The following is a 55513-nucleotide window of genomic DNA, read 5'->3' as shown; positions in this document are numbered from 1 at the left end:
CGTAACGGGCCTGGATGCTGCCGGCGAAGCGGCCAAGATTTTCCTCGTCCAAGGCCTGGACCTTGATGGACAACACCGGGCGAACAGGCTCCGGAGGTGGTTCTTTTTTCGAGCAGGCCACCAGGATCACACCAGCAAAAACCAGCAACAGACGCTTCATGGCTGGGCTCCCGCGGCTAAATCCTTATAGGTGTTTTCGGCGATTTCCACCTTCACGCCGGGGTGCAGTAACTGGCCGCCGGCGATGACGACTTTTTCGCCGCCCTTCAAGCCGGCACTGATGATCACTTTGCCAGTCAGGTAACGACCGACAGTGACGGTGTGCAGCTGTGCCTTGCCCTCGTCGTCCACCAGCCACACGGCCGGGTCGCTGAGATTTTTGGTCAGCGCCGACCAGGGCAGTTCGACCGCCGACTTGCCCGGCGCCTTGGCCGTGGCACTCACCACCGAGCCGAGCTGCATGCCTTCCGGGAGTCCGTTGAGAGTGACTTTGACCTGCACCGTGCCGGTCTGCGCGGAGACGGCCGGGGTGATTTCCCGGACGGTGCCGGTGGTTTTGATCGCGGGGTTGTCGAGCAGGCTGACCACGATCGTTTTATCTTCCGGCGCCTCGGCCAGCAGCGATTCGTAGACGTTGAACACGGCATCGCGCTCACCATCCCGGGCCAGGCTGAAAATCGGCACCGTGGCCTGCACCACTTGGCCGACTTCGGCCTGACGCGCGGTAATCACTCCTGGCGCGTCCGCGACCAGCGCGGTGTAGCTCAGTTGTTCACGGGCATTGGCCAGTTGCGCCTGGGCAGCCGTCAGGGCGCTTTGGCTGCTGCGCAAGGCGGCTTGGGCGGAATCGTATTCGCTCTGGCTGGTATAGCCCTTGGGCAGGAGTTTTTGCTGGCGAACGAAAGCGGCGGCCGTCTGTTTGACTCGGGCCTGCTCGGCGACGACCTGTGCCTGAGCCGAGTCGACGTTGGTTTGCAGGTCCTTGGGATCGAGCTTGGCCAGCACTTGTTTGGCCGATACCCGGTCACTGACATCGACCATGCGCTGGATGATCTTGCCGCCAACGCGGAACGACAACTCGGTCTGCACCCGCGCCTGAACATCGCCGGTGAGTGTCACAGTCGCTGCGTAATCAGCCGATTTGACCTCTTGCACAAACACCCGCGGGCGGTCCTTCTCGACCGGTTTTTTATCGCCGCACGCGGTCAGCAAGGCAAGGACGCCCAAGCCAACCACTATTCTCAATCCGGGACCAGCCATGCAGACTCCTTTGCGTTGTACGGACGTGCCAATGGCGATACGACTGTGAGCTTAGAGCAGGGTTCCAAGGGTGCACGACGGTTTCAAATAAAGCGATCACGCCACAAACCTTGTAGCAGCCGAACGCAGGCTAGTCTTTGCGCTGTAGGAGGGATCTTTTTTTCGGATTACCCCTCCAACGACGCACAGCTTTTGGCCACACTCCCCCGGCCGAACCCCCACAAGGAAGAGAAAATGGCTGACGTAAAAGTGCCACAGCGGCTGGATCCGCAGGACATCGTGAAGTTATTGGTGGCGTTGCGCAGGGCGTTGAAGGCGGGGGTGGCCTAAAACCTTAAAAGCAAAAGATCGCAGCCTCGTTTCACTCGACAGCTCCTACATTGAAATGCGTATCCCCTGTAGGAGCTGTCGAGTGAAACGAGGCTGCGATCTTTTGATCTTGGCGCAATAAAAAACGCCGACGCTCTATCAGCCGTCGGCGTTCGAAACCTTGAAGGGTTTGATGCTGCGTCGAATCAGAACGCCGGCAATACCGCGCCGCTGTACTTCTTCTCGATGAATGCTTTCACTTCAGGACTGGTCAACGCCTTGGCCAGTTTCTGAATGGCAACGCTGTCCTTGTTGTCCGGACGAGCCACCAGGAAGTTCACGTAAGGCGAATCTGCACCTTCGATCACCAGCGCGTCTTTAGCCGGGTTCAGACCTGCTTCCAGCGCGTAGTTGGTGTTGATCATATCCAGATCGACCTGGTCCAGAACACGCGGCAGCATGGCCGATTCCAGTTCCTTGAACTTGAAGTTGCGCGGGTTCTTGGCGATGTCTTTCGGGGTGGCCAGAGCGTTTTTCGGGTCTTTCAACTCGATCAGGCCAGCCTTCTGCAGCAGGATCAGGGCACGGCCGCTGTTGCTGCCTTCGTTCGGGATCGCGATGGTTGCGCCGTCTTTCAGCTCAGCCAGGGTTTTGACTTTTTTCGAGTAGCCGCCGAACGGTTCGACGTGCACGCCGATCACGGTCACCAGATTAGTGCCTTTGCCTTCGTTGAAGCTTTTCAGGTACGGCAGGGTCTGGAAGTAGTTGGCGTCCAGACGCTTCTGGTCGACCTGTACGTTCGGCTGAACGTAGTCGGTGAAGACTTTGATTTCCAGGTCCACGCCTTCTTTGGCGAGGGTGGGTTTGATCAGTTCCAGAATCTCGGCGTGTGGGACCGGGGTCGCCGCAACCACCAGTTTCTCACCGGCCTGGGCCAGGCCCGCGGTCAGGGCAGCCGCCAATGCGGTGAACAACAGAACCTTCTTCATGCAGTGTCCTTATCGAAAATCACGGTCGTCATCGACGACGGCTTATTGAGTACGAGTGCCAGTGAAGTGCTATCGCTGGCGTGACGCGGACAATACCGGGATTTTTTATTCCCGAACAATATCTTTTATTCACTTTCATATTCCATTTTGTTCATACAGATCGCTACAGCGTCTGCGTCAGGCTTTCGAGCAAATGCTTGAGTGCAGATCGCTCGGCAGCCGTGCCGTTTTTAATCAGCTGAGCAGCTTGTTGCTCGATCTGCACCAATGACGGCGGCGCCTCGGGCAGATTCAAATGCTCCGGCAAAATCTCATCGCCGGTGCTGACCAACAACGCAAAGTGAATGACGTTTTCCAGCTCTCGGGTGTTGCCCGGCCAACTGTGTTGCTCTAACAGATGCTGCGTGGCTTCGCTGATCAGCGGCACCGGCAGGTCCAGGCGCTGGCTATAAATGCCCAGGAAATATTCCGACAGCGACAAAATATCGCCCACCCGTTCACGCAAGGCCGGCAGTTCGAGCTGGCCTTCGCTGAGGTAGTGGTAGAGCCGCTCATGAAATTTTCCGGCGGCCACCGCTTGGGCCAGGTCGATGCTGGTAGCCGCCACCAGGCGCACGTCCACCGGGCTCGGTTGGTGAGCGCCGACACGAGTGACTTCGTGGTTTTCCAGTGCCGCGAGCAATTTGATCTGGATCGGTAGCGGCAAATCGCCGATCTCATCCAGATAGAGCGTCCCGCCGTTGGCAGAACCGAACCAGCCAGCACGACTGCTGGCCGATCCGCTGTAACTGCCAGCGGCATAACCGAACAATTCAGCATCGGCGTAAGTCGGACTGATCGCGCCGCAGTTGACCGACACGAACAACCCGCCGCGATCACTCGCGCGATGGATGTGCCGCGCGAGCAATTCCTTGCCGCTGCCGGTTTCGCCACGGATCAACACCGAGATCGAGCGCGGTGCCAATAACTCCAGCTCCTGGCGTAACTGACGCGAACGCGGATCGACAAACACCAGCGCCTTGGCGCGAATACTCAGAGGACTTTTTTCTGCGTCGGGAAAGGTCAGTAGCGGCTGACCGAATACTTCAAAACTCATGGCAGACTCCCGCCCAAAACCGCCGGGAGACGGGGGGCGTTTTTTAAAAAAAAAGGTTTAAGCACGTCGCAGGGCGTGGTGTTCCATTCGGTTTTGCAGGCGATAGAGATAAGCAAAACCCTGCTCCCAGCGTTGGTGACCGGACTTCACATTGATGTGCCCGGCACCCGACAAAATCCCCGCCTCGGCGCCCCAGTTGCGTGCCAGTTCCAACGCACGCGGTGTGCTCACGGCGCTGTCGTTGTCGGAGCTGACAACCTGACTCGGGAACGGCAGCAGGTGGATCGGAATCGGTGCGAAGTTGCGCAGGGCCGGTGCGCAGGCCGCACGTTCGACGTCCGCCGGGGCGACCAGCAAGGCGCCGCGAACCTGACGCAAAAACTGCACGGGGGCAGTGGCAGCCCAATGCGCGACAGTGATGCAACCCAGGCTATGGGCGATCAGGATCACCGGCGTGCTGTCGGCGGCAATCGCCTCGGCCAGGGCCGCCACCCAGTCTTCGCGACGCGGCGTCAGCCAGTCGGCTTGCTCCACCCGTGCGCTGTTCGGCAGGCTGTTCTGCCAATGGCTTTGCCAATGATCTTCCGGCGATCCTTGCCAGCCCGGCACAATCAGGTAGCGAATTGATTCGTTGCGCATGGGGGAGCTCTCCTGCTGCGTGTCTGTTCCTGAGCAAGTATAAGAAGGAGAGTTATATTCGTTAAGGAATAAGAAGCTATTTATTAAGACCTACAAAGCATATGCATCAGTTTTGTATAGGCAAAAAAAGGGACCGCACCCTGCCAAGGAGACGGCCCCGGAAACTCAAAATCTGTTAGCGCTAATCAACATCACTGAAGCAATGATTGGCTGAAACGGTTATCCAATAAAGGAATATTTACTTACGTTATTAGATCAAAAACACATATACCAACCAGCGATACATCGACTACCCAGCAACCCTGCTGAGTCATAACGTATCGCCCCTTTGGGTCAGATTGATGACGGGCGCCTTTGCCGTTTTGAGTTTCCGAGTGCACATCGATCAAGCCTGAGCGGCACGAACCTCCTGCGCCTCTGCTGCTTCCTTGCGCACAAACCGGTTCGCCCGCGCAAACGTCCCGAAATCATTGAACCGCACACCCATCTCGCGCATCACTTTATGCGCCACCGGCACGGTCATCTGACGGATGTAAAACGGTTCCTTCACCACAAAATGATGGATGCCGTGGCTGCTGCCAAAGTTGAAGCAGAACGCCTGCAACGGCCACATCCACCAAGGGTTCAGCACTTGGGTCTGCTGGATCACGTTGCCCGGCTCGACATCACCGTAGTAGTGCATGTTCGAGCTGACGAAATGCAGGCAAAAGGTCCGCAACACGTTCGGCCCGATGATCACGACCGCCGCGATATCGATCACGTGCATCACCGACAACGTAGTCGCCGACCATTCGATGGGCGTGCCCATCAGGTGAGCGATGCCGTTAGCCGCGTGAAAGCCGAGAAACAGGTACCACGCCCCCCAATGCACCAGCGCCAGCGGTGCGTAGACCTTTAGGGCGCGCTTGATAATGCTGATCTTGTGAGCCCAGGTCTTGGCCCGCAGCATGCGGATGAACGCCGACATCACGTTGTCGCCGACCATCAACAGCCGCGCAAAACCCCAGGGCTCGCCGTTGGTGATGGCGCGCTCTTCCATATCGGATTCCGTGCCGGAGACTTTGTGGTGATTGAGGTGCAGATGCCGGCGAATCCACGGATTGATCGTGCTCGGTCGCGCCAGCCACACCAGGCCCATCATCAGGTTGTGCGGCACGCGCTGCTTGCGAAAGTACATGCTATGAATCAGGTCGTGTTCCAGCTCGTGGGTCAACGAGGCAAAAAATGCGTTGAGCAACAGGCATACCCACCAAGCCATGTGCCCGGTCATGTAGAGCGTCGCCGAGCCGATCATCCCGATCAGAGCGAAGGCCAGAATGCCCGCGCCCAAGGTGTCCTGATGGTTGAGAATCGGGTAGCGCTGACGCAACTCAACGCCCTTGGCCAGCACTACTTGGCGAATATGCGCTGATCGCTGCGTTGCATTCAGTCGCGGGGGACTTGCAGAAGTACCGTGCATGCTTCCATCCTCTGGTTATTGATGTTCACATCCTGCCTTGTGAACCCTCGCAACGTGGTAGCCGTGAACGCCAACCTGTTGACCGGAAGCGCCAATCAGCATGACTGAACCGACCTCCCTCGCCAGCTGGACCCGCGCCCTGCGCAAGCAACTCGATGCGCTGGGCCTCGACAGCACCGCCCTGTGCCAACAGGCGGGGCTCGACCCGCAACTGATGGACGACCCGAACGCCCGTTACCCGTTGTCCGGCACCACGCGCCTTTGGGAAATCGCCGTGCAAGTCAGCGGCGACCAGGCGATTGGCTTGCGGGTGTCGCGTTTCGTCAGCCCAACCACGTTCCACGCACTCGGCTATGCGCTGGTCGCCAGCGGCAGTCTGCGAGAAGTGTTCGAGCGCATCGTGCGTTATCACCAAGTGGTCAGCGATGCCCTGGAACTGGAACTGACCCGCACCGAGGACCGCTACCGCTTCCGCCTGAAAATCCCGCCAGGCAATCCGGCCCCGGCCTTCGAAGCCATCGATGCCTTCACGGCGATTTACGTACGCACCTGCCGCAATCGCCTGGGCCGCGATTACGCCCCGCTGGCGGTGTACCTGCGCCGCCCGGAACCGGCGGACCCGCATCAATGGCACAAAGTCTTCCGCTCACCGGTGTACTTCGCCGCCGATGAAGACCGACTGGAATTCGCCGTCGTGGACTTCGACAGCCACCTGGACGACGCCAACCCGGAACTGGCCGAGCACAACGAAGCTGTGCTCAAGCGCACCCTTGCACAACTCAAACCCCTGACATGGGAACGTAAAGTTCGCGACGCCATTGAGGAGCAATTGCCGGAAGGCGAGCCCAGCGCCGAACACATCGCCCAGGTCCTGCACCTGAGTTTGCGCAGCCTGCAACGGCATCTGGCAGACGAGGGTTGCCGGTTCGATACATTGCTCAACGAAAGCCGCGAGAATCTGGCGCTGCTGCATTTGCGCGATCCGCAATGCTCATTGAGTGAGATCAGCTATCTGCTGGGATTTGCCGATACGAGCAGCTTCAGCCGCGCGTTCAAGCGCTGGACGGGGATAACGCCGGGGCAGTTTCGGGATGGGTTGCGGTGACAGATCCGGAAGGTGTGTCGCCTCGTCCGACGAAGGGGCCAGAGCAGACACCGCAGAAACTTCAGCGCCCCCGATCACGCCGCAACAACTTGCGTACCCGCTTCACCAGTTCACTCGCGGCAAATGGCTTGAGCAGGTAATCATCTTCATGCAGCTCCAACCCGCGCAGGCGGTCCTCGATGCCGTCCTTGGTGGTCAGGAACAGCACCGGCGTGTCACCGAGCTTGCGGATCTGTTGCTGCAACTGCCAGCCGTTGAGCCCTGGCAGCATCACGTCGAGGATAATCAGCTCATATTCGCCGGACTCGATAAAGCGCCGACCGTCCATACCATTGAGCGCCACATCCACCGAATAACTTGCCTCACTCAGGCCCTTGGCCAGAAGTTTGGCGATCTCGGGTTCGTCTTCCACTAACAGCAAACGCATGGCACACCTCAATTGTCGTCATCACAGGCTAGGCGCCTTGGGGAACAAAGCCCATCACTAACGCTTATTCGATGAGAGAAACGACTAAATAACCAACGCCCGCAACCGCTCGGCATCCAGAATCTCGATCTCGCCGTACTTTAGATTCACAATCCCCTGCCCCTGCAAGTCCTTGAGAATCTGGTTGGTGGTCTGGCGCGACAGCGACAGCATCGACGCCAATTGCTCCTGAGGCAGTTGCAGCACCCGTCGTGGCGGATCGATCTCGCCATAACCCTCGGCGATCATCAGCAAGCGATGAGCCAGTCGAGCAGCGGCTGGCATGAGGCTCAGCTGTTCGAGATTGATGAACGTCAGGCGCAGTTTCTGGCTCATCAACAATGCCAGTTGCCGCCAGTACACCGGTTGCTCATCAAGCAACGCCAGCAATACGGTCTGCGGGATGTGCAACAGGGTGCAATGGCCCAGACCGAATGCGTCATGAGTGCGCGGGTGGCCATCGAACAGGCAGATTTCGCCGAACCAGTGGGGCGACTCCACCAAACTCAGCACCGCCTCCTTGCCCTGCTCGCTCACCGCGCCGATGCGCACCGAACCTTCGAGCACCGCGTACAGGCCGCACGCAGGATCGCCGCGCTTGAACAGCCGCTGTCCCGGCGACAATCGCCGCACCCTGGCGGGCGCCAGCAGACTATCCTGTAAGGGAACAGGTAAATGGCTGAACCACTGGCCGCTCATCAGGCGTGGACGCCAGACCTGCTTATCCATGAAAACTCCTAGAGATTGTCGCCTGGCTGACAGAGCGAGATGTGGACCCGGGGCATCATCCATCACCCTACAGGAGGAATAACAATGAAAAGCCTCGTTGACCATCTCAGTCAATACGCCGCCTACCACCGTGACCCGCGCAATATTGCCAGCCACTTTATCGGTATTCCGCTGATTGTAGTGGCGGTCGCAGTGTTGCTGTCGCGGCCGCAATGGGGCGGAGGATGGATTTCGCCGGCAGTGCTGGTCGCAATGGCATCGGCGTGGTTTTACCTACGCCTGGAGGTGCGTCTTGGGGTGTTGATGACCGTGTTGCTCGGTCTGTGCATTTGGGCGGGTCAGGTTCTTGCGCAACAAAGCACGCTGGTCTGGCTTGCCAGTGGCATCGGGATGTTTGTGGTGGGGTGGGCGATTCAGTTTGTCGGTCATCACTACGAAGGACGCAAACCGGCGTTTGTCGATGATGTGACGGGTTTGATTGTCGGGCCGTTGTTTGTGGTGGTTGAGTTGGCGTTTTTGCTGGGGTTGCGGCGGGATCTGAAAGAGCAGATCGAGGCGCGGGTGGGTGGTGTACGGGTCAATCCGAAAAAAGCGGCGGCTTAGGCCGCTTTAAAAGATCGCAGCCTGCGGCAGCTCCTACAGGGTTTTCGGTGACCACACATGTGTGCTTAACCCAAATCCACTGTAGGAGCTGCCGCAGGCTGCGATCTTTTGATCTTAGATGTTGGCGACTTTCTGCCAGACCTTCGGCTTGAAGAACAGCGTCTCGCCCTTCGCCAGCCCGATCAGGCTGTCGTGATCCTTCACCACTTCAGCTTCGATCAATTCGCTCTGGCCTTCGACCTTCAACGTCACCCGTGTCGTCGCGCCCAATGGACGAATATCCCGCACTTCGGCTGCGTGGTGATCCTCCATCTCATGACGTGACAGCGACACTTCGTGCGGACGGAACAGCACGTGTTTGTCTTCACCCAGATGCAGCCGGTTCGAATCGCCCAGGAAGTGATAAACAAAATCGCTGGCCGGGTTTTCGTAGACGTCGCCCGGTGAGCCAATCTGCTCGATCACACCTTTGTTCATCACCACGATACGGTCGGCGACTTCCATCGCTTCTTCCTGGTCGTGGGTCACGAATACCGAGGTCAGGTTGATGTCTTCGTGCAGGCGCGCGAGCCAGCGACGCAGTTCTTTACGAACCTTGGCGTCGAGGGCACCGAAGGGTTCGTCGAGCAGCAGGACTTTCGGTTCCACCGCCAGCGCGCGGGCCAACGCGATACGTTGACGCTGACCGCCGGAGAGTTGTTCCGGGTAGCGATCCGACAACCAATCCAGTTGCACCATGTTCAGCAGTTCGTGGACTTTCACCGCAATCTGGCTTTCGCTCGGGCGCTGGTTTTTCGGCTTCATGCGCAGGCCGAACGCGACGTTGTCAAACACCGTCATGTGGCGGAACAACGCGTAGTGCTGGAACACGAAACCGACGTTGCGATCACGCACGTCGTGGCCGGAGACATCTTCACCGTGGAACACGATGCTGCCCTGATCCGGCGTTTCGAGACCGGCGATGATCCGCAACAGCGTGGTCTTGCCGCAACCGGACGGGCCAAGCAGCGCCACGAGTTCGCCGCTTTGAATGTCCAGGCTGATGTTGTCCAGCGCCTTGAACGCGTGAAAATTCTTGCTGACATTACGCACTTCGATCGACATGACTTATTCCTCCGCGGCGCTGGCGCGCAGGCGGTTAATACGGGATTCGCTCCACTGCTTGAGCAGCAGGATGAAGAGCGCCAGGATCAGCAACAGGCTCGCCACGGCGAACGCGGCCACGTGGTTGTATTCGTTGTAGAGGATCTCGACGTGCAGCGGCAGGGTGTTGGTCACCCCGCGAATGTGTCCGGAAACCACCGACACCGCACCGAATTCACCCATGGCCCGCGCCGTACACAGCACCACGCCGTAGATCAGGCCCCATTTGATGTTGGGAACGGTGACGTGCCAGAACATCTGCCAGCCATTGGCCCCGAGCAGACGCGCGGCCTCTTCTTCCTGCGTGCCTTGCTCCTGCATCAACGGGATCAGCTCGCGCGCCACAAACGGCACGGTGACGAAAATCGTCGCCAGCACGATGCCCGGCAAGGCAAAGACGATCTGGATGTCGTGGTCCTGCAGCCACGGGCCAAAAATGCCCTGGGCGCCGAACATCAGCACGTAGACCAGACCGGCGATCACCGGCGACACCGAAAACGGCAGGTCGATCAGGGTCACCAGCATGCTCTTGCCACGGAACGAGTATTTACTCACGCACCACGCGGCGCTGACACCGAACACCAGGTTCAGCGGCACTGAAATCAGCACGGCGATCGCCGTGAGTTTCAGGGCCGACAAAGCGTCGGGTTCGAAGATCGCGGTAAAGAACGCACCGAGGCCAAGCTTCAGGCCCTGGGACACCACGATGAACAGCGGCAACAAAAGAAACAGCGCAAAAACCAGCCAGCCGAGGCCGATCAGGATCCGCCGCGAAGTGGCACTGCCACGGCGGGCGGCGTTGGCCGAGGAAGCGGCGCTAATAGACGATTGGGACATTGTTCGCGCCTCCTTATGGGGTTTCGATGCGCCGCTGCAGCAAGTTGATCAGCAGCAACAGGACGAAAGAAACCACCAGCATCAGTACACCAATGGACGTGGCGCCGGTGTAATCGTACTGGTCGAGTTTGACCATGATCAGCAGCGGCAGGATCTCGGTTTTCATCGGCATGTTGCCGGCGATGAAAATCACCGAACCGTACTCGCCGACCCCGCGGGCAAAGGCCAAAGCAAAACCGGTCAACCAGGCTGGCAGCAACGCCGGAACCAGAATATGGCGAAAAACCTGTAAGGGTTTTGCCCCGAGACACGCCGCCGCTTCTTCCACTTCACGCGGGATATCGGCCAGTACTGGCTGTACCGTACGTACTACGAATGGAAGTGTCACAAAAGTAAGGGCAAGGGTGATGCCGAGGGGGGTGTACGCGATCTTGAAACCCAGGTCCGCTGCAAACTGACCCACCAAACCGGCAGGGGCGTACAACGCGGTGAGTGCAATACCGGCCACGGCAGTGGGCAGCGCGAAGGGCAAGTCGATCATTGCGTCGATGACTTTGCGTCCCGGGAAGGTATAGCGCACCAGCACCCAGGCGAGCAGCGTGCCGATGATGCCGTTGATGATCGCGGCATAGAGCGCGGTGCCGAAGCTCAGCTTCAACGCTGCCAGCACCCGTGGAGCCGAGATGATCGCCCAGAACTGATCCCAGGTGAGTTGGGCGGCATGGACGAACATCGCCGCCAGTGGAATGAGCACAATCAGGCTGAGGTACACCAAGGTGTAGCCCAGCGTCAGCCCGAAGCCGGGTATGACGGGGGAGATACGACGCGACATAAAAGTCCTTGGTTGAGAACGCGCAAAGCCTCGAAGTGCAATTCGAGGCTCGTTTTATGGCTTATTCCAGGTTATTGAGCCTGATAAATCTGGTCGAACACGCCACCGTCGTTGAAGAACTTCGGTTGAGCGGATTTCCAGCCGCCAAAGTCCTTGTCGATGGTCACCAGGTCCAGTGTCGGGAACTGCTTGGCGTACTTGGCGGCAATATCCTTGTCACGTGGACGATAGAAGTTTTTTGCCGCGATTTCCTGGCCGGCCGGGCTGTAAAGGTGCTTGAGGTACGCTTCGGCGATCTCGGTGTTGCCCTTTTTCTCGGCGTTCTTGTCGACCAACGCTACTGGAGGCTCGGCGAGGATCGACAGCGAAGGCACGACGATGTCGAACTTGTCAGCGCCGCCATCTTCTTTCAAGGCCAGGAAGGCTTCGTTTTCCCAAGCCAGCAACACGTCGCCCTGACCGTTGTTGACGAAGGTGATGGTCGAACCGCGAGCACCGGTGTCCAGCACAGGAACGTGCTTGAACAGGGTTTGCACATATTCCTTGGCCTTGGCTTCGTTGCCGCCGTTGGCCTTCAGGCCATAGGCCCAGGCGGCGAGGAAGTTCCAGCGCGCACCGCCGGAGGTTTTCGGGTTCGGGGTGATGACTTCCACGCCGTTTTTGGTCAGGTCGCCCCAGTCCTTGATGCCTTTAGGGTTGCCCTTGCGCACCAGGAACACGATGGTCGAGGTGTACGGCGTGCTCGCTTCCGGCAGACGCGTCTGCCAATCCGCCGGCAGGGTTTTGCCGAGTTTGGCGATTTCATCGATGTCACCGGCCAGGGCCAGGGTCACCACGTCGGCGCGCAGACCGTCGATCACCGCCCGGCCCTGCTTGCCCGAACCACCGTGGGACTGCTGGACTTTCACGTTGTCGCCAGCGTGGTCTTTCTTCCAGAAGCTGATGAATTCAGCGTTGTAGTCCTGATACAACTCGCGAGTCGGGTCGTACGACACGTTGAGCAGTTCGTAATCCTTGGCAACCGCGGAACCAGCAAAAAGGGCACTGGCCAGGGCGGCCAAAGCGAAATGACGAATCGACGACATGGTGAAAGCTCCTGGAATTCTGATTGTGTTGGCTTTTTCTTAGGGTGTGCTGGAATCGGGCTGCCGGTTTTTTAACTCGGTTTGTTGCCTGGATTCTGCAAACGGAATTTCTCTTTGCGTTCAATCTGGACCACCTGGGCGTTGTGCACGGTGATCTCCACCGCGCCAAAACGCAGATCGCGCAAGGCGCTCTGGATCTCACGCAAAATGGTTGCTTCGTCCTGACCGTCAACGCTACGTAGGGATGCGCTCATGGTGCTGCTCCTTCGACAAGAGATTGCCCGGCAGTGGCGGGACTGCTTGCGGCGTGAGAGCAATAGTAGATAAGCGCAGATATTCTTAAAAAGACTATTTAAGAATGTTTATATAACCAAAAGAAATTATTTGATGGGGCGAGGGTTTGTGCAGGAAATGACTTTTTCAAGCCCTCAAAAAGCCTGTGGCGGGGGGATTAGCCAATGACCGGCGCACGTATCCAATCCAGCTGCCCGGCCGGCACCGGCCGTCCAAACCAGTAGCCCTGCCCCAGATCGCAGCTGTGTTCGAGCAGGAAACTCGCCTGCTCGACCTGCTCGATCCCCTCGGCATGAACCTGCATTCCCATGCTCTGGGCCAGCGCAATGATCACCCGCACAATCGCCGCGTCATCCTCATCCCACGGCAACCCGGCAACGAAGCCCTGATCGATCTTGAGTTTCTGTACCGGCATTCGCTTGAGGCGCAGCAACGACGAATAGCCTGTACCAAAGTCATCGATGGCCAGCCGCACGCCTAATTCACGCAACCTGTGCATCTGCTCCAGCGCGACTTCCGGGTCATCCATCACAGCGCTCTCGGTGACTTCCAGCTCCAGACAGGCAGGATCCAGCCCGGTTTCGTGCAGCACCTTCGCCACCTGCCCAAACAACTCACGGCGGGCGAACAATCGAGAAGAAACATTCACCGCGACAAACGACAACACCACCCCGGCCTGCTGCCACTGGCACATCTGCTCACAAGCCTGGCGCATCACCCAGGCATCAATTTCGGCGATCAGACCGGTGCGCTCGGCAATGGGAATGAACACTGCCGGCGACACCAACCCTCGCTGTGGATGCTCCCAGCGCACCAATGCCTCGACGCCGATCAGGCGACTGGTCTTGAGGTCGTGAACGGGCTGGTAATAAACCCGCAACTCCTGCTGCTCCAGCGCACGACGCAATTCGAATGCAGTCTCGACTCGTTGCTGGGCATGGGCGGTCAATTCTTCGGTATAGAGGGCGTAGTCGTTGCGGCCGGCACTCTTGGCCTTGAACAGCGCCGAGTCGGAGTTGCGCAACAGCTGCTCGGCGCTCAAGGCGTCGCCGGGGAACAGGCTGATGCCGACGCTGATATTGACGAACAACTGATGCCTGTCGATCTGGAACGGCTCTTTGAGGCCATCGATGATCCGCTGAGCCAGCGCCGCAGCGTGCACCATTTGCGGACAGCTTTCAGCGAGCACGGCGAACTCGTCACCGCCAAGGCGCGCGAGCGTGATCCCCGGACCGACCATCGCTTTCAAACGCTCAGCCACGCCCTTGAGCAACTGGTCCCCAATGCTATGCCCGAGGCTGTCGTTGATCATCTTGAAGTGGTCAAGATCGATCATCAGTAGCGCGCAGCCGCGCTTGTGCAACTGCGCCGAAGCCAGGGCCTGCTCGGCGCGGTCGGTGAACAACAGTCGATTGGGCAGATCGGTCAGCGGATCGTAGTGAGCCAGGTGCGTCAGCTCATGTTCGGAATTCTTGATTGCGCTAATGTCGGAAAACACTGCCACGTAATGGCTGCGCCGCCCCCTCTCGTCGTCAATGACGCGGATGGTCTGCCATTGCGGGTAGATCTCGCCGCTTTTGCGGCGGTTCCAGATTTCTCCGCTCCACTCGCCGGTGCTGTTGAGTGTCGCGAACATCGTCTGGTAGAAAGCCTGTGGGTGATGACCGGACTTGAACAGACTGGGGCGCTGGCCGAGCACCTCTTCGCTCTGATAGCCGGTGATTGTCATGAAGGCCCGGTTTACATGGACGATCAACCCTTTGTTGTCGGTGACCAGCACCCCTTCACGCGTGCAATCGAACACCGCGGCCGCCTGACGCAAACGTTCGCGGTCTTCAGTGCGCTCACGCAACTTTGCACCGATCCCCAGGCAACGGAACAATCGCGCCCGGGCGACGAAAATCAGACCGGCGCTGAATACCACCCAGGCATAACCGTTGATCAGTTGCCATCGCATTAACTCTGCAGAGCCATCGAAGAAACTGTTCAATAAATGGCCACTGAACTGCAGCCAACCGACGGAAACCAGAAGGTAAAGCAGTGCTGCGCGCAGAGCATCGCGATAGGTAGCAGACATTCGGCTGTCCATGTCCCTTCAAAAAGGATGGAATTATAGTTTAAAGACACATCCAGCCACTCTTATCTGAAAGGGTGACTGGTTTTATCTGTGGGCTTGGTGATAATGCAACGGCTGTTTTTTTCTTTATCGAGGGCCCAATAGACTATGTGGTACGAAGGTTTTCTCGGCTTGTCGCCCTGGTCACTGGTGGCAGCCACCCTGCTGATGACCCACGTGACGATCATCGGCGTCACGGTCTATCTGCACCGTTATTCAGCCCATCGCTCCCTGGAGCTCAATGCTGGCCTGAAACATTTCTTCCGCTTCTGGCTGTGGCTGACCACGGCGCAGAACACCCGTGAGTGGACCGCTATCCACCGCAAGCACCACGCCAAATGCGAAACCGTCGATGACCCGCACAGCCCGGTCATCAAGGGCCTCTCCACCGTTCTGCGCAAAGGTGCCGAGCTGTACCGCGCCGAAGCGGAAAACCCCGAGACCCTGCGCATCTACGGCAAGAACTGCCCCGAAGACTGGATCGAACGCAACCTGTATAGCCGCTTTCCGCTGCTGGGCGTGGCGATCATGGGCGTCATCGACCTGCTGCTGTTCGGCACCATTGGCATCACCATCTGGGCCATCCAGATGATGTGGATCCCGGTGTGGGCCGCCGGCGTGGTCAATGGTCTTGGCCATGCCATCGGCTACCGTAACTTCGAATGCCGCGATGCGGCGACCAATCTGGTGCCCTGGGGCATCCTGATCGGCGGCGAAGAACTGCATAACAATCATCACACCTACCCTAATTCGGCAAAACTGTCGGTGAAGAAGTGGGAATTCGATCTCGGCTGGGCCTGGATCCAGGTCTTCAGCTTCCTGCGTCTGGCCAAGGTCCAGCGGGTTGCGCCAATCGCCCACCGGGTCGAAGGCAAAGGCAACCTGGACATGGACACCGCCATGGCGATCCTCAACAACCGCTTCCAGATCATGGCCCAGTACCGCAAATTGGTGATCGCACCGCTGGTCAAACAAGAGCTGGAAAAGGTCGATCACTCGGTCCGTCACCAGTTCCATCGTGCCAAACGCCTGCTCTCGCGGGAAACCAGCCTGCTGGATGACAATCACCACATTCGCATCCAGACCATGCTCGAGCACAGTCAGGCGCTGAAGGTAATTTACGAGAAACGCCTGGCCTTGCAGCAGATCTGGGTCAAGACCAGCTCAAATGGTCACGATATGCTGGCCGCCATCAAGGATTGGGTACACGAAGCCGAGGCCAGCGGGATTCAATCCCTGCGCGACTTCGCCGATCAGTTGAAAACCTACTCCCTGCGCCCCGCCGCTGTCTGACGCCGTTGATCGGTGCGCCCCGTTCGCGGGCGCACCCTTCGGAACTTAGCTCCAAATCCCCTATCTCAAAGACACTTCGCCATCCAGGCGGGCCGGCCGCTTTCGAACCTCGAACGGCACACGCCCTTTGAGACTTTGTGTCGATGGTCAATAAAAACCTGAAAGACTCATCCCTCCCGCAATGGCCCGAGGCCGCGCAAACTTTGCTGGCGCTGATGCATGCACAAGGCGAAGTGGCGCGTCTGAGCGAACGCGAACAGCTGTTCAGCGCTCTGCTGGTGAGCGTCAACGCGGTGCTTTGGGCCTTCGATTGGGAATCCCGTCAGGTGCTCTATGTCAGCCCCGCCTATGAACGGATTTTCGGCCGCTCCGCAGGCCTGTTGCTGTCCGACTACAACCAATGGCGCGACAGCATTTACCCCGACGACCTGGACTATGCCGAACGCAGCCTGGCTGAAGTGTTGGTCAAAGGCGCCGTTGAAGACCGCGAGTACCGAATCATTGCCGCCGACGGCCAGGTCCGCTGGCTCAGTGACAAGTGCTTCATCAACCGCCAAGCCGAGCCGGGGCAACCCGTGATCATCGTCGGTATTGCCGAAGACATTACTGACAAGAAACAGTTGGAAACCGAGCTGCAACGCTTGGCCACCACCGACGTACTGACCCAGAGCAGCAACCGCCGACACTTCTTCGACTGCGCTCACCGTGAATTCGAACAAGCACGGCTTCAAGGCACGCCGCTGGCGTTCCTGCTGCTGGACATCGATGATTTCAAAGTAATCAATGACACTTACGGCCACCTGGAAGGCGACAACGTGCTGCAGCGGATCGCCGAGAGCGGTCGCGCGGCGTTGCGTCGCGGTGATGTGTTCGGGCGAATTGGCGGTGAGGAATTCGCAGCGGTATTTCCCGGCTGCGCGCCAGACATGGCCATGCAGGTGGCCGAGCGCCTGCAACGGGAAATTCAACGATTAAGTTTCACCCATGGCGACCAGACGTTCGGCATCACCGTCAGCCAGGGACTGACCAGCCTCACCGATGAGGACGAAAACGTCGACAGCCTGTTTGCCCGCGCGGATGCGGCGATGTATGAAGCCAAGCGCCAGGGTAAGAACCGCATCATTTCCGGCTGAACCCGAACTCAAGCCCAACACAAAACCAATGTGGGAGCGAGCCTGCTCGCGAAAGCGGTGAATCAGTCACCATCAACTCTGACTGTCACACTGCTTTCGCGAGCAGGCTCGCTCCCACAGGGGCATGCGTCAGGCTTATTTTTTGCGCAAACGCATCAATTCCGGCAATCCAATCTTGAGCAACCGCGCAGTCCGGCTCTTCGCCAGCGCTTCAACGCCCTCATGCTCAGTCAGCCGCGCCAATTGCGCAGCCATGTTCATCACCAGCGCTTCACGCGAGTAAACCCCGCCACCGAACTGGTAGACCGCCGCAATCAGCTCTCGCAGCTCCAGCGGCAGGCGCCAGCGAGTGCGAAGCGCCGAACCATAGCCCGCGCCGAATTTAGCCAGCGCCTCGCCGACCTCCTCCCATTCATCCAGCTCACCACCAGCCTGCTTCCATTCCTGCAAACACCGCAACAGCGCAAGGTCGCCGAGGCGATGCAGCATACCGGCGCAATAACAGCGCTCCTGATCCAGATCCAGCAGGCGCGCCAAGGTCCGGCCATATTCGGCGGTGCGTAGCGATAACTCCCAATAGCGCTCGGCATAGTCGGCCAGAAACGGATCGCTGAGGCGGGCACTGCGCTTGAGGGCCAGCCCCAGAATCAGGTTCATGCTTTGCCCGGTGCCGAGGCGATGCAGCGCCTGGGACAGGGTTTGTACAGCAACGCCATGGTGCTGAGCCGCGCTGTTGGCGGCGGCGATCAGCACGGCGGTGATCTGCGGATCAGTACGGATCTCATCATGCAGCAATGTCAGATCGAGGCCGTTGGGATTGAGGCTGCGTTTGACCGCCAACTGAACGTCGGTCATCAGTGGTGCGCCGTCGGCCAGCTCACGTCGACGATCCAGGTAAACCGACAAGGTCATGCCCGGCGCCAGCGAAGGCACTTCGCAAGACACCTCTTCGCCGGCGTTCAACAGCAAATCCTGCAAGCGGTGGGTCAGGCTTTCCATGTTCAGAGGCTTGGTCAGGTACGCTGCAGGCGCCAGGGGCAGAGCTTCGCGAACGCTGGCGCTGTCATTGCGACTGCTCATCAAAATGAATGGCAGCGGTGGATTGCGTTTGCGCTGACGGACACTGCGCAAGACATTCAAACCATCGACACCGGGCAGTTCCCAGTCGACGATCACCAGGTCGTAAGGATTTTCCGCCAACAGGTGCAGCGCTTCCTGACCGTCAGCACACAGATCCAGCCGCGCGTCGCAGCGCACATTCAACAAAACCTGCTTGAGCAAGTCGCGGGACCAGGGGTCGGCTTCGGCAATCAGCACACGCGGTGCAGCGGGTAACACCACAGCAATCATTTACACACCCCAAAGATAGTGCCTGCACCTTAGTCAATGTCGGCCATTCGATACAGCGCATTTGCCATCGATGTGTTCCGGGGACACAAAAAAACCCGCCGAAGCAGGTTTTTTTGTCGATCAGTTCACACTTGGCAATCAGAGCTCAGAGAAGCACTCTTCGATGATCGCCAGACCTTTGTCCAGCTGCTCGTCCGGCGAAGTCAGCGGCACCAGCACACGCAGAACGTTGCCGTAAGTACCGCAGGACAGCAGGATCAGACCCTTGTCGCGAGCCTTGGCCACAACGGCGGCTACCGCTGGAGCGTTCGGCTTGTGGCTGTCGCCGTCGACGAACAGTTCGACTGCGATCATCGCGCCCAGGGCACGGACTTCGCCGATCACCGGGTACTTGGCCTGGATGGCTTTCAAGCCAGTGACCAGACGCTCGCCGACTGCCTTGCAGCGGTCCAGCAGGTGCTCTTCTTCGAACACTTCCATCACGGCCAGGGCCGCAGCGCAAGCGATCGGGCTACCCGCGTAGGTGCCGCCCAAGCCGCCTGGAGCAATGGCGTCCATGTATTCGGCTTTGCCGCAAACACCGGCCAACGGGAAGCCGCCAGCGATGGATTTGGCAAAGGTGGTCAGGTCGGCAGCAACGCCCATCTGTTCCATGGCGAAGAAAGTGCCGGTACGGCCAGCGCCAGTTTGTACTTCGTCAGCGATCAACAGGATGCCGTGCTGGTCGCACAGAGCGCGCAGACGCTTCATGAACTCTTTAGGCGCGACGTAGAAACCGCCTTCGCCCTGAACTGGCTCAATGATGATGGCAGCGATGTCACGCGGCTCGGCGTCGTTCTTGAAGATGCGTTCGATGCTGGCGATCGAATCGTCGATGCTCACACCGTGCAATTCGTTCGGGTACAGCGCGCGGAAGATGCCGCCTGGCATCAGGCCCATGCCGGCCGAGTACGGCACGACTTTACCGGTCAGGCCCAGGGTCATCATGGTGCGACCGTGGTAAGCGCCGGTGAAGGCGATCACGCCAGCACGGCCAGTGGCGGCACGGGCGATTTTCACGGCGTTTTCGACGGCTTCGGAACCGGTGGTCACCAGCAGGGTTTTCTTGGCGAAATCACCTGGCACCTTGACGTTGATTTTTTCGCACAGTTCTACGTACGGCTCGTAAGCCAGTACCTGGAAGCAGGTGTGGGTCAGCTTGTTCAGCTGCGCGGTCACGGCGGCGATGATTTTCGGGTGCAGGTGACCGGTGTTCAGCACGGCGATGCCGCCGGCGAAGTCGATGAACTCGCGACCTTCAACGTCAGTCACGGTGGCGTTCTTCGCGGACTCGGCGAAGATCGGGTGAATCTGGCCAACACCGCGTGGTACAGCGGCTTCGCGGCGTTTCATCAGGGATGCGTTTGTCTTGCTCATAAAGTCCTCATTCACCGCTCATCGGGCGGCGTGGTTCAAGGAAAATGCGGCGGGGAGGCAACTACGGCAGCATGCGATGATCGACTGCCACAGCGTTCCCGGCCACAGAGAAAATTCCGTTTGAAGCGCAGAAAGGGACAGCGCTCTCGTGCCCTTTCCGCTTGAAGCAATGCCTGGCCGGGCTTAGATGCCCAGGCAGAGGTATTTGATTTCCAGGTAATCTTCGATGCCGTACTTGGAGCCTTCACGGCCCAGGCCCGACGCCTTGATGCCGCCGAACGGCGCGACTTCGTTGGAGATCAACCCGGTGTTGACGCCGACCATGCCGTATTCCAGGGCTTCAGCCACACGGAACACACGACCCAGGTCGCGGGCATAGAAGTACGAAGCCAGACCGAACTCGGTGTCGTTGGACATCGCGATCACTTCGGCTTCGTCTTTGAAGCGGAACAGCGGCGCCAATGGACCGAAGGTTTCTTCCTTGGCCACGGCAGCGTTCTTCGGCACGTTGGTCAGAATGGTCGGTTCGAAGAAGTTGCCTTCCATAACCTTGCCACCCGCCAGAACGGTTGCGCCTTTGCTGATCGCGTCAGCAATGTGCTCTTGAACCTTGGCCACGGCTTTTTCGTCGATCAGCGGGCCAGTGGTGGTGCCTTCTTCCAGACCGTTGCCGATCTTGAGTTTGGCCACAGCCACTTTCAGCTTCTCGGCGAACGCGTCGTAGACCGAATCCTGAATGTACAAACGGTTGGCGCAGACGCAGGTCTGGCCGTTGTTGCGGTACTTGGAAATGATCGCGCCTTCGACAGCCTTATCCAGGTCCGCGTCGTCGAACACGATGAACGGCGCGTTGCCGCCCAGTTCCAGAGAGACTTTCTTGATGTCCTTGGCACATTCGGCCATCAGCTGACGGCCGATCTCGGTCGAACCAGTGAAGGACAGTTTGCGCACGATCGGGTTGCTGGTCAGCTCGCTGCCGATGTCGCCAGCACTGCCGGACACAACACTGAACACGCCGTTCGGAATGCCGGCACGCTGGGCCAGTTCAGCCAAAGCGAATGCCGAGAATGGAGTTTGCGAAGCAGGCTTGAGCACCATGGTGCAACCGGCGGCCAGCGCCGGGCCGGCTTTACGGGTGATCATTGCGGCCGGGAAGTTCCACGGGGTGATTGCAGCGGTCACGCCGATTGGCTGCTTGATCACGATCAGGCGCTTGTCTGGCTGATGGCCCGGAATCACATCACCGTAGACGCGCTTGGCTTCTTCGGCGAACCACTCGATAAAGGAAGCGGCGTAAACGATTTCGCCCTTGGCTTCAGCCAATGGCTTGCCCTGTTCCAGGGTCATCAAGCGAGCCAGGTCGTCCTGGTTCTCGATGATCAGTTCGAACCAGCGACGCAGCTTGTTCGCACGATCCTTGGCGGTCAGTGCACGCCACGCCGGCAGCGCTTTGTCAGCGGCTTCGATCGCACGGCGGGTTTCGGCAGCGCCCATTTTCGGCACGGTGCCCAGAATTTCGCCCGTTGCCGGGTTGTTGACCTTGATCGTCTGACCATTGTCCGCATCAACCCAAGCGCCATCGATAAAGGCTTGCTGGCGGAACAACTGGGTATCTTTAAGCTGCATGTCGGCTTTCCTTAACAGCACCGCGCACGCGCGGAGCGAATTATGATTGTAGAAAGGCGCCTTATAGGCTGCCGTCAGGGAAATCATTCACCGGGCTGAAGCACATAAATAGCGCACTGATTGAAACTCGTGCGGTTCAGCACCCAGACAAGAGCGTTTGAAATCTCAAACGAATCCTAGGATCAAAGGGGGTAAAGGACAATAGCCTGTTCGAAAAAAAGAACGAAAACGCCGCATTTGCCTAATTTTTCTGATCAACGTAGCAAACACAGGTTACGCTTTGGAAAACCGCAGGCGATTCAGCAGCATGGACGCCCGCAGCGCATATGAGTATCATGGCGCCCGCATTGCACCAGTAGCTCAGCTGGATAGAGTACTGCCCTCCGAAGGCAGTGGTCGTGGGTTCGAATCCCGCCTGGTGCACCATACGTAGTAAATGAAAAAGCCTCAGATCTTAGGGTCTGGGGCTTTTTTGTGCCTCACTTACAGCCCATTGCTATCAACGCTTCCTAGAACCACTGATAGCTGATGTACTCCTGTTCCAACCGCAAGCCATTACGAACTCGGTTATCCCTCAGCTCGTCGAAAAGAACCCTTTCTTTTTCGGTGAGGTTCGGCAAGTCATGTACAAACTGATCCGCTTCTTCTCCCCATAGATTTTTATGGGCCACAAGCGTTACGCGATCCATCAGAAATGACTCAACATGATCGAAGCGACGGCGAAGCCGGTCCAGAATAGCGAAGCCATGCAGAGCAAAGAAGAGCGTTATGCCGCTGGTCCACATGACCCAACCTTAATGAATCAAGCGATACAGGGATTGCGAGAAAACCAGTGGTTCGATGAATTACCGTTGGATGATGGGAAACGATATGAGTATCGCCCTCTAACCCAGGCTGGCGCTCACCGTCTAGCCTTTGAAGCACTATGGTCTGCCGAACAGCGTCAACAGCTTAATGCTCTAATCGAGCTTATGCGCCCCTGGGATACCGCACGATGCGAACGCGTTTCCACGCTCTATAGCGCATGGAATGACTTGCTAATCGAGGGCCGTGAAACCAACGAAGCTGCCATCCTTCAAGAAGTTTTGCATGGGTGGAATGAAAGCAAATTGAAATACAGCGAAGCTCAGTGGCGAACTGAACTGGCAGAAATGCACCAGCATAGTTTTCTTATCCCCACCGGATTTGGCAACCGAACCAGTGGAGGAAAAATGACGCTCCCAGGTTTCGAGCCATCGATTTAAAATCAAAAGAAAGAGGCTGCCACTTGGTGGCGAGGGTGATGCGCCAATAACGCAAGGCTATCCAAAACCGTGGCAGGGCTATCAAGAGCAACGAGCAACTTGAATTACTGAGGTGCAATAGCACAGTAGTCAGGCATGCACCTCACGATCAAGAACGTCAGCTACCCACTGATTGATACTCTTGTGGGCTAGCTGCGCTTTTACGGCGACAGTTGCGTGGAGTGCCGGCGCTAAACGCAGACTGAGGTGGCCAGAATAGGGCTTCTGCGGCGTGCGCCCGAGCTTGGCGCAAGTCTCCAGATAATCGGTGACGGCCTCTTCAAATGCATCTCGAAGCTCCTGTACTGACTCGCCATGAAACCCAACAATATCTCTGATACCAGCAATATGGCCGACAAACAGGCCATCTTCCTCGCTGTATTCAATTCGGGCGGCATAGCCTTTGTAATTCATTACGCTCATGGGGTGACTCCTGCTTGTTCAAGGAAAGCCCGAGCATCACGAACCTGGTAGGGCTTTGCTTCTTTGTCCGGGTGTGGTCGGTGAAAGGTGGCGACCACACCGTTCAGCTCAAAGCGCACCCGGGACCCATTGCCTTCAATGGTCTTGGCGCCAGCGGCACCGAATAAAGACTCGATACGGGCCCACTCCAGCGCGGCTGGGGTCGGCCTTGAGAATACTGCTTTCAGGGTGCTGAGCTGTTTGTTATTCATGGTATGAAATTATGATACCGCGCAAAAGAAAGCAACCCTGAATCCTGACTCATCGGCCCTGTCCACACCCTAAGCGCATGGCGGCTCTGGGCCTGGACGGATGGAAGTGACCAAGACTGAAGACACGTTGTTTCGAGATTCAAGGTGAATCTTCTTGATTTGGGTGAGCGTCATCAGGCCATCAAATGCAACTTCGAGTCACATTTACGGGCTGTATAAGCCGATGGTTAGCGGACTGAAGGGGCAGTTGTAAACTAAAAGTTTACAACTGCGGCACGCGTCAGTGTCAGACGCGTGCCGGCCTTCGTACATTACTTGGGTAGTTCTTGGGCGATTCTTGGGTAGTCAGCGGCCACTGGCGCTCTGACAATCGCCGTTGCCATTGACCCGATATCCGAGGTTGCAGGAGATCCGCCTGCGCGATACCCTTCCGCCGTCGCTGCCAATTCAGCGACCGGGCTTGGTAACCCGATGGAATAAGGCGCAACAGCGCCCCCAACACGATTGCAGGCGTTTTTTTTCGCCTGTGATCTTGTGTTATGGCGGCTGTGCGTGGGACGTCTTCGGACGTGCCGGTTTCCTTGATTCCCCGGTTTACCAACCTGCGCACAGTTGCCACCCATTCGCTTGGTATCGAATGCGCGGCAACTTCTTAAATCAAGGAAGTGAACAATGCGCAGCATCAATCCGTACAAAACTTGGTTCATACCCCAACGCGATTTCGAGTCGCAATCCCACCGCACCTCTATCAATGGAGGTGGCAAATGACCGAACCATCAGAGCTGAAAACCATCGGCTTAACGCCCGCCATCTACTGCTCGGATCAAGCGGTGTTCCACTTCACTCGCGGTGTGCCTCTCGGCGACGCGTTATCCATGGCTTCAGACTTTCTGTTCCTCGCCAAAGCACTGTCCAAAGATGCTGCCTACGACAGAGAAAGCGATCGTCACGCCTGGGCTGCGCATTATTTGACGGCGCTGAGTAAGGCGTTGGTTGATGATGTGGTGAAAGTACTGACGCGAGGACCCGCTTCGCACAAGGAAAGAACCACAGAATAGCGGCACCCCACCATTCAAATTGCAGGTCCTGATTTGTTGGGATCTGCAATTTGAAAGAGTAGTGCTATCAGAGTGCCGCTTTCACTCGGTGGTCCAATCAAACTCGTCGTATTCATCATCCTCTTCGTCCTCAACCACTTCTTCATCAAGAACGTCTTCCTCAAGCGCTTCTTCTGCCTGCTTCGCCAGCAGAAACTCCTTACGACTCTCAGTAACTGCTCGCCGTAATTCCTCGCCCTTCTCCGGGCAGTTGAGCATTTGGGCGATGCGGTCGATTTTTTTCGCCATGACTTCCTCCAACGCATCGGCTATAGCCCGATAGTGCGCGTTTTCCGGCGTCGATGCCAAATTGACGGCCGCTGTGCCCTTCAGTTTTTCTGCAACGCCTTGAGTCGGGCCGTGAGGTTTTCTTCAGGGAAACGCTTGTGCAATGTCTTCAACAGCGCATCGGCAGCTTGTGACTGACCGGCCTTTTGCAGGCGTACCACTTCTCGCAATTGCTCATCCAGCGTTTTCGCCGGGGCTGCTGCCCGTTTGCTGACTTTTGCTTCATCGGCCATTTCGGCATTGATCGATTCACTTTGCGCGGGGGCGGACATCATCGCGCCGGCGGGCGCAGCCAGTGAACGAGCAACCGAAGGGGGTGCCTCTGCGGCTTCTTTTTTGGCGACCGGTGCAGACGCTTGGGGTGCAGGAGCGAAGTCATAATCCGGGACTTGGTCCGGAGGGCGTTGCACCAGTGCAAGCATCAGGGCCACGCCGACGAGGCTGGCAAATGCGACCTCCCAACGGGGTTTCTGGCAGGCCTGCACCCAGCGTTTCCACAGACTTGGCTTCTGCACAGGGACTTCGCGTTGCGCGGTGGCGAGGAGGAAAGCGTCGAGATGGGACGGTGGTTCTCCAGCCGCATGCTCGCGGTAATGCTGTAGCACTTGGTCTTCCGGTGTCTGTTTGGCGTCAGTCATGTCAGTACCTCCTCGGCCAGCAGCCGACGCAGTTTTTGCTGGGCGTAGCGCAAGCGACTCTTGACAGTTTCCAGCGGTGTTTCGGTGAGGGTGGCGATCTGCGGTAAATCGAGATCGCCGTGGGCACGGAGCAGGAACACTTCGCGCTGGTCAGCCGGCAGGTTTTGCAGGGCCGCTTCGAGGCGCTGGTTGTCGCGGCTCAGGTTCAGCAGGTGTTCGGGGTCGGCAGCGTCATCGCTCAACGCGTGGATCTGTTCGTCGTAGCTGTCGTGCAGGGGGTTATGGATACCGTGTTTGCGCCAATGATCGATCAGTCGATTGCGGGCAATCTGGTAAAGCCAGGTACGAAAATTCGCCCGGCCTTGTGGCTGACTGGTGCTGCGGATCAGGCTCAACCAGGTTTCCTGGTAAACCTCTTCGGCCAGTTCGGACTTGCCGCTCAGGCCGAGCAGGAATCGGTAGAGCCCTTGGCGGTGACGAGCGTACAAAATCTCGAACGCCGGCCCGTCGCCTGCGCGATAACGGGCCAGCAGCGATTCGTCGCTCGGTTCAGGAGCAGACATATCAGTTGTAGCCTCCCTTAAGCGGCTCACTATTGGATGCGGTCGTGGTTCGCAGGCTCTGCGCCAACTCCACCAATTGCACGAACTCTGCCCGCAGACCGAATCGATCTTCGCCCCGCGCACCACGGGCCAAGGCTTCCGTGTCCTTCAGGCTGAAATCACCGGTATAACGTCCGTCCTTGAGCTGCTGGGAAAACGCCGCCACGGCCGCCGCAAATCGCAGGTCATCACTGGCTTTGCCGACCTGACCATTGACGATCGGCCGCTCGATCAAGCGACTATTCCCACCCTCAGGCAGCTGATACCTCACTCGCAACATCGCCAATTCCCCAGTCTTTTCGGAAACAGCGGCCCCAGGAGTGCCATACCGCAGCGGCTCCAGCCAGCCCTTTTCACCCTTGGGCACAATTTCGTACAACGCCGTCACCGTATGCCCTGCGCCGATTTCACCGGCATCGACCTTATCGTTGCTGAAATCCTCGCGCTTCAACGCACGATTCTCATACCCCAGCAGCCGATATTCACTGACCTGTGCCGGGTTGAACTCCACTTGCAGCTTCACGTTCTTCGCAACGACGGCGAGGGTCGAGCCGAGCTGATCCACCAGCACCTTGCGCGCCTCGCGCAGGTTGTCGATGTAGCCATAGTTGCCGTCGCCAGCATCGGCCAACTGTTCCATCAGGTGTTCATTGTAGTTATCCACACCAAACCCCAACGTGGTCAGGGAAACCCCGGTCTTGCGTTTATCCACAGCCATTTGCTTGAGGCTGTCGAAGTCGCTGATGCCGACGTTGAAGTCACCGTCGGTGGCCAACAGGATGCGGTTGATACCCTTGGGGATAAACGCCTGTTGCGCCATCTGATAGGCCAGTTCGATGCCTGACGCCCCAGCGGTGGAGCCGCCGGCGGTCAATTGTTCGATAGCTGTGCGAATTTTCGCTTTGTCGCGTCCGGACGTCGGCTCCAGTACCACACGCGAATCGCCGGCGTAAACGACCAACGAAACCCTGTCCTGCTCGCGCAATTGATCAACCAGCAATTTGAGGGTGCTTTTGACCAGCGGCAAACCCTCGCGTCGATCCATCGAGCCAGACACGTCCACCAGAAACACCAGGTTCGCCGGGGCCAACTCCGCTACCGCGCGGTCCGAGGCCTTGATGCCGATGCGCAGCAATCGGGTATGCGGGTTCCACGGTGACGGCGCCAGCTCTGTGGTCACGCCGAACGGCGAGCCATCGGTGGGCAATGCGTAATCGTAGGGGAAGTAATTGACCATCTCCTCCAGGCGGACCGCACCTTCCGGTGGCAGGCGCCCCTGATTGAGCAAGCGGCGGACGTTGGCGTAGGCGCCGGTATCGACGTCGGCGCTGAAGGTTGAGACCGGTGCTTCGGCCACGCTGTGAATCGGATTATCCGCCAGCGCTTGATATTGCTCACGCTGTTCATCCTGATAACCCGGCGGCGAAGATTCAGGCGCATAACCCGTGATGGGGGCCGGGCGCACGCTGCGTTTGGCCATTTTTGCATCGGCCATGACCGTCTCGCTGCGCACCAGCGCACCTTGCGCCGGTGGCGGAACCGGAACCGATGCGGAATCAGGCTTGGATGAAACGCCGCAACCGGCAATGGCCAGCAGCAACCCGGCGGCAAAACCCTGGGCGGCCGGGCGGAGGAAATGCAGAGGGAGGGACATGGGGGCTGACCTCAGGAGGAAATTGATCCATTCATCCTCTGAGACGGACAGCCCGGTAGATTCGGGTTAAGGCTGCCGAAAAAACTTCAGCGGTGATAACGCCGCACCACACTGCTGTTTTTCAGCACATGGCCTTTGATTTTTTCCAGTAGCTGCGCGCGCGTCAGACCGGCAGGTAAAGCTTCCGGGGCCAGGTCCAGGGCGTAGAGCTGGATGATGTAGTGGTGCGCACTGTCGCCGACCGGCGGGCAAGGGCCGACATAACCTGTGTTGCCTTTGCTGTTAGTGCCACCGACACCTTCAAGGGCGGATTTTGCGCCGACGCCGGCGGCAATCTGATGAGTCGTGGCTTTGATGCCGTAATGCACCCAGTGATCGACGCCTTGGCCTTTTTGGCCGTCAGGATCGTGCATGACGATGGCATAGCTCAACGTACCCGCCGGCCCGGCGTTCCAGTTCAAGGCCGGTGACTGGTTGTGCCCACCGCAATTGGGCGCATCGCTGGCGGCAGCCGAGGTGAACAGTCGATCGTCGGTGACACCTGGGATGTTCAGGGTAAAACGCTCCTGGGCCTGCGCCGAAAATTGCACGCAAAGGGCGACTGCAACGGCCGCCAGCCAAGGGTTCAGAGAGGTCAATCGGGGCATACCGGAGCACCTTGTGCGGGTGGGGCCGTCGTCGGCGTGCAAACTATAGCCGGACCGTTCATTCGGTGGCAGTGGGAATTGGCTGAACCTCCAGAGAAGCACCAAACTCTTAAGTGAAACGCTTGCCTGGAGAATGATCATGGCACTGCACCGCGTTGCCTGTTACGCCGACGTTCCCGAAGACCATGGCCTGGAAGTGCGGATCGCGGACACGAAAATTGTCCTGCTGCGGGTCGGCGATCAATTGCGCGCCTATCAGGGCGAATGCCCTCACGCCGGCGCACCGCTGGCCGAGGGTGCGCTGCGTCATGGGCGCTTGATCTGCCCGTGGCACAAGGCAACGTTTCGGATCGAGGACGGTGCGCTGTGCGAACCGCCAGCTCTGGACAGCCTCAAGCGTTTTCCCCTTGAGGTGCGCGAAGATGAGGTCTGGGTCGACGATCAGCCGATGTCCGACGCTCACACCCCACCGGCGGACGATGAGCGGACGTTTGTGATCATCGGCGCCGGCGCCGCAGGCACGGCGGGTGCGGCGGCGCTGCGGGAGAGAGGCTTCGGTGGTCGGGTGCTGTTGATCGACCGTGAAACCGAAGCCGGTTACGACCGCACGGTATTGAGCAAATTCGTGATTGCCGGGGAGATGCCGCCGGCAGAAATCCCGCCGCTGCGTGATGAACACTTTTATCGCGCCCAGCGCATTGAGCGAATAAACGCTGAAGTGGCGAGCCTGGACGCCGCGAACAAAACGTTGCAGTTGCTCGACGGGCAATCGCTAAGCTACGACGCCGCGCTGCTCGCCACCGGAGCCACACCCAATCCTCTTACGCTGCCTGGCGCCGACCTGCCGCAGGTGTTCTTGCTGCGTTCCAAGGATCAGGCGCAGCGAATTCTGGAGTCGGCAAAACCAGGCCAACGAGCGGTGATTATCGGCGACAGTTTTATCGCCATGGAATCCGCCTCCTCGCTGCGTCAATTCGGCCTGGACGTCACCGTTCTGGCCCGCCACGCCGTGCCTTTCGTCAAACAGTTTGGTGACGCAGTCGGCAAAGCGATTCGTGCCCTGCACGAGGCCAACGGCGTGGTGTTTCATACGGATGGCGAAGCAACGCACATCGAAGGAGCCGCCAGGGTCGAAGCGGTGCGTCTGGACAACGGCCAACGTATACCGGCGGATTTGGTGCTGGTCGGCATTGGCGTCAGCCCGGCAACCGGCGCATTTACCGGCCTGCCCATGGAAAAGGACCAATCACTGAAGGTCGACGGCGGGATGCGCGTGACCGATGGGCTTTGGGCCGCTGGCGATATCGCGACCTTCCCGCTCAACGGCCAGCCACAACGGATCGAACACTGGCGTCTGGCACAGCAACAGGCGCGGATCGCGGCGATGAACATGCTCGGCGGCGACGAGCATTACCTCGGTGTGCCCTATTTCTGGACCTGGCACTTCGGTAAAAACTACGACTACCTTGGACACGCCGAAACCTGGGACGAGATCGAGTTCAAAGGCGACCCCGACCATCCACCCTTTATCGGGCTGTTCGGTAAGTACGGATTGGTGGTCGCCGCGGTGGCTTGCGATGAAGAACGTGCGGTAGCGCTGCTCGCCGAACGGATGAAGCAGCCGCTGCCGGTGGACGAGGCATGGCGGCTGATTCGGGACTTGAATTAACGGCTGCTCCCCCCATTTCAAACGCCAGACAGCAAAACGCCCGGCGTCTGCGTTGCGCAGAGGCCGGGCGTCGGTGGGTAAGGCCTGGTTTTACTGGACGGTGACATTTCCGCCGAACTTGCCCATGACGAACCCGACAAACTCTCCGACGGTCATTTTCTGGCCGTTGAATTCCACCTGATTATTGGCGTAGTGCAGTTTGGCGACGACGTTATTGCCTTCCAGTTTTGCCAACTGCGTGCCGACTGCCATGCTGCTGAACATGTCGGCGGTGGCGGTGGCCTGATCGGCGATGAGCTTGGCGTCGGTCTGACCGTCGATTTGCGACTGCACGCTCAGCAGGTCAACGAGCATTGGCTTGGACACTTGCACGTTGACGTCCAGCAACGCGATCAGTTGTTGGGTTAACTGATCTGGCGGCAGGTCCATGGATTGTGGTTTGGTCAGGTCGAGCACCAGGTTGGCGCGGCTTTCGCCATTGGGGGTTTTGAACGACAGATTTTCCAGGGCGACCTGCGGGCCGGCGGCCAGCAGTTTCTCCAGGCCGGTTTTGACTTGCGCCTCTTCGGCCGGGGTCAAGACCAACTCTGGGGCCGGTTCACCCGCAGCAACGGCCTCAGCAGCGGCCTTCTCGTACGGCTGCAGTTTGGTCTGGTAAATCTGCATCAACGACAGGGTGGCCGGGATGTCGAGGTTCTTCAGGCTCATGGCCATCTGTGCAGACCCGACAGCCTTGCCGTCCAAGGTCACCTCACCCACCTTGTAATCGGCACGCCCCGAAGCGCTGGTGCCCGATTCCTCGGTCTGGTTCTTCATTTCAAATTTCTTGAAACCCAATACCGACTGCTTGGCGCCGAAGGTGGTCTTGCTGTCGGTCAGCTCGACGGTGTTCTCGCCGGTGTAGTAACCGTAAGTGCTTTTTGTCAGGTTGCTGGCCAGGGTCAGGCCATTCAGTTCGACCTTCACCGGCGTCTGATCTTCGGCGACCGTGCTCAGCGTCAGGCTGTCCATGTAGCCGTTGGCCTTGACCTTCTGCGCTTGAGCGCTGGCGGCGACATCAAGGTTCAGCCCGGAAAATTTCAGGCTGGACTTGTCGTCAAGCGCGACGTCCAGCGGCAGCAATTGGAGGGTGCCGTTGGTGGAGTTGTCGTAGCCGATGTTGACCACGCCCGTCAGAGGGGATTTGTCCTTGGCAGCGGCGAACCACTTCTCGGTGGTCGGGGTTCTTTCCAGTTCGTAGTGACTGGTGGCCAGGACTGGCAGCCATTTCAGCGACACCAGGCGCGAAAACGGCAGCGGACCGTGTTCAATGTGATCGACAAACAGCAGCTCCACCGGGGCTTCACCGAACATCTCGCCTTCGCCCTTGAGGCGGTAGTGCGCGGTGCTGCTGAATACATTGCGCTCCAGCGACACCAGTTCCAGCGACGCCTTGCCCTTGGAACCGACCAGCGCGGTTTGCAGCTCTTTGTTGGCATCGGCGATCGAGGTGTTCAGCACACCTTCGAGTTTGGTCCCGGTGTACCAGGCACCGCCGGCGCTGATTGCACCGATGGCGACCACAATTCCTAGAAGCACGCCTGCTGATTTATTCATGAATGGCCCGATCAATGTCCGTTGTTGAAGGTGTGGTCGTCTTCCCTGAACCCCTGACGGGTTGCGGTCACGACTGCGCTAAAAGTGCGATGCAGATTAGCATCAGGCGCACCGGGCAACCCAATGATTAAAGGTTAAAGAGTGTCTATGGACCGCTCACAAGGATGGAGAGTTTCAGCGGGCATTAAATCGCCTTCGCGAGCAGGCTCGCTCCCACATGGGTTATGTGTCGATTACAAATCCCATGTGGGAGCGAGCCTGCTCGCGAAGGCGTCAGTACAGGCAACATCAATTCAGGAATACTGAACCTCAATCTCATCCAGCTGATGATCAAAGCTCTTGAGCCGTGCGGTCCATGTATAGACCAGCACTTCGAAGTCGCGATTGATCACCGCCGTGCCGCTTGGGGATTCCGAGCGCGGGTCGCAGAAGTCCAGTTGATAACGTTCGCGGGCCATGGCGTTGGCGACATCGGAGAGTTCACGGGCGTTGTTGAGCCAGTGCCAGCCGTCCTCGGCCATTTGCTTGTCCAGCGCCTGGCATTGTTTTTTCAGGGTTTCGAGGCTTTTTTCCAGCGGCGTGCCGGTGAGTTCGCCCATGACTTCCTGGAACGTGCGCCCCGGTTGCCAGTAACTGCCCCAGAAATACCGATCGAACACCGTTTCGACACGGCGCAGCGCGACCTTGGTGTCCCAGATCAGCACCAGGGTCTTGCCTTGTTCGAGTTGTCTTTTTTTGATGCGCAGGCCCTGAACGGAAGCCCAGGCCACCACCACGATCGCCATCACGGCAATCAGTGCCGCGGCGCTGTCGAGAAACACCAGTGCCTTGTCGATCTGGTGGGCCAGCATGATGCCGTAGAAATAGGTGGCCGACAGCAACACCAATGCCGCTATAGCGCACCAGAAGCCGGGAGCATAAGGGTTTTTCATTATTCGAATCCCCATGACCATCGCGAGCCTTGATTGATGAGATCGTCGCGCGACCTCATCAAATCAAAGCATAGCAACGGCCTCAGGGTTTGCCGGGCTGTGACGCTTGCGTTCGTCCGCTTTCCCAGCCGCCGCCCAATGCCAGGAACAAATCGATCTGGCTCATGGCAACTTGCGTGTTGGCAGTGGCCAGTTGCGCCCGCACATCGGTGTAGGTGCGGGTCGCTTGCAGGTCCGCCAGGAACGATGCGCGACCGGCCTGGAAGAAGCGGTGGGTCTGGTCTGCCGCCAGTTGCGCCGATTGCTCGGCGTCGGCCAGCGCATCGCGACGTTGCAACAACGCGGAGTACTGGGCCAAGCCTGTCTGGGTTTCGCGGATGGCGTTGAGCACCACACCATCGAAACGTGCCAGCGCGCCTTGGGTGGCGGCTTCAGCCTCGCGAATGCGTGCGCGGGAGCCGTTGGACGGCACGGTCCAGGTCAGCAACGGGCCGAAGCCCCAGCGATTGGTCGCCGGTTTGCCGAGGTTTTCCAGGATGCCGACGGTACCAACGGTCGCGCCGATGCTGATGTCCGGGTACAACTCGCCGGTGGCAATGCCGATGCCGGCGGTCGCGGCAGCCAGTCGTCGCTCGGCCTGTCGCACATCGGGGCGGCGCTTGAGCAACGTTGCGCCGTCACCCACCGGCAACAATTGCGCAATTTTCGGCAGTTCGGCGCAGCGGTCGGTGCCGGCCGGCAGTTGGTCCAGCGGTTTCGCCAGCAGCATCGACAACCGGAACAAACCGGCCTGACGCGCCGCCTCATAGCGCGGCATGTCGGCGCGCAAGGATTTGAATTGGGTTTGTGAGCGGGTGACCTGGGTTTCATCGCCACGCCCGGCGTCGCGCAAGCGCTGGATCAGCGTGGTGCCCTGGGCTTGCAAGTCGAGGGAGTGCTGGGCGATTTCCTGCTCTTCGTTGGCCGCACAGACTTGGGTATAGGCCCGAACCACATCGGCCACCAAGGTAATCCGCGCCGTATCCGCCGCGGCTTGAGTCGCATCGGCATTGGCTTTGGCTGCCTCGATGCCGCGCTGCAACGTGCCAAACAGGTCGAACTGATACGAGGTGGTAATGCCAATGTCGCCGACGTTGGCCACCGGCACTTTCTCCGGTAGCAAGAACGCTTCACCGGACTCCTGCAAACGCTGGGCGCCGATCTTCACGCCGCCGCTCCAGCCACCTGCCGCTTGAGCCTCATCGACCTGCGCGCGTGCCCGGGAAAGGTTCGCCGCCGCTACGCGCAAATCGGTGTTGGAGGCCATGGCCTGCTGGACCAATTGATCGAGGCGCGGGTCCTGATACAAGCGCCACCAATCGCTGGGCACCGGTGCCGAGACGACATTTTTGCCGTTCACCGCCAAGTCGCCCTGCAAGTCTTCACGGTGTACCGCGGCTTCGTCCGGCAACCGATAATCCGGCCCGACCACCTGACAGGCTGACAACAACAGGCCTAATCCGGCGACAGCCAAACCCGAGGCCCTGCTCATTTCGCCGGCTCCCGGGTTTGATCGTCAATGATCGATACCGTGGCGGTACGCCCGGCGATCATGCGGAAATCCGCCGGCACGTCATCGAAAGCGATCCGCACCGGAATCCGTTGCGCCAGCCGCACCCAACTGAACGCCGGGTTGACGTTGGGCAGCAGGTTACTGCCGCTGCTGCGGTCGCGGTCTTTGATGCCGGCGACGATGCTTTCCACATGCCCGCGCAGACGAGCTCGGTCGCCGATGACCCGAATATCGACACTCTGGCCGACATGAATGCCGTCCAGTTTGGTTTCTTCGAAATAACCGTCGATGTGGAACGAATTGCTGTCCACCACCGACAACACCGGGCGCCCGGCCGTGACAAATTCCTGAGCCCGCGGTGCCCGGTCGTTGACGTAGCCATCCACCGGGCTGCGGATGGTCGAGCGGTCGAGGTTGAGCTGTGCGCTGTCCACGGCCACCTGAGCTTCCATCAACGCCACTTCGGCGCGGGCCACCCGGGACTGGCTTTCTTCCAGTTGCTCACCCGGCACCAGATTGCCGAGGCCACGGTTACGCTTGGCTTCGCGTTGCGCCTGCGCCAGGGTTTCCTGACGGTCGGCGACCGCTGCCTTGGCCTGACGCAAGGCCAGTTTGAAACGGTCCTGATCAATGCTGAACAGCACCTGGCCACGCTTCACCGGTTGGTTGTCACGCACGTCGACGCGCTGGATCAACCCGGACACGTCCGGTGCGATCTGCACGATGTCGGCGCGGATGTGGCCATCCCGGGTCCAGGGCGCGAACATGTAATACATCACCATGCGCCAGACCACGACGACGGCGAAGCTCACGATCAGCAGGGTCAGGACCACGCGACCGAGGGTCAAAAAAGGTTTTTTCATGTCATCAGGTATCGACTGAGTGAGTCCACGGCGCCGAGCAGCACAGCGTAGAGAGCCACGTTAAACAATGCCCGGTGCCAGACCAGACGGTAAAAGTGCAGGCGCGTCAGCAACCCGTGCACCAGCAGGTAAAACATGTACGTAATGCCCATCAGCACCAGCAGCGTGGGCAGGAACACCCCGCTGAAATCCAGATCACCGATCATAAAGGCGCTCCATCAATGCCATGGGGAAGCGGTTCTTCGAGCTCGCCGTTGCCGACGAATTCCACCCCTGGCAGCAGCGACAGGCGCAGACCGCTCAGGGCATGCAGTAAATGCAGACGAGCGCCCTCATCGCACGCCGTGTTGAGGGCACGACGGGTGCGGTCGAGGGTCATCAGCAGCGGAGTCGGCGCCGGCAAACGTTCGCCAGCCTTGAGGCAGGCTTTGAAATACTCGCCGACCTCGGCCACCACCTGGTGCAGCAGCGCTTGCGGCACGCCGAGGACTCGCGGTGTGTAGGCCAGCAAATCCAGCAGATTCAGCGCCACGCGCACTTCCCGCAGGGCGATGCCGGTGTCCTGGCCGGTCATGGCCAGGCGCGGCAAGTGCTGCATCAGGCGATCGAGCATCTGCACGCCCAAGTGCCGGTGCTCAGACAACGTGGCCGGCTCGGTCAGGCTGACAATGTCGCGCCAGCTGAAACGGGTCAGACGCTTGGCCGCCAGTTCAGCGCCGAACGGCCGGGCGATCAGGGTCCAGACGAAGGCGAACAACAAGCCCACGGGACCGGCCAGGTTGGAGTTGGCGAAGCTGAGGAAATCCGCGTCGTAGGCGCCCTGAATGCTGATGAAGGACGAGGTGTTGACGAGGGTCAGCAGCATGCCCAGATAAAACTGCGGCTTGACCGTCAGGGTGCCGATGCAAATGAACGGCACGGCAAATGCCAGCACCAGCATCGGGAAGTCATGCAGGTTGGGCAGGACCAGAAACAGATAGAGGCTGGCGAACAACACCGACATCGCCGTCCAGAAAAAGAACCGGTAGATCTGCGGTGCCGGGTCGTCCATCGACGCGAAAAAGCTGCACGCCACCGCCGCCAGAATCACCGCGGCGCCACCGTCGGTCCAGCCGAGCAGGATCCACAGTACCGAGGCGACGATGATGGCGCTGACCGTGGACGCCGCCGAATAGAGCATCAACCCACGGTCGAGAAACGGCGACAGCCGACCGAGCCGCCAGTGCCGATAGACCGCGCGCCAGTTGTCCTGGCTTTCGCACTGGATGGCGTATTGCAGGCTGCGACAGTCCTGCCACACATCGATCCACTCACCGAGGCGATACAGGGCATTTGAGAACAGCAGCTGCTTGCGATCATCCAGCGCTTCGGCGGACGGTTGCAGCGCTTCGAGTTGATCTTTCAGTGCTTGCCAGCGCTCCAGGTCGGCGTCTTTGTGGTCGAGCCATTCGGTGGTCGCGGCCAGCAGCGGCGCGAATTTATCCACAAGCTCGGGCGTGCGCCGCTCAAGGGCATAAAGCGCGTCGTCGAAGGCGTCGATCACTGGCAGCAGGTGAATCATGCGCCCGCGCAGTTCCTTGGTGTTGCGCACCGTTTGCGGCCGCGCGCCTTCATGGGGCAACTGACCAATCATCAATTCCAGCGTGTTGAAGGTCGCGACCATCGAGGAGCGTAGCGCGCTGACTTCGTCCGGCTGCACGTTGCGGCGGAGGAAACGCAGGCTGTAAGTCGAGGCATCGGCAAACCATTTGTTCACCGAATCATTGAACACCGGCGCCAGCCGCCGAGGCCAGAACATGGCGCCGACCACCGCCGCCACGGCGATGCCGAGGAAGATTTCTTCCGTCCGCGCTTCGGCCACGTCCCACACCGCCAACGGGTTATCCACGACGGGCAGGGCGATCAGCGGCAAGGTGTACCCGGCGAGCATCAGCGCGTAGCTGTTGGCGGTGCGCAGGTGCAGCGACAGGAACAGCAGAATCCCGGTCCACAGCGCAATGACCACCACCAGCACATAGGGGCTCTGGACAAACATCGGCACGAAAAAAACCGCCGCAGCGGCACCGAGAAGGGTGCCGACAGCGCGGTACAACGCCTTGGAACTGGTAGGGCCGACAAACGGACTGGAGACGATGTAGACCGTGGCCATCGCCCAATAAGGCCGGGGCATTTGCATGAGCATGGCGATGTACAGCGCAATCATCGATGCCGCGAACGTCCGCACACCGTAGAACCAGTCCCGCGCCGGGGGAACGCCGGTGAAAAAACCGCTCAAGGGTTCACCACCGGCAGATGATTAGCCGATTCAAAAGCCTTCAGTACGCGCAACGCCGCTTCCAGATCACTCTGATCAATTCCTTCGAGCACTTCATGGCGCAAACGCACCAGCTCGATTTCGACGGCTTGCACCAACTCACGACCCGTCTCGGTCAGGCTCAGGCATTTGGCGCGCCGGTCATGGGCGTCTTCGGTACGGCAGACGTAGCCGGCGTGACACAACTGATCCAGCAGGCGCACCAGGGACGGGCTCTCCATCCCGGCTGCCTGCGCCACCGTCACCTGCCGCACACCCTCGCCCAAACGCCCGATCATCAACAACGGAACGGCACAGGCTTCGGAGATTCCATAGTTGACCAGCGTGGTCTGGCAGATCCGGCGCCAATGCCTGGCGGCCACCACCATGGAGCTGCTGATGTTCATCTGGAGAGCGTCGAGGTTCTTCGGCACGAGGGGAGACACACAGTTAGTTTGCTAACTATCAATATGGCATTGGAGGGGAAAGCTGGTCAAGTTTTGAAACAAATTGGTGGGCATGACCCATGACTAGCTTCGGCAGGAATCGCCGTAGCACGAAACTGCGTAACGCTTTGCGACCGGACCGAGACTTAACCAATGACTAAACCTCCTGAATCAGAATCTGAAAACACCCTGGATTCTGCATACTCAAAGCAGTACCGCGATTTCCTGCAAAGGAAAGTGGACGCGGCACGGCTATCACAGCGTCAAGGCCAATACTTCAGCGATGAAGAGATCGAAACTGAATTTGCCGCCAAGCGGGCGCAGGCGGCGGAATAAGAAAGGTCGGGAGACTATTAACGTTTCTTGGCTCGGTCGTAAACAGCGCTACGTTCACGCTTGCCCACTGCCACTACCGAAACGACCACACGCTCATCAATAACTTCGTACACCAACCTGTACCCCGATGAGCGCAACTTGATTTCGTAGCAGTCAGGCATTCCATGTAGTGAGTCTGACGGTACTCGCGGGAGCTGAAGTCGCTCTGCCAGTTTCTTTTTGAATTGCTCGCGCAGCGTATGACCCAGCTTGTCCCACTCCTTGCGTGCGGACGGCAGGAATTCGAGCTTATAGGTCATCCAAATTTACCGGGATCGGTGTCTCGTGCCTGCGTGAGCGAACAATCTCCGCCAGATCAAGATCATCGAGTCGCTCCATCATGCACTCGAAAACATCGGCCGGAACCATGTAGCCCATGACCCGATTGTGATTTAGCACTGCCACAGGCCCGCCATGGGCGCCGTTCAGTACTGCTGATGGATTTTTCTTCAACTCAGACACGCTTACAGCGATGTCGGCCAAAACATTTTGCATAATTAAGACCTCAATTTAGGTCTCGATTCTGGTCCATTCACGTTTTATGAGCAACCTAGAAAAACTCTAAAATTGGATTTGCACTCAGATTTTTTTACCGCTCACCAGTTTTTTGCACATTTCAGTCATTTTGCTCAGATTTTTACACCCCCCGCCCCTTCCTCAACAGCACATTCAACTGATCCACCACCTCCGCCCAATCCGCGTCATCCAGAATATCGTCACGCAAAAACTGCGCCTGGCTCTTGCTCCAGAAAAAAGCATCGGCCAAATGCAGTTCAGGCTTGAGCGGTGAGTGGGTGGCGATGAATTGGTCGATGCTTTGGGCGTCATCGGGCAGGCCGAGTTGTTTGAACAAGGAAGGGAGGCTGTGGGTTGGGGATTCCATGTCGGGCTCCTTTTTTATGGCAAATGATTGGGTGACTGCTGCGCAGTCAATCGCGAGCAGGCTCGCTCCCACAGGGACACGCGGTCAACTGTGGGAGCGAGCCTGCTCGCGAAGGCGATGTAACTGATACCGCAAAACTCACTGGCTCAACTCTCGCACCTCCGCATGCGGCACCATTTTCAGAAACTCCGGCATATTCATGTGCAGCAGATTGGTGTGGTTGCCGGCTTCCAGGTAGATGTCTTTCTGGCGGGTCAATAGCGGGTCGATGACCACGTCGAGCCCATAGGACTCGCCCAGGGCTGGCACGGCGCCGCGTTCACAATCATCGAACAGGTGCGGCAGGTTGCTTTCCCGGGAGACCTGCCATTCGCCACTACTGCGAACTTTGCTCAGGTCCAGATGGCGGCTGGCGGGCAGCACAGCCATCAAGAAATGCCCGTGTTGGTCGTCGAGGATTACCGACTTGGCCACCCGTTCGGCAGGAATGCCCGCAAGCCGTGCGGTTTCAAGGCTGCTGGCCGAGTGCGGGTGGGAAACGATGTCATATTCGCAGTGCGCCTTCTCCAGGCTGTTCTGCAGGGTTCTTGCCATACGCATGATGCACCTCGGTGTCCGCAACAACTGTTCGCAGACGATGGTTAAACCTTTTCTCTCCACTAAAAGTCTAGGCCCGCTGGCGCAACCGCGCGGGAAATCCGCCCGCCGGGTCAACGTCGAAAACTGATCAAAATTCGTCCAATCAAGAGCTCGGCTAGACTGTATAAAGAACCATCAATGACTCTCCCGGAGGGTCACGTGAACACTCGTTGTTGTGCAGTTGCGCTGCTGTTGGCCTTGAGCGGATCGGTAGGCGCGGCGGACACCGTTTTCCTGCTGGTGCCCAACCCCATCGGGATCTGGCTGATCACGTTCGGCATCGCGTTTCTGATCGCCGAGGCGGCCTTGCCCAATTACGGCGTGATCGGTCTGGGCGGCATTGTGATGTTCGTGATCGGCGCGGTGATTCTGACCAACACCGAGGTGCCTGTTCCGTTGATGATCGGCTTGGGCCTGATCAGTGCCCTGTTGCCGATCTTCCTGCTGATCCACGCCCTGAAAACCCGACCGCGCGAAAACGTCAGCGGCGATGCAGGACTGGTGGGTAGCGTGACCCAGGTGATGTCGCTGGCCGGCAATGCCTATAACGGCTGGGTGCACCTGCAAGGCGAAAAGTGGCAAGTACTCAGCGCCACGCCGCTGCAACCCGGGCAAAGGGTCCGGGTGGTGGCACGCAAGGGATTATTGCTGGAAGTGGCCGCGGCTGACGCGGCACCGGGTGGAGAATAACCATGGGCCTGCAACTGGGTTTTGCCGCGCTGCTGTTACTGGTGATTGCACTGGCGGGGTCGACCTTCCGCATCCTGCGCGAATACGAGCGCGGGGTCGTGTTCCAGCTCGGGCGCTTCTGGCAGGTCAAAGGCCCCGGCCTGATCCTGCTGATTCCGGTGGTCCAGCAAATGGTTCGCGTCGACTTGCGTACCGTGGTCCTCGACATACCGCCGCAAGACGTGATCACCCGCGACAACGTATCGGTCAAGGTCAACGCGGTGCTGTATTTCCGCGTTCTTGATCCGCAGAAGGCGATCATCCAGGTCGAAAACTTTCTCATGGCCACCAGCCAACTGGCCCAGACCACCTTGCGGGCGGTGCTCGGTAAACATGAGCTCGATGAATTGCTCGCCGAGCGTGAGCGGTTGAACGTCGACATCCAGCAAGTGCTCGACGCCCAGACCGACGCCTGGGGCATCAAGGTCGCCAACGTCGAGATCAAGCACGTGGACCTCAACGAATCGATGGTCCGCGCCATCGCCAAGCAGGCCGAGGCCGAGCGGGAACGCCGGGCCAAGGTGATCCATGCGGAAGGCGAATTGCAGGCCTCGGAAAAACTCATGCAAGCCGCTGAAATGCTCGGGCGCCAGCCTGGGGCCATGCAGTTGCGGTATATGCAGACCTTGAGTTCGATTGCCGGGGACAAGACGTCGACGATCGTCTTTCCGTTGCCGATCGAGTTGCTCAAGGGCATGGCGGATTTGTCGTCAAAACCTTGATGGCCCCCAAAAGATCGCAGCCTTCGGCAGCTCCTACAGGTGTACGCCGCGCCCACGTAGGAGCTGCCGAAGGCTGCGATCTTTTGACCTTCCCCATAGACACCAACGTCCGGTAGCCCCGTCGGAGATTTCCTTCAAGTTGTAGTGGTGTTGGTGAACTTGTTACGACCCAAACCCAGGTCTAGTCTGGCTTTGTCACTGAATAAACGGTGACACGGACGTGCAAGTCCGACGAAACTGTTTAGGGCGCAATTGCCATGGCTCATTGCTTTATGGCGGCTGCGCGCAGGAGATCCTCGGATCTGCTGGGTGTCCTAAACAGTCCCGGTCTTGCACACCTGCGCACGGCCGCCACCCAATTCGCGTGCAAGCGAACGGTGACGGCTCCAACTTAACTGTTTAGGAAATTTTATATGCTCAAAGTAACGCCTAATCCTCCAGAGAACTCTGGAACCGATTCCAAAGATTCTCTCGAAGACGAAAAACTCAAAGAAGCCGCAGACCGCGCCTTCGCCCACTACTTCCCCCCGACCACGGAAAAACCGCCCAGACACCGCAAAGGCAACCTCTTCACCGTCGCCCCCGATGTCAACACCGAAAGCCTTCTGGCCAACGCCTCCGAAGACCTGCTGTCCATCAGCGCCATCGCTGCCAATCTGGCGGACGATGTGGACGGGACACGTCGCTCGGTAGCCCTGGCGCTCAGCCGCATGGCCGATGGCGTGCAGTTGCTCGTAGAGCGAGCGCTGGATCATTGGGAGGAGTCGGAAATCATGCAGGCCCGGGTCAAGGTTTAGTCGGGCAGATTTGTGGTGAATAGGGTGAAAAAACCGGCCTCGGCCGGTTTTTTCGATTTATAGAAACGAATTAGCGCTGTGCCGACTCCGCCAACGGATACACCGATTCCCATCCCCCACCCAACGCCTTGTACAAACCAACCATCGCCAGCGACACCCCGGTCAAACTCTCCACAAATTGCTCTTGGGTCGCCAACAACGCGCCTTGCACCGTCAGTACGTTAACGAAATCCACCACCCCTTCCACGTATTGCTGTTGCGCGGTGCGCAGGGCGATCTGGTTTTGGCGGACGGCTTCGGCAAGGCTGTCGCGGCGCAGTTGGCTGGCGTTATACGCGATCAGTTGATCGTCGATTTCATGCCAGGCGCGCAGCACGGTTTGCTGGTAGGCGATGGCGGCTTCCTGTTGTTGGGCTTCGCGCAGGTGCAGCACGCCACGCAAGCGGCCGCCATCGAACAGCGGCAAGCTGAATTGCGGGCCGATACCGAACGAGCGTGCGCCCCAAGAGCCGAAATCGCTGAGTTGCATGGCTTGCGATCCGATGTTGCCAGACAGGGTGATCCGCGGATAGAAATCGCCCTTGGCCACGCCGATGCTCGCGGTCGCGGCATGCAGGCGGGCTTCGGCCTGGCGAATGTCCGGGCGGCGTTCGGCCAGTTGCGACGGCAGGCCGATAGCAACCTGACGCGGAGTTTGCGGCACCGGGGCGTCAGTGGATAACTCGGCATGCAGCGCTTGTGGCGGCTCGCCCATCAGCAGGCTCAAGGCGTTGATCAGTTGCGACTGGCGCTGCTCCAGCGCTGGCAGACGCGATTCGATGGCCGCTACCTGGGCGGCGGCTTCGGCGACGTCCAGGTCGGTGGCGACGCCGTCGGCCAGGCGCAGCTGCGAGAGTTTCAGGCTGTGGCGGGCGACGTCGAGGTTCTGCTCGGTGACGGCGCGCGTACTTTGCACACCGCGCAGCTGAATGTAGTCCTGAGCGGTTTCGGCCAGGACTGACAGCAACACGCCGCGTCGGTCGTTTTCCGCGACTTCCAGGGTGGCGTCGGCCGCTTCGGTTTCGCGGCGCACACGGCCCCAGAAATCCAGTTCCCAGGATGCTGAGAAGCCTGCGTCCCACAGGTTGAACGCCGAGTCACCGTTGTACCCCGACGGATCGTTCAAGCCTTCGCCGCTGTTGCGTTTACGCCCGTAGCTGCCAGTGGCGGCGGTGTTCGGGTAACGGTCGGCGGTGATCACCTGACGCACGGCGCGACTTTGCTGCAAACGGCTACCGGCGAGTTTCAGGTCGAGGTTATCGGTCAGGGCACGTTGAGTCAGGGCCGAGAGTTTTGGATCGCTGAAAACCTCCCACCAGCGCTCGTCCATGGTCTCGGCGATGGCTTGGCTTTCGGCAGCCTTTGGTGGTTTTGACCATTCGGTAATTTGCTGTGGCTCGGGTTTGTGGAAGTCCGGGCCGACGGTGCAGGCGGAAAGGCTCAAGACGAACAAGGCGCAAAAGGTGAGTTGAGGCCACCGGCCTCTTCGCGAGCAGGCTCGCTCCCACAGGGGAATGCATTTCAATGTGGGAGCGACGGTGCGACGATTCGACCTGCTCGCGAAGGCGCCAGCCCCGGCAACAAAAGTCTTCATCGTTGAGCAACCTCATGCTCGCTCGCACCGGCAGTATCAATACTCGCCTCAACCGACATCCCCACGCGCAACCGCTCGGCCAATACCTGACCCGGATCGAGGACGATTTTCACCGGAATCCGCTGCACCACCTTGGTGAAGTTACCGGTGGCGTTGTCCGGTTTGATCGAGGCGAACGTCACACCCGTGGCCGGTGCGATGCTCTCGACGCGACCGCTCAGGGCTTCGCCGCCGAGGCTGTCGACACGCACTTGCACGCCCTGCCCCGGTTGCACGTCTGTCAGCTGGGTCTCCTGAAAATTAGCGACCACATAAGCCTGCGCAAGCGGCACCACCGCCAGGATTTTGCTCCCCGGCGTGACATAGGCACCGACCCGAACGGCGCGTTCACCGACCATACCGTCCTGCGGTGCAACGATGCGCGTGTAGGACAGCTCGTAGCTGGCCATTTCCAGCGCCGCTTGCGCCCGTTTCAGCCCTCCTTCCGCCGCGTCACGCTGGGCGGTGAGGATGTCCACCTGCTTGCGCTCCGCCGCCAGCACCGCCGTCACGTTAGCCAGCCGCGCGGTGGCCTGATCGATGCGAGTCCGCGCTTGTTGAGCGTTCTGCACAGTGCCGGCGCCCACCCCGGCGAGATGGTTGTAGCGATTCAATTCATGCTCGGCGAAGGCCATTTCAGCCTTGGCCGACACCACAGTGGCCTGGGCCTGAGCGATCACCGAAGCCTGGCGCTCAAGGGTCGCACGGGCATGTTGCAGTTGCGCCCTGGCCACCAGGGTTTCAGCGTCAGCGGCTTGAGCGGCGGCACGCAAATCCCGGTCATCAATCAACGCCAGCAACTGCCCGGCCTTGACCTGCTGGTTGTCCTCCACCAGCACTTCCTTGATGAACCCGGCCACACGCGGCACCACCAGCGTGAAGTCCGCCGAGACAAAGGCGTCATTGGTGTTTTGCTGCGTACGCTTGCCGAACAGGCCGGGTGCCAGCAGATAAATCAGTAGGCCGAGCGCCACCACCGCGGCGACGCCAACGGCCACTTTTTGCTTTGATTGAGTCGTCATAAAAACCTTCTGTTTCAGTGGAGCATTCAAGTCGGTGCACGCGGCGGATAGGTCCGCGTCGGCAGCCAGAAAATCAGCAGGATCAGCGCCAATGCGACGCCGGCCATGCACAGATATAGATCCGATGCCGTCAGCACCACGGCCTGCTCATGCAGTCGGTGGGCAAGGCCCTCGCTGTCGCTGTCGACCAGGGGTAAATTGCCGAGGTTGTCCACCAGCATCATCGAGTGGAAATGCAGCCTTGAGGTGGTCAACGCCTCCAGCACGCCAATGGCGACCACCGCCGCCAGGCCTTTTACGGTGTTGAACCAGGCCGAAGCGAAGGGCCCTTCCATCGGGCTGATGCTGCCGGTAGCGAGCATCAACAGCGGCAGCACCGCCATCGGCTGACCGAAAATTTGCAGCAGTTGCAGCACGTAGAAATCGTCGCGAATCCACACCGACGTCAGCTGCGACCCACCGAAGCAGGACAGCGCGAGCATGCTCAGACCGATCCCCAACACCCAGCGACAGTCGACCCAGCGCAGGTTGCACAGCGCCGCCACCAACGGCAGCGCAATCAACTGCGGCAGCGCCGCCAGCAGCATGATCGGCGCGGTCTGAACCGGGCGATAACCCTGCACCTGCGCCAGGTAACTGGACGGAATGATGACCACCGCCAGCAGCACCACCAGCACCCCGGCCAGGGTCAGCAAGGCGAACGACAGGTTGCGGATGCCAAGCATCTGCATCTTGAAAAACGGAACCGGTTGCGACCATTCGTTGATCAGGAACAGCACCATCAGCAGCAACCCACCCCCGAGCAATCCGCAGATCAGTTTCGACTCGAACCAGTCCAGCCGATTGCCTTGCAAAATGCCGATCACCAGCATGCAGATCGCCGGAAACCCCAGCAGCAAGCCACGCCAGTTGAATTGTTTGAAGCGTTCCAGGCGCAACGGGTCCTGGGGCAATCCATAAGCCACCGCCGCCATAGCGATGAGGCACGGTGCGATGATTTGCCAGAAGGTCCATTGCCAGCCGACGTATTCGGTCCACAACCCGGCCAGCGGAGTGCCGAGCCCTGGGCCGAACGTCGCGGTCAGGGCATAACCGGCCAGACCATAAAGCTTCACGTTGGCCGGTAAAAAGCGCAGCGCGACGGTCATCAGCATCGGCGGCAACGCGCCGCCGGCCAGGCCTTGCAAGGTGCGCATGACCAGCAGGCTTTCGTAGCTTGGCGCGAACGGGCACAACACGCCCAACAGGGTGAATGCGCTGATGGCGCAGAGGGTGAACCGTCGCAACGAGAACGTCACCGAGCACCACGGCGCGAAGGCCATGGCGGCCACCGAGGTCGCGGTGTAACTGGCAACCAGCCAGGTGCCTTCGTCGTAGCCGATGGCCAACGCACCGCGGATGTCAGCCAAGGCAACCTTGGTCACCATTTCGTTCAGGCCCGACACCAGCACCGCCAGCAACACGCCCACCAGGCCGATGATGATCCTCGGACCAAAGACCGGTGGCGTGACGGCGACTGGGGTGGCCGCGGCGAGAGGTGCCGTGACCGTGAGGGAAGTCATGACTTAAAGCTCCGGGGTTTGAATACCGAAGCATTTTAAGAAGCGCGGGACCTTACGAAAATTGACTTATCGGAAGCTTATAAGTGCACCAGACGCAATGATTCCGTCATAGATCAAAAGATCGCAGCCTTCGGCAACTCCTACACGGTTTCGCGTACATCTGTAGGAGCTGTCGAAGGCTGCGATCTTTTGATCTTCAAGGTTGTGCGGCCAGCCATGTTTCGTCGCAGCAACTCTTAAGGGTTTCACGCAGCCAGCGGTGCGCCGGGTCCTTGTCGAAGCGTGGGTGCCAGGACTGGGTCAGCATAAGGGTCGGCAGCGGAATCGGCAGGGTGAAGGATCGCAGCTTCAAACCCAGGCGCTGAACGCTCAGCAATGCCTCCTTAGGCACCGGCAGAATCAAATCGGAATCAGGCAAGGCAAACATCGCCGCGTGGAAACTCGGCGCAATCACTGCCACCCGCCGCTCGAGCCCCAAGGCATTGAGCGCGGTATCGATCGGGCCACGGGCGATGCCGCGACGGGACATGCTGATATGGGAAAACCCGGCGTAACGCTCGGCCGTGATCTCTTCGTCGAACAGTGGATGGTCTTCGCGAACCAGGCCGACGAAATGTGTAGAGAACAAATTCTGAATCTTTACTTCCGGGGTCAACGGCCGCGTGTTGCTGACGCTCAGATCAATCCGCCCTTCGCGCAGCGCCTCATCATCACCATCGCCTTCCGGCACAAAGCGCAGTTCGCAGTGCGGTGCCTGGCGATCGAGGGTGTCGAACAACTTGCCGCCGTATACACCGACGAAAAAGTCATTGGCGCGGATGTTGAAACGGCGCCGTAACGAGCCCAGCTCCACCGCATCGGCCGAGCGAAACAACAACGCGGCCTGTTCCACCACGTCCCGCACCTGTTCGCGCAACGCCAGCGCCTTGGGCGTCGGCACCAAACCACGACCGGCACGCACCAGGATCGGATCGCCGATGGCCTCGCGAATCCGCGTCAGGGTCCGGCTCATCGCCGCCGGGCTGAGGTTCATGCGCCGCGCAGCACCCACCACACTGCCCTCGTCGAGCAAGGCATCGAGGGCGACCAACAGGTTCATGTCCGGGAGTTGCATGCTGAGCACTCGTGTCTGATCTGGATTGATTCAGACGCAATGCTAGCAGATCAAAAGATCGCAGCCTTCGGCAGCTCCTACCTGGATATGCGTACGCCCGTAGGAGCTGCCGAAGGCTGCGATCTTTTCATTCAACAAATCAACGCTGCATCCCCCAACGCTTCACCGTAACCCGCTCCAGCGTGTCGAACACCAGATTCTCCACCAGCAAGCCGATCAGGATCACGACCGCCAACCCGGCAAACACCTTGTCGGTATACAGCTCATTACGGTTCTGGAAGATGTACCAGCCCAAGCCACCCTTGCCGCTGGTGGCGCCGAACACCAGTTCGGCGGCAATCAGCGTGCGCCACGCAAACGCCCAGCCGATTTTCAGTCCGGCGAGAATCGATGGCAGCGTACTCAGCAGATCACGGCCGAACTGTGTCGACACCGCCAAGGTGGTCAGGGCAAACGCCAGAACGATGCCGATCAGGTAGCCCTTGAGCAGCACCACCAGGGAAATCCACACCTTGCCCAGCAACTCGCCACTGAGCAGACCGTCATACAGCGCGCTGCCGGTTTGCAGAAAACTTGGCAGCAGCAGGTCGTTGTTCTGAGCACGAGCTACCACTTCCCACAGGACCGCGAGCAAAATCAGGACCAGGCTTTTGCGCACCCAGTCCTGTTGCCAGAGGCGCTGACCGAGCGGTAACTCCCATTCCAGCGGCACACTCGTGAGCGGCTGCAACACTGTTTCAAATTCTTCACGCGGGGATGATAAAAGGCTCATCGGGCACTCCTCTCAATGGCTCAATAAGCGATGCGGATGTCGGAGAAATCCAGCTCACGCTCGGTTTCCGGGGACTGACCTTCATCGAACAACAACCGATGAATGCGTCGCGCAGATTCCTGGAACGCCACGCCACCGAGGCTGTGCAAATCGTATTGATGGCTGTGGACTTCCGCCCGCACCCGCCCCGGATGCGGCGACAACAACAGAATTCGATTACCCACCACCAACGCTTCTTCAATGGAGTGAGTGACGAACAGCAGCGTGAAGCGCACTTCTTCCCAGAGCAGCAGCAACTCTTCCTGCATCTTGCGGCGGGTCAGCGCATCGAGGGCGGCGAAGGGTCGTCCATCAAGAGAATTTTCGGCTGCATGGCCAACGCCCGAGCAATCGCCACACGCGCCTTCATGCCGCCGGACAAGGTATGCGGGTAGGCATCGGCAAACGCCGCCAGACCGACCTTGTCCAGATAGTGCAGCGCTCGCTCCTCGGCCTCTTTGCGCTTGAGCGTCCTGGACGCGAGCAGCGGAAACATCACGTTCTGTTTGACGGTTTTCCACGGCGGCAGTTGATCGAATTCCTGAAACACCACGATCCGGTCTGGCCCAGGGGCATTAACGGTTTGCCCCTGAAGACGGATTTCCCCTTCACACGGCTGGATGAACCCGGCGACAGCCTTGAGCAACGTTGATTTGCCGCAACCGGACGGACCGAGCAGCACAAAGCGGTCCGCCGGATCGATCTCGAAACTGACCTGATGGGTCGCCCGAACCACCCGCTGAGGCGTGCGGTATTCGAGGCTGACGTTGTCGACCGACAGCAGCGCTTGGGCTGCCGCGATCGGTTTGCTGACCGTGTGGCCTTGCAAAGGGGCGTTCATCTCGGTCAGCTCCCTTGCAGCGGTTTGGCGTCCTGGAAGAAGTAGTCCTTCCACGAATCAGGTTTGTTTTTGATCGCGCCGACGCGGTAGAGGAACTCGGCCAGCGGGTAAGTATTTTTCGGCGTGACGCTGAATTCGAACTGTGGGTTATCGATGATTTTCAGCAGCGCGGCACGGTCGATTTTGGCCTTGGTGACACGGATGTACGTGTCAGCCGCCGCGCCTTTATCGTTCTGGGCAAACTCGGCAGCCTCAGTCAACGCGTCAACGAATGCCTTATAGGTTTTCGGGTTCTCGTCGCGGAATTTCTCGGTGGCGAACAGCACCGTCGGCGAGTTCGGACCGAGCACGTCATTGGAATTCAGCACAACGTGCACCTTAGGGTTGGCCAGCTCTTGATCCTGGAACGGTGGATTGGAAAAGTGCCCGGTCAACTCGGTGCCGCCAGCAATCAGCGCCGCTGTGGCGTCGGGGTGCGGAACGGCGATGGTGTACTTGTCGAGACGATTGAATTCCTTGTCGCCCCACTGCTTGGCGGCCGCGTATTGCAGGATGCGCGACTGCACCGACACCCCGACCGCCGGCACCGCGATGCGGTCCTTCTCGGTGAAATCGGCGATGGTTTTGACCTTGGGATTGTTGCTCACCAAGTAGTAAGGGAAGTTGCCGAGGGAGGCCACGGCTTTGACGTTCTGCTTGCCGTGGGTGCGGTCCCAGATGGTCAGCAGCGGACCGACGCCGGCACCGGCAATGTCGATGGAACCGGAGAGCAGCGCATCGTTGACCGCCGCACCACCGGAGAGCTGGGTCCAGTCGACCTTGATGTCGATGCCTTCCTGCTTGCCGTACTTCTCGATCAAGTTTTGATCGCGCACCACATTGAGCAGCAGGTAGACGATGCCGAACTGCTCGGCGATGCGAATTTCACCTTCAGCGTGGGCCTCGGTCGGTGTTACCAAACTGCCGGCGATCAGGCTGAAACCCAGGCCGATGGCCGCGGCCAACGGTGCAAATGGAAGACGTTTGGACATGAGAGTTTCTCCGACAAATCAGAAAGGCGCGTCGCCCTGGATGGTGGTGCGATACAACTTGCGGCGCAGGTCGCTCGGGCACCCGGCGGCAAGATGAATCAGCGAACGGTTGTCCCAGAACACCAGGTCGTGGGCCTGCCATAGATGGCGATAGATGTTTTGCGGCAGCACGCTGTGGGCGTAGAGCTAGGAATTGCTTGAGCACATGGATCTGCAACACGCCAAAACGACGGCTGAAGGCGATGTGCTGCTCGGGGGTAATGCGCTGGTCGCGGAGCACCACGACGTGATGATCCAGGTGCGCGCGGTGGGTGCGGGCGAAGTCCTGATCATTGATCGGGCGGGACAGGTCGAGGCCAATGATTTCGGCACCAACGGCGCCACTGAAGGGGCGGATGTCGAAGGTTTGCGGCGCGATGTTCGCGGCGCTTGGGGAAGCCGTTGCTGCAGATATAAATCACTCCCACGCACGGCACGCTCAAGGGCGCGCGCGTCGATCAAGAAACTCACGGAAGTCCCGTGTTGGTTCGTGTCGTGCGGCGCGCCGATTGGTCGGCAGGTACGCAGGAGAATGACTTTATAGATATAAGAACTGAAATTTAAATACCGTTAGCGAATAACGATATGGGATTTGGTTGCGCCGTTCTTGAGGCCGTCTTCGCGAGCAGGCTCGCTCCCACAGGGAATTTGTGACCAGCACAGAACCCATGTGGGAGCGAGCCTGCTCGCGAAGAGGCCGTCAGCCGCGCAAGAGATCTACCGCTCGTGAAGCGCCTCGGCACGCGCCCGGATAATCGGTTTCAGCAGGTAACTGAGAACGGTCTTCTTACCCGTGATGATGTCCACCGAAGCCACCATCCCCGGGATGATCAGCAACGGCTTTTCATCCGTCCCCAAGTGGCTGCGATCGGTACGCAGTTTGATGATGTAGTAGGTGGTTTTTTTGTCCTCGTCGGTGAGGGTGTCGGCACCGATCTGCTCAAGCTTGGCTTTGAGCCCACCATAAATGGTGTAGTCATACGCGGTGAACTTCACCGTCGCCTCTTGCCCCGGATGCAGGAAGGCAATGTCTTGCGGGCGAACTTTCGCCTCAACCAGCAAGGTGTCGTCCAGCGGCACGATTTCCACCAGGTCGCTGCCCGGCTGGATCACGCCGCCGATGGTATTCACCAGCAATTTGTTGACGATACCGCGCACCGGCGATGTCACCAGCGTCCGGCTGACCCGGTCTTCCAGCGCCTTTCCGGTGGCCTGGGCCTTGTTCAGATCAGTGCGTGCTTCGTTGAGTTGAGTCAGTGCTTCGCTGCGGAATTTGCCACGAGTCTCGTCGATCTTGCGCTGCACTTCCTTGATCGCCGATTGGGCGCGAGGAATGGCCAGGGTGGTCGCGTCCAGTTGCCCGCGGGTTTCAACCTCGCCGCGCTTGAGTCGCAGCACTTCAACCGGCGACACGGCGCCCTGGGCCACCAACGGCTCGGACATGTTGATTTCCTGACGCTGCAACGCGAGAGCGTTACGGTATTGCGACTGTTTGGAGGTGAACTCGCGCAGCTCCTGCTGACGCTGGATCAACTGCTCCTCCAAACCACCAATTTCATCGTACAGCTGCTGACGGCGACTGATGTACAGCGACTCCTCGCTGGCCGCCTGGCCGGGTACGGCTTTCAGCACGTCAGCGGGGAAGTTCAGCGGACGGTCATCGACTTCCGCACTCAAGCGCTCTACTCGCAGCAGCATGGACAGCCGATCGGCTTCGGTTTCGCCGACGTTGGAGGCGAACCGCGTATCGTCCAGGCGAATCAGCGGCGCGCCAGCCTCGACGATCTGCCCCTCGGTCACGAACAACTCGGAGACGATACCGCCCTCAAGGTTCTGGATTTTCTGGATCTTGGACGAGGGAATGGCCTTGCCGTCACCCTTGGTGACTTCGTCGACTACCGCGAAGTTGGCCCAGAGCAAAAGGAACACAAAGAAGCCGATGATCGCCCAGATGGTCAGCCGCACCACACGAGGGGCGTCTTCGATCAGCGCTTTGTTGACTTCGGGAAGTGGCTGGCCATGCAGCGACTCGGTGCCTTTGAAGTAACGGCCGATCGAATTCTTGAAACCCGACTTAAGCAACACTGATCTGCCCCTTTTTCAACGCTTCCATTACTGCGGCTTTCGGGCCGTCGGCGAGAATCTGCCCGCGGTCGATGACGATCAGGCGATCCACCAGCGACAACAGCGAAGCCCGGTGCGTCACCAGCACCACGGTCTTGTTTTCAACCACCGCCGCGAGGCGTTGCTTGAGCCTTTCTTCACCGGTGTTGTCCATGGCGCTGGTCGGCTCGTCGAGCAGCAGGATCGGCGGGTTGAGCAGCAACGCACGGGCCAGGGCAACGTTCTGGCGCTGACCGCCAGACAGGTTCTGCCCTCGCTCGCCGACTTGCAGTTCATAACCTTGCGGGTGCAGACGGGCGAATTCGTGGACGCCGGCCAACTCGGCAGCTTGCAGCACCATTTCGTCTTCTACGTAGCGCGCGCCCGACACGAGGTTGTCGCGCAGGGTGCCGGCCAGCAGCTGGATGTCCTGGGCCACGTAACCGATGTTGTGGCGCAATTCGCTGACGTCGATCTGGCGGATATCGACGCCATCCACCAACAGCGCGCCGTCGTCCGGCTGGTAAAGACCTACGAGCAGTTTGGCCAAGGAGCTTTTACCCGAGCCGCTGCGACCGATAATGCCGATCTTCTCGCCGGGCTTGATGATCAGGTTGATGTTCTTCAGCGCTGCGTTTTGTTGGTTCGGGTAAGTGAAGTTCATCTGCCGGCACTCGATGGCGCCTTGCAGGACCTTTCGACTCAGTGGACGTTCCTCGAAGTTGCGCTCTTGCGGCAGCTCCATCATCTGATCGACCGACGTCATGGTCACCCGCGCTTGCTGGTAACGGGTCAGCAGGCCAGACAGCGAAGCCAGCGGGCTGAGCGCGCGGCCGCTGAGCATGTAGCAAGCAATCAAACCGCCCATGCTCAGGTGACCGTCGATGATCTGGTACACGCCGAAGACGATCATGATCACCCCGGCCAGTTGCTGGATCAGCAAGGTGATGTTCATCGCCAGGCCGGAGAGCATTTTCACCCGCAACTCGAGGCGGCTGAGGGTGCCGATGGTCTGCTCCCACTGATATTGACGTTCGCTTTCGGCGTTGTTGACCTTAACCGCATCGAGGCCGGCGAGGGTTTCGATCAGGCTCGACTGTCGCTCGGCGCCCAGGGCCATGGTCCGTTCCATGGTCGCCACCAGCGGTTTCTGCAGTGCATAGCCGATCAGCAAGGCAATCGGGAACGCCAACACTGGAATCCACACCAGATGGCCGCCGAGAATCGCAATGACCATGAAGATCAGCAACGTAAACGGCAGGTCGATCAGGCTGGTGAGGGTCAGTGAGGCGAGAAAGTCCCGCAGGCTCTGAAACTCATGGATGTTCTGGGCAAAGCTGCCGACCCGCGCCGGGCGGTACTTCATGGCCATACCGACGATGCGCTCGAACAACGTGGCCGAAATGATGAGGTCGGTTTTCTTCCCGGCCAGGTCCAGACAGAGGCTGCGCAGGCTCTTGAGGATCAGGTCGAACAGGTAAGCCCCGGTGATACCGATGGCCAACACCCACAGGGTCGATTCGGCCTGGTTCGGCACGACGCGGTCGTAAACGTTCATCACGAACAGCGGCGCGGCCATGGCAATGATGTTGATCAGGAAACTGGCGGCGATGGCGTCGGCGTACAGCCAGCGCGAACGCTTGAGGGTGTCGCGAAACCACGAGCGCGCGCGCGGGATCAGCGTGCCGTGATTGACGTCGAATTTGTGCTGGGGTTGAGCGAAGAACACTTTGCCGATGTAGTCATCGGCCAGCAGTTCGCGGCTGACAACGCTTTCGCCGCCATCGCTTTCGCTGAGCAGCAGCCGCGCCTGATCGTCACCTAGCCAACCGAGCAGGACGGCACTGCGACCATCCTTGAGCAGCAACAGCGCCGGCATGGCAATCGCCGGGATCTGCTCCAGTTTGCGTACCAGCACCCGCCCTTGCAGGCCGGCACGAGCTGCCGCGCGAGGTAACAGTTCAACACTCAGACGCTGCTTGGGCAACGGCAGGCCGGTGGTCAACATCGCGGCGCTGGCCGGTTTCTGATGCAGGGTGCACAGAGCCAGCAAGCCGTCCAGTAACGGATCGTCGTGCAGCGCGCGTGGATCATGAATGAGTTGAACTCGACTGACTTCTGATTCCACGCTCGGCACTCTTGGCTAACAATTGAACAATGAAGGTTCTGCTCAATTCATACCGGGCAGTTGAACCTTGGGCTTCACGTCGTTCTGCACAACGGATGCCAATGGTGCGACCACTCCCTGGCTCTTGAGCAACTCGCCCATGGTCGCCTTGATTCGGTACTGAGTAAATAACTGAATGTTTTTGATCTCCGCCAGGCGACGAGAAGCCGAGAACAGCTCATTTTCGCTGTCGAGCAGGTCGAGCAAGGTGCGCTCGCCGAGACCGAACTGCTTCTGATAGGCCGTGCGCACGCGGGTGCTGTGATCGACATATTGCTGGGCGATCGGCACTTGCGCATTGGCGTTGTTCAAGGCGTTCCAGGCCAGACCCAGATCTTGGTTCAACTCACGCAAGGCGTTGTTGCGAATATCCAGTGCCTGGTTGGACAGGTAGGACTTGGCTTCCAGATCAGCCTTGTTGCTGCCGCCGGCATACAGATTGAAGCGCATGCGCAGCATGGCCTGCCAGTCATTGCTGTGACCGTTCTGACCGTCGAGATCATTGTCGGCAGTGCGACCCAATTCGGCATCGAAGCGTGGGTAGAAGCTCGACTTGGCGGCGTCGTACTGTTTCTCTGCAGCGGCAATGTCAGACTCGGCGGAACGCAGGATCGGGCTGTTTTCCAGCATCTGCGCCCGGGCTTCATTGAGGTTGGCCGGCAACAGCGCCATGAAATCGGCAGGACGCTCCAGCTGATCGGGCATCTGGCCGACGGCGCTGAGGAAGTTGGTCTCGGCGTCAGCCAGGTTGGTCTGCTCGGTGATCAGGTTGTTGCGGGCCTGGGCCATACGCGCTTCGGCCTGATCGAGGTCGGCACCGCTGCCCACGCCGCGCTGGGTGCGCAGTTTGATCTGGTCGAAAATCCGTTCGTGGCTCTTCAGGTTGTCGGTCGCCAGGCGCACGAACTCACGGCGGGTCAGTACATCGAGATACACCTGAGCGACGGTGAGCGCGGTGCGTTCGGACGTGCCCAGCAAAGAATAAGCGCGGG

At 59.2% G+C, this 55513-nt stretch carries 56 protein-coding genes, 1 tRNA gene and 2 pseudogenes (2 of these 59 running past the window's edge); 12 read left to right on the top strand and 47 right to left on the bottom strand.

The features are described 5' to 3' along the window. The 6 genes from ACYZTX_RS02520 to ACYZTX_RS02495 all read right to left on the bottom strand — a co-directional run. Window positions 1-160: the 5' end (the start) of an efflux RND transporter periplasmic adaptor subunit gene (locus tag ACYZTX_RS02520; protein WP_462032814.1), read on the bottom strand. The gene continues 908 nt to the left of window position 1, outside the view; 160 of the gene's 1068 nt are visible here — the first part of the coding sequence; its start codon is at window positions 158-160; its stop codon lies beyond the left edge, outside the window. Next, entirely contained in the window at window positions 157-1260 is a 1104-nt protein-coding gene (locus ACYZTX_RS02515) for an efflux RND transporter periplasmic adaptor subunit (RefSeq protein WP_462032813.1), read from the bottom strand. Before ACYZTX_RS02515 ends, ACYZTX_RS02520 begins: the two co-directional genes overlap by 4 nt. A gap of 515 nt (window positions 1261-1775) precedes the next feature. Further along, the gene (locus ACYZTX_RS02510; RefSeq protein ID WP_462032812.1) at window positions 1776-2558 is read right to left on the bottom strand and encodes a MetQ/NlpA family ABC transporter substrate-binding protein; all 783 of its coding nucleotides are present in this window, start codon (window positions 2556-2558) and stop codon (window positions 1776-1778) included. Window positions 2559-2721: 163 nt separating this feature from the next. Then, window positions 2722-3654 (bottom strand): sigma 54-interacting transcriptional regulator, encoded by a 933-nt coding sequence (locus tag ACYZTX_RS02505; RefSeq protein WP_462032811.1) that lies wholly within the window; start codon window positions 3652-3654, stop codon window positions 2722-2724. A gap of 57 nt (window positions 3655-3711) precedes the next feature. Further along, window positions 3712-4293, bottom strand: a complete 582-nt coding sequence (locus ACYZTX_RS02500) for an alpha/beta hydrolase (RefSeq protein ID WP_462032810.1) — start codon at window positions 4291-4293, stop codon at window positions 3712-3714. A 385-nt stretch (window positions 4294-4678) separates the two neighbouring features. Then, window positions 4679-5752: a fatty acid desaturase gene (locus ACYZTX_RS02495; protein WP_462032809.1), complete on the bottom strand. Its 1074-nt coding sequence runs from the start codon at window positions 5750-5752 to the stop codon at window positions 4679-4681. A gap of 100 nt (window positions 5753-5852) precedes the next feature. Between ACYZTX_RS02495 and ACYZTX_RS02490 the strand changes: the two genes are divergently transcribed. Beyond that, window positions 5853-6857, top strand: a complete 1005-nt coding sequence (locus tag ACYZTX_RS02490; protein WP_462032808.1) for an AraC family transcriptional regulator — start codon at window positions 5853-5855, stop codon at window positions 6855-6857. A 61-nt stretch (window positions 6858-6918) separates the two neighbouring features. Here the strand turns inward: ACYZTX_RS02490 and ACYZTX_RS02485 are convergent, their stop codons facing one another. After that, entirely contained in the window at window positions 6919-7284 is a 366-nt protein-coding gene (locus ACYZTX_RS02485; RefSeq protein WP_462032807.1) for a response regulator, read from the bottom strand. 84 nt (window positions 7285-7368) lie between these two features. Continuing rightward, the gene (locus ACYZTX_RS02480; protein WP_462032806.1) at window positions 7369-8052 is read right to left on the bottom strand and encodes a Crp/Fnr family transcriptional regulator; all 684 of its coding nucleotides are present in this window, start codon (window positions 8050-8052) and stop codon (window positions 7369-7371) included. An 84-nt stretch (window positions 8053-8136) separates the two neighbouring features. Here ACYZTX_RS02480 and ACYZTX_RS02475 point away from each other — a divergent pair, with 84 nt between their 5' ends. Further along, window positions 8137-8655, top strand: coding sequence for an Mpo1 family 2-hydroxy fatty acid dioxygenase (locus ACYZTX_RS02475; protein WP_462032805.1), 519 nt, complete (start codon window positions 8137-8139; stop codon window positions 8653-8655). A 114-nt stretch (window positions 8656-8769) separates the two neighbouring features. On the opposite strand, the gene ACYZTX_RS02470 is transcribed toward ACYZTX_RS02475, so the two are convergent. The 6 genes from ACYZTX_RS02470 to dibA form a co-directional block, all read right to left on the bottom strand. Further along, window positions 8770-9759 (bottom strand): sulfate/molybdate ABC transporter ATP-binding protein, encoded by a 990-nt coding sequence (locus tag ACYZTX_RS02470; RefSeq protein ID WP_462032804.1) that lies wholly within the window; start codon window positions 9757-9759, stop codon window positions 8770-8772. A gap of 3 nt (window positions 9760-9762) precedes the next feature. Next, window positions 9763-10635, bottom strand: coding sequence for a sulfate ABC transporter permease subunit CysW (gene cysW, locus ACYZTX_RS02465; RefSeq protein ID WP_462032803.1), 873 nt, complete (start codon window positions 10633-10635; stop codon window positions 9763-9765). A 13-nt stretch (window positions 10636-10648) separates the two neighbouring features. Beyond that, window positions 10649-11467: a sulfate ABC transporter permease subunit CysT gene (cysT, locus tag ACYZTX_RS02460; protein ID WP_462032802.1), complete on the bottom strand. Its 819-nt coding sequence runs from the start codon at window positions 11465-11467 to the stop codon at window positions 10649-10651. Window positions 11468-11538: 71 nt separating this feature from the next. Then, a complete protein-coding gene (locus ACYZTX_RS02455) occupies window positions 11539-12552 on the bottom strand; it encodes a sulfate ABC transporter substrate-binding protein (RefSeq protein WP_462032801.1) in 1014 nt (337 codons plus the stop codon). A 71-nt stretch (window positions 12553-12623) separates the two neighbouring features. After that, window positions 12624-12806 (bottom strand): sulfur starvation response protein OscA, encoded by a 183-nt coding sequence (gene oscA, locus ACYZTX_RS02450; protein ID WP_007941032.1) that lies wholly within the window; start codon window positions 12804-12806, stop codon window positions 12624-12626. Window positions 12807-13003: 197 nt separating this feature from the next. Then, window positions 13004-14923, bottom strand: coding sequence for a phosphodiesterase DibA (gene dibA / locus ACYZTX_RS02445; protein WP_462032800.1), 1920 nt, complete (start codon window positions 14921-14923; stop codon window positions 13004-13006). Between the two features lie 147 nt (window positions 14924-15070). On the opposite strand from dibA, the gene desA reads away from it, so the two are divergent. Together desA and ACYZTX_RS02435 are read left to right on the top strand one after the other, a co-directional pair. Continuing rightward, a complete protein-coding gene (gene desA, locus ACYZTX_RS02440; RefSeq protein ID WP_462032799.1) occupies window positions 15071-16255 on the top strand; it encodes a delta-9 fatty acid desaturase DesA in 1185 nt (394 codons plus the stop codon). 143 nt (window positions 16256-16398) lie between these two features. Then, window positions 16399-17388, top strand: coding sequence for a GGDEF domain-containing protein (locus ACYZTX_RS02435; RefSeq protein WP_462036975.1), 990 nt, complete (start codon window positions 16399-16401; stop codon window positions 17386-17388). A 135-nt stretch (window positions 17389-17523) separates the two neighbouring features. Here ACYZTX_RS02435 and ACYZTX_RS02430 read toward each other — a convergent pair whose 3' ends face one another. From ACYZTX_RS02430 to gabD, 3 genes are all read right to left on the bottom strand, one after another. Further along, window positions 17524-18738, bottom strand: coding sequence for an HDOD domain-containing protein (locus ACYZTX_RS02430; protein ID WP_462032798.1), 1215 nt, complete (start codon window positions 18736-18738; stop codon window positions 17524-17526). 138 nt (window positions 18739-18876) lie between these two features. Further along, window positions 18877-20154 carry a 4-aminobutyrate--2-oxoglutarate transaminase gene (gene gabT, locus ACYZTX_RS02425; protein WP_462032797.1) on the bottom strand — a complete coding sequence of 426 codons (1278 nt, stop codon included), beginning with the start codon at window positions 20152-20154 and terminating at the stop codon, window positions 18877-18879. A 183-nt stretch (window positions 20155-20337) separates the two neighbouring features. Continuing rightward, window positions 20338-21780, bottom strand: coding sequence for an NADP-dependent succinate-semialdehyde dehydrogenase (gabD, locus tag ACYZTX_RS02420; RefSeq protein ID WP_054050229.1), 1443 nt, complete (start codon window positions 21778-21780; stop codon window positions 20338-20340). Between the two features lie 349 nt (window positions 21781-22129). Here gabD and ACYZTX_RS02415 point away from each other — a divergent pair. Further along, a tRNA-Arg gene (locus tag ACYZTX_RS02415) sits at window positions 22130-22206 on the top strand. An 83-nt stretch (window positions 22207-22289) separates the two neighbouring features. Here the strand turns inward: ACYZTX_RS02415 and ACYZTX_RS02410 are convergent. Beyond that, entirely contained in the window at window positions 22290-22565 is a 276-nt protein-coding gene (locus tag ACYZTX_RS02410) for a Wadjet anti-phage system protein JetD domain-containing protein (protein ID WP_462032796.1), read from the bottom strand. Between ACYZTX_RS02410 and ACYZTX_RS02405 the strand changes: the two genes are divergently transcribed. After that, entirely contained in the window at window positions 22485-23024 is a 540-nt protein-coding gene (locus ACYZTX_RS02405; RefSeq protein ID WP_462037131.1) for a hypothetical protein, read from the top strand. The genes ACYZTX_RS02410 and ACYZTX_RS02405 overlap by 81 nt on opposite strands. A gap of 129 nt (window positions 23025-23153) precedes the next feature. Here ACYZTX_RS02405 and ACYZTX_RS02400 read toward each other — a convergent pair whose 3' ends face one another. Next, complete coding sequence (locus tag ACYZTX_RS02400; RefSeq protein ID WP_056746376.1) at window positions 23154-23486, bottom strand: type II toxin-antitoxin system HicB family antitoxin; 333 nt, start codon at window positions 23484-23486, stop codon at window positions 23154-23156. After that, complete coding sequence (locus ACYZTX_RS02395) at window positions 23483-23737, bottom strand: type II toxin-antitoxin system HicA family toxin (protein ID WP_046047280.1); 255 nt, start codon at window positions 23735-23737, stop codon at window positions 23483-23485. Before ACYZTX_RS02395 ends, ACYZTX_RS02400 begins: the two co-directional genes overlap by 4 nt. A 764-nt stretch (window positions 23738-24501) precedes the next feature. Here ACYZTX_RS02395 and ACYZTX_RS02390 point away from each other — a divergent pair. Next, window positions 24502-24795, top strand: a complete 294-nt coding sequence (locus ACYZTX_RS02390; RefSeq protein ID WP_462032795.1) for a DUF3077 domain-containing protein — start codon at window positions 24502-24504, stop codon at window positions 24793-24795. Window positions 24796-24876: 81 nt separating this feature from the next. Here the strand turns inward: ACYZTX_RS02390 and ACYZTX_RS02385 are convergent, their stop codons facing one another. The 5 genes from ACYZTX_RS02385 to ACYZTX_RS02365 form a co-directional block, all read right to left on the bottom strand. Further along, on the bottom strand, window positions 24877-25143 hold the full coding sequence (locus ACYZTX_RS02385; protein WP_462032794.1) for a hypothetical protein: 267 nt from the start codon (window positions 25141-25143) through the stop codon (window positions 24877-24879). Window positions 25144-25163: 20 nt separating this feature from the next. Further along, window positions 25164-25760: a hypothetical protein gene (locus ACYZTX_RS02380; protein ID WP_462032793.1), complete on the bottom strand. Its 597-nt coding sequence runs from the start codon at window positions 25758-25760 to the stop codon at window positions 25164-25166. Continuing rightward, on the bottom strand, window positions 25757-26323 hold the full coding sequence (locus ACYZTX_RS02375) for an RNA polymerase sigma factor (RefSeq protein ID WP_462032792.1): 567 nt from the start codon (window positions 26321-26323) through the stop codon (window positions 25757-25759). The genes ACYZTX_RS02380 and ACYZTX_RS02375 overlap by 4 nt, the downstream gene beginning before the upstream one ends. Window position 26324: 1 nt before the next feature. Then, on the bottom strand, window positions 26325-28016 hold the full coding sequence (locus ACYZTX_RS02370; RefSeq protein ID WP_462032791.1) for a vWA domain-containing protein: 1692 nt from the start codon (window positions 28014-28016) through the stop codon (window positions 26325-26327). 86 nt (window positions 28017-28102) lie between these two features. Further along, on the bottom strand, window positions 28103-28663 hold the full coding sequence (locus tag ACYZTX_RS02365) for a YbhB/YbcL family Raf kinase inhibitor-like protein (RefSeq protein WP_462032790.1): 561 nt from the start codon (window positions 28661-28663) through the stop codon (window positions 28103-28105). Between the two features lie 139 nt (window positions 28664-28802). Between ACYZTX_RS02365 and ACYZTX_RS02360 the strand changes: the two genes are divergently transcribed. Next, window positions 28803-30332, top strand: a complete 1530-nt coding sequence (locus ACYZTX_RS02360) for an FAD-dependent oxidoreductase (protein WP_462032789.1) — start codon at window positions 28803-28805, stop codon at window positions 30330-30332. Window positions 30333-30422: 90 nt separating this feature from the next. Here ACYZTX_RS02360 and ACYZTX_RS02355 read toward each other — a convergent pair whose 3' ends face one another. From ACYZTX_RS02355 to ACYZTX_RS02325, 7 genes are all read right to left on the bottom strand, one after another. Continuing rightward, window positions 30423-31928: a YdgA family protein gene (locus ACYZTX_RS02355; protein WP_462032788.1), complete on the bottom strand. Its 1506-nt coding sequence runs from the start codon at window positions 31926-31928 to the stop codon at window positions 30423-30425. A 293-nt stretch (window positions 31929-32221) separates the two neighbouring features. Then, window positions 32222-32860 (bottom strand): NADH:ubiquinone oxidoreductase subunit N, encoded by a 639-nt coding sequence (locus ACYZTX_RS02350; protein ID WP_462032787.1) that lies wholly within the window; start codon window positions 32858-32860, stop codon window positions 32222-32224. A gap of 82 nt (window positions 32861-32942) precedes the next feature. After that, on the bottom strand, window positions 32943-34391 hold the full coding sequence (locus ACYZTX_RS02345; RefSeq protein ID WP_462032786.1) for an efflux transporter outer membrane subunit: 1449 nt from the start codon (window positions 34389-34391) through the stop codon (window positions 32943-32945). Beyond that, entirely contained in the window at window positions 34388-35275 is an 888-nt protein-coding gene (locus ACYZTX_RS02340) for an efflux RND transporter periplasmic adaptor subunit (protein ID WP_462032785.1), read from the bottom strand. The genes ACYZTX_RS02345 and ACYZTX_RS02340 overlap by 4 nt, the downstream gene beginning before the upstream one ends. Further along, a complete protein-coding gene (locus tag ACYZTX_RS02335) occupies window positions 35272-35481 on the bottom strand; it encodes a DUF1656 domain-containing protein (protein WP_462032784.1) in 210 nt (69 codons plus the stop codon). The genes ACYZTX_RS02340 and ACYZTX_RS02335 overlap by 4 nt, the downstream gene beginning before the upstream one ends. Continuing rightward, the gene (locus ACYZTX_RS02330; RefSeq protein ID WP_462032783.1) at window positions 35478-37550 is read right to left on the bottom strand and encodes an FUSC family protein; all 2073 of its coding nucleotides are present in this window, start codon (window positions 37548-37550) and stop codon (window positions 35478-35480) included. The genes ACYZTX_RS02335 and ACYZTX_RS02330 overlap by 4 nt, the downstream gene beginning before the upstream one ends. Beyond that, entirely contained in the window at window positions 37547-37975 is a 429-nt protein-coding gene (locus tag ACYZTX_RS02325) for a MarR family winged helix-turn-helix transcriptional regulator (RefSeq protein ID WP_462036974.1), read from the bottom strand. Before ACYZTX_RS02325 ends, ACYZTX_RS02330 begins: the two co-directional genes overlap by 4 nt. 192 nt (window positions 37976-38167) lie before the next feature. Here ACYZTX_RS02325 and ACYZTX_RS02320 point away from each other — a divergent pair, with 192 nt between their 5' ends. Beyond that, window positions 38168-38350, top strand: coding sequence for a hypothetical protein (locus ACYZTX_RS02320; RefSeq protein WP_462032782.1), 183 nt, complete (start codon window positions 38168-38170; stop codon window positions 38348-38350). Window positions 38351-38367: 17 nt separating this feature from the next. On the opposite strand, the gene ACYZTX_RS02315 is transcribed toward ACYZTX_RS02320, so the two are convergent. From ACYZTX_RS02315 to ACYZTX_RS02300, 4 genes are all read right to left on the bottom strand, one after another. Continuing rightward, window positions 38368-38649: a type II toxin-antitoxin system RelE family toxin gene (locus tag ACYZTX_RS02315; protein WP_462032781.1), complete on the bottom strand. Its 282-nt coding sequence runs from the start codon at window positions 38647-38649 to the stop codon at window positions 38368-38370. Further along, window positions 38639-38884: a type II toxin-antitoxin system Phd/YefM family antitoxin gene (locus ACYZTX_RS02310; protein WP_462032780.1), complete on the bottom strand. Its 246-nt coding sequence runs from the start codon at window positions 38882-38884 to the stop codon at window positions 38639-38641. Before ACYZTX_RS02310 ends, ACYZTX_RS02315 begins: the two co-directional genes overlap by 11 nt. Window positions 38885-39026: 142 nt before the next feature. Continuing rightward, window positions 39027-39272 carry a DUF2789 domain-containing protein gene (locus ACYZTX_RS02305; RefSeq protein ID WP_462032779.1) on the bottom strand — a complete coding sequence of 82 codons (246 nt, stop codon included), beginning with the start codon at window positions 39270-39272 and terminating at the stop codon, window positions 39027-39029. 138 nt (window positions 39273-39410) lie between these two features. Further along, a complete protein-coding gene (locus tag ACYZTX_RS02300) occupies window positions 39411-39872 on the bottom strand; it encodes an aminoacyl-tRNA deacylase (protein ID WP_462032778.1) in 462 nt (153 codons plus the stop codon). Window positions 39873-40070: 198 nt separating this feature from the next. Here ACYZTX_RS02300 and ACYZTX_RS02295 point away from each other — a divergent pair, with 198 nt between their 5' ends. The 3 genes from ACYZTX_RS02295 (at window position 40071) to ACYZTX_RS02285 (ending at window position 42159) form a co-directional block, all read left to right on the top strand. Further along, window positions 40071-40601, top strand: coding sequence for an NfeD family protein (locus tag ACYZTX_RS02295; RefSeq protein WP_462032777.1), 531 nt, complete (start codon window positions 40071-40073; stop codon window positions 40599-40601). 2 nt (window positions 40602-40603) lie between these two features. Continuing rightward, window positions 40604-41362, top strand: a complete 759-nt coding sequence (locus ACYZTX_RS02290; RefSeq protein ID WP_462032776.1) for a slipin family protein — start codon at window positions 40604-40606, stop codon at window positions 41360-41362. A gap of 413 nt (window positions 41363-41775) precedes the next feature. After that, window positions 41776-42159, top strand: coding sequence for a DUF6124 family protein (locus tag ACYZTX_RS02285; protein ID WP_462032775.1), 384 nt, complete (start codon window positions 41776-41778; stop codon window positions 42157-42159). Window positions 42160-42229: 70 nt separating this feature from the next. On the opposite strand, the gene ACYZTX_RS02280 is transcribed toward ACYZTX_RS02285, so the two are convergent. From ACYZTX_RS02280 to ACYZTX_RS02230, 11 genes and pseudogenes are all read right to left on the bottom strand, one after another. After that, complete coding sequence (locus tag ACYZTX_RS02280; RefSeq protein WP_462032774.1) at window positions 42230-43792, bottom strand: efflux transporter outer membrane subunit; 1563 nt, start codon at window positions 43790-43792, stop codon at window positions 42230-42232. Further along, window positions 43789-44853: an HlyD family secretion protein gene (locus ACYZTX_RS02275; RefSeq protein ID WP_462032773.1), complete on the bottom strand. Its 1065-nt coding sequence runs from the start codon at window positions 44851-44853 to the stop codon at window positions 43789-43791. Before ACYZTX_RS02275 ends, ACYZTX_RS02280 begins: the two co-directional genes overlap by 4 nt. A 26-nt stretch (window positions 44854-44879) precedes the next feature. Then, a complete protein-coding gene (locus ACYZTX_RS02270; protein ID WP_462032772.1) occupies window positions 44880-46415 on the bottom strand; it encodes an MFS transporter in 1536 nt (511 codons plus the stop codon). Between the two features lie 196 nt (window positions 46416-46611). Beyond that, the gene (locus tag ACYZTX_RS02265) at window positions 46612-47529 is read right to left on the bottom strand and encodes a LysR family transcriptional regulator (protein WP_462032771.1); all 918 of its coding nucleotides are present in this window, start codon (window positions 47527-47529) and stop codon (window positions 46612-46614) included. 139 nt (window positions 47530-47668) lie between these two features. Further along, the gene (locus ACYZTX_RS02260) at window positions 47669-48301 is read right to left on the bottom strand and encodes an ABC transporter permease (RefSeq protein WP_462032770.1); all 633 of its coding nucleotides are present in this window, start codon (window positions 48299-48301) and stop codon (window positions 47669-47671) included. A 20-nt stretch (window positions 48302-48321) separates the two neighbouring features. Beyond that, window positions 48322-49181 (bottom strand): annotated as a pseudogene (locus ACYZTX_RS02255) (ABC transporter ATP-binding protein). A 5-nt stretch (window positions 49182-49186) separates the two neighbouring features. After that, window positions 49187-50212 (bottom strand): ABC transporter substrate-binding protein, encoded by a 1026-nt coding sequence (locus ACYZTX_RS02250; RefSeq protein ID WP_462032769.1) that lies wholly within the window; start codon window positions 50210-50212, stop codon window positions 49187-49189. A gap of 18 nt (window positions 50213-50230) precedes the next feature. Further along, window positions 50231-50666 (bottom strand): annotated as a pseudogene (locus tag ACYZTX_RS02245) (TauD/TfdA dioxygenase family protein). 302 nt (window positions 50667-50968) lie between these two features. Beyond that, window positions 50969-52336 (bottom strand): HlyD family type I secretion periplasmic adaptor subunit, encoded by a 1368-nt coding sequence (locus ACYZTX_RS02240; RefSeq protein ID WP_462032768.1) that lies wholly within the window; start codon window positions 52334-52336, stop codon window positions 50969-50971. Continuing rightward, window positions 52326-54482, bottom strand: coding sequence for a type I secretion system permease/ATPase (locus ACYZTX_RS02235; RefSeq protein WP_415758437.1), 2157 nt, complete (start codon window positions 54480-54482; stop codon window positions 52326-52328). The genes ACYZTX_RS02240 and ACYZTX_RS02235 overlap by 11 nt, the downstream gene beginning before the upstream one ends. A gap of 42 nt (window positions 54483-54524) precedes the next feature. Continuing rightward, a protein-coding gene (locus ACYZTX_RS02230) for a TolC family outer membrane protein (protein ID WP_462032767.1) crosses the window boundary here: on the bottom strand, window positions 54525-55513 show its 3' portion. 364 nt of this gene lie beyond the right edge of the window; only the last 989 of its 1353 coding nucleotides appear in the window; its start codon lies off the right edge, out of view — the gene reads right to left on this strand; it ends in the stop codon at window positions 54525-54527.

This window comes from Pseudomonas sp. MDT1-17 (assembly GCF_054898105.1).
Note: the sequence above shows the minus strand (reverse complement) of the source record. Positions and strands in the feature narration are given on the sequence as shown.

Excerpts from the sequence above, each read along its gene's own strand:
- cysW (WP_462032803.1), bottom strand. The coding sequence starts at position 10,635 with ATGTCCCAATCGTCTATTAGCGCCGCTTCCTCGGCCAACGCCGCCCGC.
- ACYZTX_RS02305 (WP_462032779.1), bottom strand. The coding sequence starts at position 39,272 with ATGGAATCCCCAACCCACAGCCTCCCTTCCTTGTTCAAACAACTCGGC.
- ACYZTX_RS02280 (WP_462032774.1), bottom strand. The coding sequence starts at position 43,792 with ATGAAGACTTTTGTTGCCGGGGCTGGCGCCTTCGCGAGCAGGTCGAAT.
- ACYZTX_RS02370 (WP_462032791.1), bottom strand. The coding sequence starts at position 28,016 with ATGTCCCTCCCTCTGCATTTCCTCCGCCCGGCCGCCCAGGGTTTTGCC.
- ACYZTX_RS02250 (WP_462032769.1), bottom strand. The coding sequence starts at position 50,212 with ATGTCCAAACGTCTTCCATTTGCACCGTTGGCCGCGGCCATCGGCCTG.
- ACYZTX_RS02360 (WP_462032789.1), top strand. The coding sequence starts at position 28,803 with ATGGCACTGCACCGCGTTGCCTGTTACGCCGACGTTCCCGAAGACCAT.
- ACYZTX_RS02335 (WP_462032784.1), bottom strand. The coding sequence starts at position 35,481 with ATGATCGGTGATCTGGATTTCAGCGGGGTGTTCCTGCCCACGCTGCTG.
- ACYZTX_RS02365 (WP_462032790.1), bottom strand. The coding sequence starts at position 28,663 with ATGCCCCGATTGACCTCTCTGAACCCTTGGCTGGCGGCCGTTGCAGTC.
- ACYZTX_RS02300 (WP_462032778.1), bottom strand. The coding sequence starts at position 39,872 with ATGCGTATGGCAAGAACCCTGCAGAACAGCCTGGAGAAGGCGCACTGC.
- ACYZTX_RS02475 (WP_462032805.1), top strand. The coding sequence starts at position 8,137 with ATGAAAAGCCTCGTTGACCATCTCAGTCAATACGCCGCCTACCACCGT.
- desA (WP_462032799.1), top strand. The coding sequence starts at position 15,071 with ATGTGGTACGAAGGTTTTCTCGGCTTGTCGCCCTGGTCACTGGTGGCA.
- ACYZTX_RS02325 (WP_462036974.1), bottom strand. The coding sequence starts at position 37,975 with ATGAACATCAGCAGCTCCATGGTGGTGGCCGCCAGGCATTGGCGCCGG.
- ACYZTX_RS02260 (WP_462032770.1), bottom strand. The coding sequence starts at position 48,301 with ATGAGCCTTTTATCATCCCCGCGTGAAGAATTTGAAACAGTGTTGCAG.
- ACYZTX_RS02480 (WP_462032806.1), bottom strand. The coding sequence starts at position 8,052 with ATGGATAAGCAGGTCTGGCGTCCACGCCTGATGAGCGGCCAGTGGTTC.
- ACYZTX_RS02395 (WP_046047280.1), bottom strand. The coding sequence starts at position 23,737 with ATGAATAACAAACAGCTCAGCACCCTGAAAGCAGTATTCTCAAGGCCG.
- ACYZTX_RS02320 (WP_462032782.1), top strand. The coding sequence starts at position 38,168 with ATGACTAAACCTCCTGAATCAGAATCTGAAAACACCCTGGATTCTGCA.
- ACYZTX_RS02290 (WP_462032776.1), top strand. The coding sequence starts at position 40,604 with ATGGGCCTGCAACTGGGTTTTGCCGCGCTGCTGTTACTGGTGATTGCA.
- ACYZTX_RS02375 (WP_462032792.1), bottom strand. The coding sequence starts at position 26,323 with ATGTCTGCTCCTGAACCGAGCGACGAATCGCTGCTGGCCCGTTATCGC.
- ACYZTX_RS02410 (WP_462032796.1), bottom strand. The coding sequence starts at position 22,565 with ATGTGGACCAGCGGCATAACGCTCTTCTTTGCTCTGCATGGCTTCGCT.
- ACYZTX_RS02430 (WP_462032798.1), bottom strand. The coding sequence starts at position 18,738 with ATGATTGCTGTGGTGTTACCCGCTGCACCGCGTGTGCTGATTGCCGAA.
- ACYZTX_RS02470 (WP_462032804.1), bottom strand. The coding sequence starts at position 9,759 with ATGTCGATCGAAGTGCGTAATGTCAGCAAGAATTTTCACGCGTTCAAG.
- ACYZTX_RS02345 (WP_462032786.1), bottom strand. The coding sequence starts at position 34,391 with ATGAGCAGGGCCTCGGGTTTGGCTGTCGCCGGATTAGGCCTGTTGTTG.
- ACYZTX_RS02355 (WP_462032788.1), bottom strand. The coding sequence starts at position 31,928 with ATGAATAAATCAGCAGGCGTGCTTCTAGGAATTGTGGTCGCCATCGGT.
- ACYZTX_RS02390 (WP_462032795.1), top strand. The coding sequence starts at position 24,502 with ATGACCGAACCATCAGAGCTGAAAACCATCGGCTTAACGCCCGCCATC.
- ACYZTX_RS02435 (WP_462036975.1), top strand. The coding sequence starts at position 16,399 with ATGGTCAATAAAAACCTGAAAGACTCATCCCTCCCGCAATGGCCCGAG.
- ACYZTX_RS02500 (WP_462032810.1), bottom strand. The coding sequence starts at position 4,293 with ATGCGCAACGAATCAATTCGCTACCTGATTGTGCCGGGCTGGCAAGGA.
- oscA (WP_007941032.1), bottom strand. The coding sequence starts at position 12,806 with ATGAGCGCATCCCTACGTAGCGTTGACGGTCAGGACGAAGCAACCATT.
- ACYZTX_RS02350 (WP_462032787.1), bottom strand. The coding sequence starts at position 32,860 with ATGAAAAACCCTTATGCTCCCGGCTTCTGGTGCGCTATAGCGGCATTG.
- ACYZTX_RS02490 (WP_462032808.1), top strand. The coding sequence starts at position 5,853 with ATGACTGAACCGACCTCCCTCGCCAGCTGGACCCGCGCCCTGCGCAAG.
- ACYZTX_RS02485 (WP_462032807.1), bottom strand. The coding sequence starts at position 7,284 with ATGCGTTTGCTGTTAGTGGAAGACGAACCCGAGATCGCCAAACTTCTG.
- ACYZTX_RS02275 (WP_462032773.1), bottom strand. The coding sequence starts at position 44,853 with ATGACGACTCAATCAAAGCAAAAAGTGGCCGTTGGCGTCGCCGCGGTG.
- ACYZTX_RS02310 (WP_462032780.1), bottom strand. The coding sequence starts at position 38,884 with ATGCAAAATGTTTTGGCCGACATCGCTGTAAGCGTGTCTGAGTTGAAG.
- ACYZTX_RS02400 (WP_056746376.1), bottom strand. The coding sequence starts at position 23,486 with ATGAGCGTAATGAATTACAAAGGCTATGCCGCCCGAATTGAATACAGC.
- ACYZTX_RS02455 (WP_462032801.1), bottom strand. The coding sequence starts at position 12,552 with ATGTCGTCGATTCGTCATTTCGCTTTGGCCGCCCTGGCCAGTGCCCTT.
- ACYZTX_RS02265 (WP_462032771.1), bottom strand. The coding sequence starts at position 47,529 with ATGCAACTCCCGGACATGAACCTGTTGGTCGCCCTCGATGCCTTGCTC.
- ACYZTX_RS02315 (WP_462032781.1), bottom strand. The coding sequence starts at position 38,649 with ATGACCTATAAGCTCGAATTCCTGCCGTCCGCACGCAAGGAGTGGGAC.
- ACYZTX_RS02380 (WP_462032793.1), bottom strand. The coding sequence starts at position 25,760 with ATGACTGACGCCAAACAGACACCGGAAGACCAAGTGCTACAGCATTAC.
- ACYZTX_RS02505 (WP_462032811.1), bottom strand. The coding sequence starts at position 3,654 with ATGAGTTTTGAAGTATTCGGTCAGCCGCTACTGACCTTTCCCGACGCA.
- ACYZTX_RS02515 (WP_462032813.1), bottom strand. The coding sequence starts at position 1,260 with ATGGCTGGTCCCGGATTGAGAATAGTGGTTGGCTTGGGCGTCCTTGCC.
- ACYZTX_RS02405 (WP_462037131.1), top strand. The coding sequence starts at position 22,485 with ATGATCGAAGCGACGGCGAAGCCGGTCCAGAATAGCGAAGCCATGCAG.
- ACYZTX_RS02340 (WP_462032785.1), bottom strand. The coding sequence starts at position 35,275 with ATGAAAAAACCTTTTTTGACCCTCGGTCGCGTGGTCCTGACCCTGCTG.
- ACYZTX_RS02510 (WP_462032812.1), bottom strand. The coding sequence starts at position 2,558 with ATGAAGAAGGTTCTGTTGTTCACCGCATTGGCGGCTGCCCTGACCGCG.
- dibA (WP_462032800.1), bottom strand. The coding sequence starts at position 14,923 with ATGTCTGCTACCTATCGCGATGCTCTGCGCGCAGCACTGCTTTACCTT.
- cysT (WP_462032802.1), bottom strand. The coding sequence starts at position 11,467 with ATGTCGCGTCGTATCTCCCCCGTCATACCCGGCTTCGGGCTGACGCTG.
- ACYZTX_RS02285 (WP_462032775.1), top strand. The coding sequence starts at position 41,776 with ATGCTCAAAGTAACGCCTAATCCTCCAGAGAACTCTGGAACCGATTCC.
- gabD (WP_054050229.1), bottom strand. The coding sequence starts at position 21,780 with ATGCAGCTTAAAGATACCCAGTTGTTCCGCCAGCAAGCCTTTATCGAT.
- gabT (WP_462032797.1), bottom strand. The coding sequence starts at position 20,154 with ATGAGCAAGACAAACGCATCCCTGATGAAACGCCGCGAAGCCGCTGTA.
- ACYZTX_RS02270 (WP_462032772.1), bottom strand. The coding sequence starts at position 46,415 with ATGACTTCCCTCACGGTCACGGCACCTCTCGCCGCGGCCACCCCAGTC.
- ACYZTX_RS02495 (WP_462032809.1), bottom strand. The coding sequence starts at position 5,752 with ATGCACGGTACTTCTGCAAGTCCCCCGCGACTGAATGCAACGCAGCGA.